Annotated in this window: 50 protein-coding genes and 3 pseudogenes (1 of these 53 only partly in view); 26 read left to right on the forward strand and 27 right to left on the reverse strand. The window is 63.0% G+C overall.

Translation table 11 applies throughout. The annotated features are described in order from the left end of the window. Positions 1 to 406: 406 nt before the first annotated feature. The gene (locus MFF34_RS23515) at positions 407 to 886 is read right to left on the reverse strand and encodes a VOC family protein (protein WP_238216721.1); all 480 of its coding nucleotides are present in this window, start codon (positions 884 to 886) and stop codon (positions 407 to 409) included. Positions 887 to 1129: 243 nt separating this feature from the next. On the opposite strand from MFF34_RS23515, the gene MFF34_RS23520 reads away from it, so the two are divergent. Further along, a complete protein-coding gene (locus MFF34_RS23520; protein ID WP_238216723.1) occupies positions 1130 to 1780 on the forward strand; it encodes a TIGR04211 family SH3 domain-containing protein in 651 nt (216 codons plus the stop codon). Positions 1781 to 1834: 54 nt separating this feature from the next. Here the strand turns inward: MFF34_RS23520 and MFF34_RS23525 are convergent, their stop codons facing one another. Further along, the gene (locus tag MFF34_RS23525; protein WP_238216726.1) at positions 1835 to 2713 is read right to left on the reverse strand and encodes a LysR family transcriptional regulator; all 879 of its coding nucleotides are present in this window, start codon (positions 2711 to 2713) and stop codon (positions 1835 to 1837) included. A 103-nt stretch (positions 2714 to 2816) separates the two neighbouring features. Here MFF34_RS23525 and argC point away from each other — a divergent pair, with 103 nt between their 5' ends. After that, positions 2817 to 3758, forward strand: a complete 942-nt coding sequence (gene argC / locus MFF34_RS23530; RefSeq protein ID WP_238216728.1) for an N-acetyl-gamma-glutamyl-phosphate reductase — start codon at positions 2817 to 2819, stop codon at positions 3756 to 3758. 80 nt (positions 3759 to 3838) lie between these two features. Continuing rightward, positions 3839 to 4525, forward strand: coding sequence for a GNAT family N-acetyltransferase (locus tag MFF34_RS23535; protein WP_085274349.1), 687 nt, complete (start codon positions 3839 to 3841; stop codon positions 4523 to 4525). Positions 4526 to 4558: 33 nt separating this feature from the next. On the opposite strand, the gene MFF34_RS23540 is transcribed toward MFF34_RS23535, so the two are convergent. The 5 genes from MFF34_RS23540 to MFF34_RS23560 are packed head-to-tail and all read right to left on the reverse strand — an operon-like array spanning position 4559 to position 8996. Then, entirely contained in the window at positions 4559 to 5314 is a 756-nt protein-coding gene (locus MFF34_RS23540) for an ABC transporter permease (protein ID WP_238216730.1), read from the reverse strand. Then, on the reverse strand, positions 5314 to 6519 hold the full coding sequence (locus MFF34_RS23545; RefSeq protein ID WP_238216733.1) for an ABC transporter substrate-binding protein: 1206 nt from the start codon (positions 6517 to 6519) through the stop codon (positions 5314 to 5316). The genes MFF34_RS23540 and MFF34_RS23545 overlap by 1 nt, the downstream gene beginning before the upstream one ends. Next, positions 6506 to 7327 (reverse strand): ABC transporter ATP-binding protein, encoded by an 822-nt coding sequence (locus tag MFF34_RS23550; RefSeq protein ID WP_186703986.1) that lies wholly within the window; start codon positions 7325 to 7327, stop codon positions 6506 to 6508. The genes MFF34_RS23545 and MFF34_RS23550 overlap by 14 nt, the downstream gene beginning before the upstream one ends. Continuing rightward, positions 7324 to 8388 (reverse strand): acyl-CoA dehydrogenase family protein, encoded by a 1065-nt coding sequence (locus MFF34_RS23555; protein ID WP_238216735.1) that lies wholly within the window; start codon positions 8386 to 8388, stop codon positions 7324 to 7326. Before MFF34_RS23555 ends, MFF34_RS23550 begins: the two co-directional genes overlap by 4 nt. A gap of 47 nt (positions 8389 to 8435) precedes the next feature. Beyond that, positions 8436 to 8996 (reverse strand): carboxymuconolactone decarboxylase family protein, encoded by a 561-nt coding sequence (locus MFF34_RS23560; RefSeq protein WP_238216737.1) that lies wholly within the window; start codon positions 8994 to 8996, stop codon positions 8436 to 8438. Between the two features lie 102 nt (positions 8997 to 9098). On the opposite strand from MFF34_RS23560, the gene MFF34_RS23565 reads away from it, so the two are divergent. Next, positions 9099 to 10007, forward strand: coding sequence for an AraC family transcriptional regulator (locus MFF34_RS23565; protein ID WP_238216739.1), 909 nt, complete (start codon positions 9099 to 9101; stop codon positions 10005 to 10007). A gap of 62 nt (positions 10008 to 10069) precedes the next feature. Here MFF34_RS23565 and MFF34_RS23570 read toward each other — a convergent pair whose 3' ends face one another. Both MFF34_RS23570 and MFF34_RS23575 read right to left on the reverse strand, forming a co-directional pair. Then, positions 10070 to 10609, reverse strand: coding sequence for an Rrf2 family transcriptional regulator (locus tag MFF34_RS23570; RefSeq protein ID WP_238216741.1), 540 nt, complete (start codon positions 10607 to 10609; stop codon positions 10070 to 10072). 93 nt (positions 10610 to 10702) lie between these two features. Further along, the gene (locus tag MFF34_RS23575; RefSeq protein WP_238216743.1) at positions 10703 to 12082 is read right to left on the reverse strand and encodes an NAD(P)-binding domain-containing protein; all 1380 of its coding nucleotides are present in this window, start codon (positions 12080 to 12082) and stop codon (positions 10703 to 10705) included. Between the two features lie 584 nt (positions 12083 to 12666). Between MFF34_RS23575 and MFF34_RS23580 the strand changes: the two genes are divergently transcribed. The 3 genes and pseudogenes from MFF34_RS23580 to MFF34_RS28390 form a co-directional block, all read left to right on the forward strand. Next, positions 12667 to 13869, forward strand: coding sequence for an NAD(P)/FAD-dependent oxidoreductase (locus tag MFF34_RS23580; protein ID WP_238216745.1), 1203 nt, complete (start codon positions 12667 to 12669; stop codon positions 13867 to 13869). A gap of 245 nt (positions 13870 to 14114) precedes the next feature. Continuing rightward, positions 14115 to 14870: pseudogene (locus tag MFF34_RS28385) on the forward strand (MCP four helix bundle domain-containing protein); the annotation flags it as partial. Between the two features lie 267 nt (positions 14871 to 15137). Continuing rightward, positions 15138 to 15725 (forward strand): annotated as a pseudogene (locus tag MFF34_RS28390) (methyl-accepting chemotaxis protein); the annotation flags it as partial. Positions 15726 to 15767: 42 nt separating this feature from the next. Here MFF34_RS28390 and MFF34_RS23590 read toward each other — a convergent pair. After that, positions 15768 to 17171 (reverse strand): cytosine permease, encoded by a 1404-nt coding sequence (locus MFF34_RS23590; RefSeq protein WP_099453786.1) that lies wholly within the window; start codon positions 17169 to 17171, stop codon positions 15768 to 15770. A gap of 317 nt (positions 17172 to 17488) precedes the next feature. Here MFF34_RS23590 and MFF34_RS23595 point away from each other — a divergent pair, with 317 nt between their 5' ends. The 10 genes from MFF34_RS23595 to MFF34_RS23640 all read left to right on the forward strand — a co-directional run bounded on the left by MFF34_RS23595 (position 17489) and on the right by MFF34_RS23640 (position 26806). Beyond that, complete coding sequence (locus tag MFF34_RS23595) at positions 17489 to 17974, forward strand: flavin reductase family protein (RefSeq protein WP_027595379.1); 486 nt, start codon at positions 17489 to 17491, stop codon at positions 17972 to 17974. 66 nt (positions 17975 to 18040) lie between these two features. Then, on the forward strand, positions 18041 to 19081 hold the full coding sequence (locus tag MFF34_RS23600; RefSeq protein ID WP_027595378.1) for an LLM class flavin-dependent oxidoreductase: 1041 nt from the start codon (positions 18041 to 18043) through the stop codon (positions 19079 to 19081). A gap of 334 nt (positions 19082 to 19415) precedes the next feature. Then, the gene (locus MFF34_RS23605; protein ID WP_003256068.1) at positions 19416 to 20012 is read left to right on the forward strand and encodes an amino acid synthesis family protein; all 597 of its coding nucleotides are present in this window, start codon (positions 19416 to 19418) and stop codon (positions 20010 to 20012) included. A gap of 68 nt (positions 20013 to 20080) precedes the next feature. Continuing rightward, positions 20081 to 20914, forward strand: a complete 834-nt coding sequence (locus MFF34_RS23610) for an alpha/beta fold hydrolase (protein ID WP_238216749.1) — start codon at positions 20081 to 20083, stop codon at positions 20912 to 20914. Next, a complete protein-coding gene (locus MFF34_RS23615) occupies positions 20911 to 22392 on the forward strand; it encodes an aldehyde dehydrogenase (protein WP_027595376.1) in 1482 nt (493 codons plus the stop codon). Before MFF34_RS23610 ends, MFF34_RS23615 begins: the two co-directional genes overlap by 4 nt. 13 nt (positions 22393 to 22405) lie before the next feature. Further along, on the forward strand, positions 22406 to 22891 hold the full coding sequence (locus MFF34_RS23620) for a flavin reductase family protein (RefSeq protein ID WP_027595375.1): 486 nt from the start codon (positions 22406 to 22408) through the stop codon (positions 22889 to 22891). Between the two features lie 102 nt (positions 22892 to 22993). After that, the gene (locus tag MFF34_RS23625; protein WP_016499260.1) at positions 22994 to 23383 is read left to right on the forward strand and encodes a carboxymuconolactone decarboxylase family protein; all 390 of its coding nucleotides are present in this window, start codon (positions 22994 to 22996) and stop codon (positions 23381 to 23383) included. Between the two features lie 89 nt (positions 23384 to 23472). Continuing rightward, a complete protein-coding gene (locus MFF34_RS23630) occupies positions 23473 to 24237 on the forward strand; it encodes a GntR family transcriptional regulator (protein ID WP_033697319.1) in 765 nt (254 codons plus the stop codon). Between the two features lie 2 nt (positions 24238 to 24239). Further along, entirely contained in the window at positions 24240 to 24803 is a 564-nt protein-coding gene (locus MFF34_RS23635) for an NUDIX hydrolase (RefSeq protein ID WP_027595373.1), read from the forward strand. A 206-nt stretch (positions 24804 to 25009) separates the two neighbouring features. After that, complete coding sequence (locus tag MFF34_RS23640) at positions 25010 to 26806, forward strand: ATP-binding protein (RefSeq protein ID WP_238216751.1); 1797 nt, start codon at positions 25010 to 25012, stop codon at positions 26804 to 26806. Positions 26807 to 26809: 3 nt separating this feature from the next. Here the strand turns inward: MFF34_RS23640 and MFF34_RS23645 are convergent, their stop codons facing one another. The 3 genes from MFF34_RS23645 to MFF34_RS23655 form a co-directional block, all read right to left on the reverse strand. Beyond that, positions 26810 to 28945: a response regulator gene (locus MFF34_RS23645; RefSeq protein ID WP_238216753.1), complete on the reverse strand. Its 2136-nt coding sequence runs from the start codon at positions 28943 to 28945 to the stop codon at positions 26810 to 26812. An 87-nt stretch (positions 28946 to 29032) separates the two neighbouring features. Further along, entirely contained in the window at positions 29033 to 29665 is a 633-nt protein-coding gene (locus tag MFF34_RS23650) for a LysE family translocator (RefSeq protein WP_238216754.1), read from the reverse strand. Positions 29666 to 29731: 66 nt separating this feature from the next. Continuing rightward, positions 29732 to 30346 carry a LysE family translocator gene (locus tag MFF34_RS23655; RefSeq protein ID WP_238216755.1) on the reverse strand — a complete coding sequence of 205 codons (615 nt, stop codon included), beginning with the start codon at positions 30344 to 30346 and terminating at the stop codon, positions 29732 to 29734. 111 nt (positions 30347 to 30457) lie between these two features. Here MFF34_RS23655 and MFF34_RS23660 point away from each other — a divergent pair, with 111 nt between their 5' ends. Both MFF34_RS23660 and MFF34_RS23665 read left to right on the forward strand, forming a co-directional pair. Further along, positions 30458 to 30910, forward strand: a complete 453-nt coding sequence (locus MFF34_RS23660; protein ID WP_099429055.1) for an Lrp/AsnC family transcriptional regulator — start codon at positions 30458 to 30460, stop codon at positions 30908 to 30910. A gap of 472 nt (positions 30911 to 31382) precedes the next feature. Then, a complete protein-coding gene (locus MFF34_RS23665; RefSeq protein WP_027595367.1) occupies positions 31383 to 32795 on the forward strand; it encodes a cytosine permease in 1413 nt (470 codons plus the stop codon). A 125-nt stretch (positions 32796 to 32920) separates the two neighbouring features. On the opposite strand, the gene MFF34_RS23670 is transcribed toward MFF34_RS23665, so the two are convergent. The 5 genes from MFF34_RS23670 to glnT all read right to left on the reverse strand — a co-directional run bounded on the left by MFF34_RS23670 (position 32921) and on the right by glnT (position 38705). Then, a complete protein-coding gene (locus MFF34_RS23670; RefSeq protein WP_238216757.1) occupies positions 32921 to 34222 on the reverse strand; it encodes an ammonium transporter in 1302 nt (433 codons plus the stop codon). Positions 34223 to 34356: 134 nt separating this feature from the next. Then, the gene (locus MFF34_RS23675; RefSeq protein ID WP_238216759.1) at positions 34357 to 35682 is read right to left on the reverse strand and encodes an FMN-binding glutamate synthase family protein; all 1326 of its coding nucleotides are present in this window, start codon (positions 35680 to 35682) and stop codon (positions 34357 to 34359) included. Between the two features lie 15 nt (positions 35683 to 35697). After that, complete coding sequence (locus MFF34_RS23680; protein WP_099429051.1) at positions 35698 to 36372, reverse strand: protein glxC; 675 nt, start codon at positions 36370 to 36372, stop codon at positions 35698 to 35700. Positions 36373 to 36399: 27 nt separating this feature from the next. Next, a complete protein-coding gene (locus MFF34_RS23685) occupies positions 36400 to 37305 on the reverse strand; it encodes a glutamine amidotransferase family protein (protein WP_238216761.1) in 906 nt (301 codons plus the stop codon). 65 nt (positions 37306 to 37370) lie between these two features. After that, positions 37371 to 38705 (reverse strand): type III glutamate--ammonia ligase, encoded by a 1335-nt coding sequence (gene glnT, locus MFF34_RS23690; RefSeq protein ID WP_027595362.1) that lies wholly within the window; start codon positions 38703 to 38705, stop codon positions 37371 to 37373. Positions 38706 to 38977: 272 nt separating this feature from the next. Between glnT and MFF34_RS23695 the strand changes: the two genes are divergently transcribed. Then, the gene (locus MFF34_RS23695; protein WP_027595361.1) at positions 38978 to 39571 is read left to right on the forward strand and encodes a cupin domain-containing protein; all 594 of its coding nucleotides are present in this window, start codon (positions 38978 to 38980) and stop codon (positions 39569 to 39571) included. A 294-nt stretch (positions 39572 to 39865) separates the two neighbouring features. Next, a complete protein-coding gene (locus MFF34_RS23700; RefSeq protein WP_238216763.1) occupies positions 39866 to 40795 on the forward strand; it encodes a DMT family transporter in 930 nt (309 codons plus the stop codon). A 192-nt stretch (positions 40796 to 40987) separates the two neighbouring features. Here MFF34_RS23700 and MFF34_RS23705 read toward each other — a convergent pair whose 3' ends face one another. The 3 genes and pseudogenes from MFF34_RS23705 to MFF34_RS23715 all read right to left on the reverse strand — a co-directional run bounded on the left by MFF34_RS23705 (position 40988) and on the right by MFF34_RS23715 (position 42832). Further along, positions 40988 to 41407, reverse strand: a complete 420-nt coding sequence (locus MFF34_RS23705; protein ID WP_238216766.1) for a hypothetical protein — start codon at positions 41405 to 41407, stop codon at positions 40988 to 40990. 129 nt (positions 41408 to 41536) lie between these two features. Further along, positions 41537 to 41797 (reverse strand): annotated as a pseudogene (locus MFF34_RS28125) (RHS repeat-associated core domain-containing protein); the annotation flags it as partial. A gap of 339 nt (positions 41798 to 42136) precedes the next feature. Next, positions 42137 to 42832: an NUDIX hydrolase gene (locus MFF34_RS23715; protein ID WP_238216768.1), complete on the reverse strand. Its 696-nt coding sequence runs from the start codon at positions 42830 to 42832 to the stop codon at positions 42137 to 42139. A gap of 138 nt (positions 42833 to 42970) precedes the next feature. On the opposite strand from MFF34_RS23715, the gene MFF34_RS23720 reads away from it, so the two are divergent. Next, positions 42971 to 43621, forward strand: coding sequence for an isochorismatase family protein (locus tag MFF34_RS23720; protein WP_085274331.1), 651 nt, complete (start codon positions 42971 to 42973; stop codon positions 43619 to 43621). After that, the gene (pncB, locus tag MFF34_RS23725; RefSeq protein ID WP_099429045.1) at positions 43618 to 44817 is read left to right on the forward strand and encodes a nicotinate phosphoribosyltransferase; all 1200 of its coding nucleotides are present in this window, start codon (positions 43618 to 43620) and stop codon (positions 44815 to 44817) included. The genes MFF34_RS23720 and pncB overlap by 4 nt, the downstream gene beginning before the upstream one ends. Before the next feature lie 24 nt (positions 44818 to 44841). On the opposite strand, the gene MFF34_RS23730 is transcribed toward pncB, so the two are convergent. Further along, entirely contained in the window at positions 44842 to 45729 is an 888-nt protein-coding gene (locus tag MFF34_RS23730; RefSeq protein WP_027595356.1) for a LysR family transcriptional regulator, read from the reverse strand. 112 nt (positions 45730 to 45841) lie between these two features. Between MFF34_RS23730 and MFF34_RS23735 the strand changes: the two genes are divergently transcribed. Both MFF34_RS23735 and ppnN read left to right on the forward strand, forming a co-directional pair. Then, a complete protein-coding gene (locus MFF34_RS23735; protein ID WP_027595355.1) occupies positions 45842 to 46903 on the forward strand; it encodes a YeiH family protein in 1062 nt (353 codons plus the stop codon). Between the two features lie 50 nt (positions 46904 to 46953). Then, on the forward strand, positions 46954 to 48327 hold the full coding sequence (ppnN, locus tag MFF34_RS23740) for a nucleotide 5'-monophosphate nucleosidase PpnN (RefSeq protein WP_085274328.1): 1374 nt from the start codon (positions 46954 to 46956) through the stop codon (positions 48325 to 48327). A 376-nt stretch (positions 48328 to 48703) separates the two neighbouring features. Here the strand turns inward: ppnN and MFF34_RS23745 are convergent, their stop codons facing one another. Together MFF34_RS23745 and pssA are read right to left on the reverse strand one after the other, a co-directional pair. Further along, positions 48704 to 49864 carry a GGDEF domain-containing protein gene (locus MFF34_RS23745; protein WP_238216770.1) on the reverse strand — a complete coding sequence of 387 codons (1161 nt, stop codon included), beginning with the start codon at positions 49862 to 49864 and terminating at the stop codon, positions 48704 to 48706. 84 nt (positions 49865 to 49948) lie between these two features. After that, on the reverse strand, positions 49949 to 51262 hold the full coding sequence (gene pssA, locus MFF34_RS23750) for a CDP-diacylglycerol--serine O-phosphatidyltransferase (RefSeq protein ID WP_374707421.1): 1314 nt from the start codon (positions 51260 to 51262) through the stop codon (positions 49949 to 49951). A gap of 173 nt (positions 51263 to 51435) precedes the next feature. Between pssA and MFF34_RS23755 the strand changes: the two genes are divergently transcribed. Next, on the forward strand, positions 51436 to 52428 hold the full coding sequence (locus tag MFF34_RS23755; protein ID WP_238216774.1) for a GlxA family transcriptional regulator: 993 nt from the start codon (positions 51436 to 51438) through the stop codon (positions 52426 to 52428). A gap of 121 nt (positions 52429 to 52549) precedes the next feature. Here the strand turns inward: MFF34_RS23755 and MFF34_RS23760 are convergent, their stop codons facing one another. The 3 genes from MFF34_RS23760 to katG form a co-directional block, all read right to left on the reverse strand. Further along, positions 52550 to 53884, reverse strand: coding sequence for an MFS transporter (locus MFF34_RS23760; RefSeq protein ID WP_238216776.1), 1335 nt, complete (start codon positions 53882 to 53884; stop codon positions 52550 to 52552). A gap of 122 nt (positions 53885 to 54006) precedes the next feature. Then, a complete protein-coding gene (locus MFF34_RS23765; protein ID WP_238216778.1) occupies positions 54007 to 55218 on the reverse strand; it encodes a M24 family metallopeptidase in 1212 nt (403 codons plus the stop codon). Positions 55219 to 55463: 245 nt separating this feature from the next. After that, positions 55464 to 56820, reverse strand: partial view of a catalase/peroxidase HPI gene (gene katG / locus MFF34_RS23770; RefSeq protein ID WP_238216780.1) — the 3' portion only. The gene runs 902 nt beyond the window's last position; 1357 of the gene's 2259 nt are visible here — the last part of the coding sequence; its start codon lies off the right edge, out of view; it ends in the stop codon at positions 55464 to 55466.

Here is a 56820-nt window from a genome sequence, read left to right on the forward strand (position 1 = left end):
GGCATGGCTCATACGACCCTCTTTGTTTTTGTTATGACCAATAAATGATCGGCATCCTTTCCATGGGCGGAAACAGCTGCAGACGTGCGATTGGCAGGGTGCTCAAAAAGCAGTGAGCGAATCAGAACTGTGATGATCTTATGGTTGAGCCAGCGGTGCGTGGCACGCTGGCAAAGCCTCGGGGTAGCGGGCTTTTGTGAAGGACTGGCTGAACTGTAGCCCTGGCAATCGGCATGGAATAGAACGGAAGCGTCAATTTATGGTATGCCGGGGCCCTGGGCTTGCCACGGCATAGGGACTGTAGGAGCAGCCTTGCGCTGCGAAGAGGCCGGTGCACACACCCACGGTTCAGGATGGGGGCACCGGCCTCTTCGCAGCACAAGGCTGCTCCTACCGGGTAAGTGGGTCACCCCTTCAATGCTGCCTCAATCTTGGCGACATCGATCTTGCCCATTTCCATCATGGCTTCGAACGCCCGCTTGGCAGCAGCCCGGTCGGGATTGGCAATGGCCTCGATCAGGATGCGTGGGCAGATTTGCCACGACAGCCCCCACTTGTCCTTGCACCAGCCACAGACGCTGGCCTCGCCGCCATGGCTGACGATGGCATCCCACAACCGGTCAGTCTCGGCCTGGTCTTCGGTGCTGACCTGAAACGAGAACGCCTCGCTATGGCTAAAGGCCTTGCCCCCATTGAGCCCAACGCAGGGGATGCCCATGACGATGAACTCGACGGTAATCACATCGCCTTGCTGGCCCGACGGGTAATCGCTAGGGGCTTGGTGCACCGCCACTACCCGGCTGTCGGGGAAGGTGCGGGCGTAGAAGTTGGCCGCCTCTTCGGCGTCATGGTCGTACCACAGGCAGATCGTGTTTTTGGCAGTCATGGCAGGGCTCCATGAATGAATGTGGGCCCTTGAGTCTAGTTCACGGCCTTGCCGTCGGCGCCGCTGCGTGGCCCGGCATACGCCTTCAGGACGGCCGGTCTTTGCAACATTCTGCAGACATTTCCGACGTTAGGTAGTGAACCTGCTTACATAAAAAAGGTCTTTCGCTGACGGTCAACTCACCGACCGGTTCACCGGCCCAGTCAGCGGGCCTACTTTTGTCCTGTTTCAGCGAAGACCAACATGCCCGAATCCCGCCCCACACTCTCCGCCCTCCCAGCCCTGCGCGGCGGCCTGATCGCAGCCCTGGTGGCCCTCGCCGCCCCGGTGCATGCCGAGGAGCCTGCCAGCGACGCGCGCTGGGTCAGCGACAGCCTGAGCACCTACGTGCGCAGCGGCCCGACCGATGGCCACCGGATTGTCGGCACCCTCAAGTCCGGCCAGAAACTGACGCTGGTCACCACCCAAGGCAACTACAGCCAGGTGCGTGGGCAGAATGGCGACCTGGTGTGGATCCTCAGCAGCGACCTGCAGGCGGTGCCGGGCCAGGGCGAACGCCTGCCGCAGCTCGATGCCCAGGTCGCCGACCTGTCCGGGCAGCTCAAGAGCATTGATGACAGCTGGAAAAACCGCGTGCAGGGCATGCAAGAGACACTGGACTCGCGCAAGCACCTGATCGACGAGCTGGAAGCGCGCAACAAAGCGCTGAATGAACAGCTCGACCAGAGCCAGTCGACCTTGCGCGATACCCAGGCCCGCCTGGGGGATGAGAACAAGCAGGTGATGATGCGCTATATGGTGTACGGCGGCAGTATTGCAGGCGCGGGCCTGCTGATGGGGTTGATCTTGCCGGCGCTGACGCGTGGGCGGAAGAAGAATGACCGCTGGTTCTGATTTGGGGTGCTTCAGGGGGCTTGAGGCGGGCGCCAGGAGGCATGCACCCGCCCCCTACAACAGCCGCTCCAAAGCCTCGAGCACATGCGCTGTGGCACGTTCAGCCTGCCCTTCACGGCAGGCGATGCCCAGTTGCCGCCACAACCCCGGACGCAACGGTCGCCGGGCAATCCGCCGGTCCAGCTCGTGCGCCTCGCCCTCCTGCGGCAGCAATGTCGCGCCGTAGCCGGCCCCCACCAGGCTTTTGATCGCATCGTTGTAGTTCAGCTCGATGCGCGGCTCGGGGAACAACCCCGCCGCAGCGAACCATTCCCCCGTCACCCGCGACAACTGCGTGCTGCTGTCATTGAGAATCAACGCCCGCTGCGCCAACCATGCCGGAGTAACCTTGGCCGGCGGCTGCCAGTCGGCCGGCACATAGGCCAAGATCGGATCGCGTCGCCACGGGGTGATCTTGAGCCCTTTGCCTGCCACTTGCGGCAAGGCCACCAGGCCAATGTCCAAGGCCCCCTCGCGCAACCGCGCCAGCGACGCCTGCGAGGTCAGCACCTGCACCTGCACATCAATCCCCGGGTGCACTTCGCGCAGGTACTCGAGCGCTTTGGGCAACAGGTGGGCAATGGCGCCAGTCGAAGCACCCAGGCGGACCCGGCCAGTCAGCCCCTCGACCTGACGGCGCACCTCATCCAGCGCCAGGTCGGCATCGGCCAGCAAGCGACGGGCTCGGGCCAGCAGCGTCTCGCCGATGGCCGTAGGCCGTACCTGCCCACGGTTGCGGGTGAGCAAGGGCGCGCCGACCCGTGCCTCCAGCTCGGCCACATGCAGGCTGATGGTGGGTGGGGCCAGGTTGAGCCGGCGAGCGGCCTCGGCAAACGAGCCGAGGTCGGTGATTTCGACCAGCGTGCGGAGGCGGTCGAGGCTGATTTCGCGCATGACTAGCTTCAGAAATAATGAACATCAGCATCATGATATTCAAATTTCCTTTAGTCCAGCCGCGGGCGAGCATAGGCCACCCTCCCCTGACCGGACCTCGACCATGCATACCCCTGTTGTTTTTATCGACGGTGACCAAGGCACCACTGGCCTGCAGATTCACGCCCGCCTGCACGGGCGCAATGATGTGCGCCTGCTGACCCTGCCCGAGGCCGAGCGTAAAGACCCGCAGCGCCGCGCCGAAGCCATCAACAGCGCCGACATCGCCGTGCTCTGCCTGCCCGATGACGCCGCCCGCGAGGCCGTCGCGGCAATCCACAACCCGCACGTTCGGGTCATCGACGCCAGCTCCGCCCACCGCACCAGCCCCGGCTGGGTCTATGGCCTGCCGGAACTGGACGCGCAGCAAGCCGAGCGCATCGCTCACAGCACACGCGTCAGCAACCCCGGCTGCTACCCCACCGGCGCGATTGCCCTGCTGCGCCCGCTGATCACCGCCGGGTTGCTGCCAGCGGATTACCCGCTGAGCATTCACGCCATCTCGGGGTACTCCGGCGGCGGCCGCGCCGCGGTCGAACGCCATGAGCAGCCGAGTGCCGAGAACACCCCAACCCTGCAGCTGTATGGCCTGGAACTGGCACACAAGCATGTACCGGAAATCCAGCAACACGCCGGGCTGTCGGCACGGCCGGTGTTCATGCCTGGTTACGGCGCCTATCGCCAGGGCATCGTGCTCAGCATCCCGCTGCAGTTGCGCCTGCTGCCCGGCCAGGTCAGCGCCGAACACCTGCAGGCCTGCTTGGAACAACACTACCAAGGAGCTCCCCACGTTCAGCTGATGCCCCTGCACCAACAAGGCCCCGCCGCAGCACTCGACCCCGAAGCATTGAACGACAGCAACGACCTGCGCCTGGCGCTGTACGCCAACCCGGCGCATGGCCAGGTGCTGCTGACCGCTGTATTCGATAACCTGGGCAAAGGCGCGTCCGGGGCGGCGGTGCAAAACCTCGACCTGATGCTCGCCGCGCTACAGGCGCAAGGCTGATTGGGCAAAACCGGTTAAACTGTACGTCCCGCGTCAGCATGGCGCGGGTTGTATTCCTAGCCGCCGGAGCCTTCCCCCCGATGTTCATCCTGAGCCGCCTTGACAGCGTGCCGCCCGAGTCTTTCCAGAACCAGATCCGTGAGCTGGTGATCCATCACGTCGGCGAATTGAGCAGCGTCGCCATTCTTGCCGACAACCCGCTGTATCCGCTGTACCAGTACGGCGTCGGCATGGAAGTGCACCAGTACTTGCAGGCCATGGACGGTAAACGCGGCCTGTCGGTGACGCTGACCCTGGCGCTGGACGCCGATGCCCCAGACCAACTGCTCGGTTTCGCCCTGGCGTTGCCGGCCGATGATGATGCGCAAACCTGCGCACTGGCATTTCTTGCCGTGCGCGCCAGCCATCGCCGCCAAGGCATCGCCCGCGCACTGTTAGGTGACCTGCAGGCGCAACATGCCTATGTCGAGCTGAACACCTTTGCCGGCCAGGTGCCGTGGTTCGAAGCGATGGGCATGCAGGTGGTGGCAGCCAACGGGCCACAGGTGCTGATGAGCAGCACCGGCCAGGCCAGCGAGGCGCTGATCGGTCGGCTGGATATCGGGCCGATCTACCAGACCACCGAGGTGCATCAAATCCACACCTACCTGCTCAACCAGCAAGGCGAGGATGCGATGATCGAGGCCGAACAGCTGCGCGACGAGCGCTTGGACCAGTTGGCCATTCAAGCGCAGGAATGTGTCCGCCAGCGCAAGACCGTGCACTGATGCTGTAGGGCCGCACGGCGGCCCCAGCTCTTTTCAGCCGTGCACCCAACGCCGATGCAACGCACGCGCCAGGGCATCGAGCATGAAGCCCAGCACCCCGATCAGCAGCACCATCGCCATCAGCTCCGAATACGCCAGCCGGTCACGGGTGTCGAGGATGAAATACCCCAACCCCGCACTTACCCCCAGCATCTCGCAGGGCACCAGCACGATCCAAAGGATGCCGATGGCCAGGCGCACGCCCGTCAGCACATGGCCGATCACCCCTGGCACGATGACCTTGCACAAGGTCTCCCAGCGCGTAGCACTCAAACTGCGGCTCAGTTGCAACCAACGCGGGTCGAGCTGACGCACACCTGCCGCAGTGTTGAGCAAAATCGGCCACAGCGCGGCAAATGCCAGCAGGAAATAGATCGGCTGGTCACCCACCCCCATCAGCATCACCACCACCGGCATCCACGACAGCGGCGAGATCATCCGCAAGAACTGGAAGGCCGGCGTGGTCGCCGCCTCCAGGTGCCGATAGCTGCCCACCAGCAAGCCGAGGGGGACACCGATCAACAAGGCCAGCAACAGCCCGATCAGGATACGCTTGAGGCTGACCCACACGTGGCCGTAGACCTCGCCCTGCCCCAGCAGCTCGACCAGGCTGGCCAGGGTTGCCGCCGGCGAAAAGCGCGCCGACAGGCCATCGGCCTCGCCAAACCACGCCACGCCGGCCCACCATGCCAGCAGCAACCCCAGCAGCCCGGCCAAGCCCAGGCCGGTATGAACGACATGCTTGCGCATCAGACCGCGAACTCCTCGCTACGCTCGAAGTTGTCGGCAATGCCGAACACCGACGGCCCGCCAACGGCGGCGATGGCGTTGCGCACGAAACGGTCGTCGACCAGGTCGCGGGCAGTGTGCGCTGGGTCCAGGCCAGCCAGAAAACCACTGTCGCCTTCGATCAGGGTGTGCTGCAGGCGCTTGATCAGTGCTTCGGTGTAGCTGGGGAACGGGTATGGCTGGAAGTCGATACGTTTTTCGTCCCACTGCTGATGCTGGATCGCGCCACTGGCGATATAGCCTGCGCGGTCTTCGGCGGCTGGCGCCAGGACTTTGCTCAACACCGTCACTTCGTGCGGGGTGTACTTGTTGGGGCCGGCCTTGGACAGCAGCGCGGCGGCTTCGGCGCGGTGCTCGCGCGTCCACTGCTGGGCCTTGACGATAGCGTTGACCACCTTCTGCGACCACTCCGGGCGGTTGTTGAGGTCGTGCTCGTGCATGAACACCACGCAGCAGGCGTGGTTGCGCCACACATCGCCGGTAAAGCGCTGTACGCGGCCCGCCTTGAGGTTCTCGGCCAGGGCGTTGAACGGTTCGGCGACGATGTAGCCAGCGATACGTTTGCTGGCCAGTGCCGGCGGCATGTCGGACGGTGGCAGCACCAGCAGGTTGACCTCGGTGGCCGCCAACTGCGCATTGGCAGGTTTCGACACCGGGGTCAGGCCGCTGTCGTTGAGCATCTGCTGCAGCACCACGTTATGGATCGAATACCAGAATGGGATGGCCACGGTCTTGCCGCCCAACTGCTTCATGTCGGTAATGTCGGGCGCCACGGTCAGCCCCGACCCCCCCACATGGTTCCAGGCCACGACCTTGGCCGGTACCTTGCTGGCGTAACGTGCCCAGACGGTCATCGGCGACAGCAAATGGATGACGTTGACCTGGCCGGAAATGAACGCTTCGATCACCTGCGCCCAACTGCGCAGCAGCACTGGGCGCTCGGCTTTGATGCCTTCGGCCTCGAACAGGCCATTGTTGTGCGCTACCAGCAAGGGGGTGGCGTCGGTGATCGGCAGGTAGCCGATGCGCACCGGCGCGTCCGGCTCGGCAGCCGCACGGGCCTGCAGGCTCGACAGCAGCGGCAACGCACCGGCAGCAGTAAGCATGGCGCCAAGCTTGAGGAAGTCGCGACGCGAAGAAGCGGAACAGCAGTCATCCATGCACATGGACAGCCTCCGAGGGCAAGGGGGTTGAGGAAGGTGGGTCTGTGCGGCTTGCCCGCCGAAGGGTTTTGACAATCTCGATACGCAGCGCGCCCAGTTCCTCGACCCGCTGTGCGCGCGGTTGCGGCAGGTCGATGCGCCACTGGCCGAGCACCTGCGCTGGGTGGTTGCCCAGTAGCAGGACCCGATCGGACAGCAGCAGGGCTTCGTCGATATCGTGGGTGATCAGCACCGCAGCGGTATTGTGGGTGGCGATCAGTTGCAGCAGCAGTTGCTGCATGTCGGCGCGGGTCACTTCGTCGAGTGCACCAAACGGCTCGTCAAGCAACAGCACTTCAGGCTGACGCGCCAGGCAGCGCGCCAACGCCGTGCGTTGGGCCATGCCACCGGACAGCTGCGCCGGGTACTGGTTACGGGCATGGTCCAAGCCCACGGCGGCAATGGCATGGTCGATGCGCGCACGCCGTTCGGTGGCGGCCAACTTGGGTTGGCGAGCGAAATCCAGGCCGAAGGCGACGTTCTTTTCCAGGCTCAGCCAAGGCAACAGGCTGGGGTCCTGGAAGGCCACCGCCAGGCGCGGGTGCGGCCCTTGCAACGGCTCGCCGTGCAACATCACGCTGCCGCCACGCGGTGCCTGCAAGCCCGCCAGCACCCGCAACAGGCTGGACTTGCCAACCCCGCTGGGGCCCAGGATGGACACCACTTCGCCCGGTGCCAACTGCAGGTCGAACCGCGCCAGCACCTCGTGCCAGCTACCCTCGCGGGGGTAGCCGAGGCTGATAGCTCGGGCTTGCAGCACGACTTCGCTCATGCCGTGCCCGCCTGGCGTTGCAGTTCGGCGCGCAGCTGCACCAGGCTTGGCGTGACGATGGGCACGAACGCCGATTCGCGCCAACGGCGCGCGAAACCTTGGCCGTACTCGCTGAGGTACGCTTTGCCACCACTGGCCTGCAGCTCGAGCTGCACCGCGTCGGCAGCACTTTCGGCAAGGATGATGCGCAGTTTGAACAACGCCGCTGGCTGCTGCAGGAAGCGCCCGTCGAGCAGGCCCTGCTTGAGTTCACTCACGGTGTTTTCCAGGCGTTCCTTGAGCACCTGGCGGGCCTCTTCGAGGAACGAACCACGGCCTTGCAGGTGCGCCGCCACTTCATCCAACGCGCGCCGGGCCAGGCCGATGGCCATGCCGCATTGCAGCGCGAGGAAGGCCGGGCGTACCTTGGGCAGGAACTCACGGGCGTTTTCATGCAGCAACCACTCGCGGCCCAGCTCGACCTGATGGAACGCCAGCGCGGCGGTATTGCTCGATTGCAGCCCCATCAGTTGCAAGTCGTCCGAGCGCTCCAGCCCTTGCACCTCTGACGGAATGGCCAACACGAAAGGCGCGCGCTCGGCATCGCACTCGATGGCCGCGGCCACCACAAAACCGCTCTTGCGCAGATTGGTCACCCAATGCAAGCGGCCCTCCAGGTTCCACCCCTCGCTGCTGGGGCGCCCACGCACCTGCAGGCGCTCGATGCCCGAGAGAAACTTCATGGCGTTGGACAACCCGGTGGCGCCTGCCAGCTCGCCTGTCAGCAACTTCGGCAGCAGGCGTTCGCGCAGTGACCGGTTAGGGCTTTGCAGCAGGTATTCAATGAAGGCGCGCTGGCCCCAGCAGACGAACGCCGCCGCCAACGAACGGCTGGCAATGGCGGCGATGGCTTCGACCGCATCGGTCACCTGCCCGCCCGTGCCGCCCTGGGCCGGATCGACGCCGATGCGCAGCACCTGCGCTTCAGCGATCTGCGCCAGCACCAGGTGCGGCTCGCACGTGCCCTGGTCAATGGCCTCGGCGTTGGCATCCAGCCATTGCCGAAATGCACAATCTTGCATGTCTGTACTCCTTTGAAAACGCCGGCGGGGCCGGCACCACACGCGGATTACGCAGAAGGCTGCCAGCGGTACTTGCTCAGTTCGTCGTTGAGCGGCGTCTGGGCGAAAACATTAGCAAAGTTGCACAGGGTTGCGAGGCTCACGCCCAGAATCACTTCCAAGGCGTTGCCTTCGCTGAAGCCGGCCTCACGAAATGCCTGGTAGGTGGCCTCGCTGACGTTGCCACGGGTAGCGATGACTTCGCGAGCGAACGCGGCCAGGGTCTCGTAACGGGCATCGGGCAGTTCGCCCCGCGCACGCAGCGCATCGACCACTGGCTGCGGCAGCTTGGCCTTGTTCAGCGCGACTGCGGTGTGGCCGGCGACACAAAAGTCGCAGCCATGCTGGGTGGCAGCAATCAACTGCACCACCTCACGCTCGGCCAAGGTCAGCTCGGACTTGCCGTTGAGCGCCGACACGGTCACGTAGGTTTCCAGCGCTGCCGGGGCGTTGGCCAGCACGCCGAGCAGGTTGGGGATGAAGCCGGAATTTTTCTGGGCATTTTCAAGGAATGGACGGGCCGCTTCCGGGGCGCTCTGCAGAGTGTGTAAAGTGATGCGCGAGGACATGGAGGGGTCTCCTGTGGTGGGTGTCCTTACAGTCTGTTGGTTATAAGAACTACCCTCCATATTCATCAGTCGCCTTTCCTTGCTCCTGAGTCTTTGCATTAGATGATTTCGTCCAGCCACCTTGTCGATTGGTTATTAGAAGGCCTGGAGCTCGACGCCAGCCTGTTTCATGTCGGCCGCTATTGCGGCGGCTGGCATGCCAGCACGCAAGGCATGGGCCGCGCCAGTTTCCACCTGGTCGTGCAGGGCCATTGCTGGCTGCACCTCGATGGCCAGGCCGAGGCAGTGCGGCTGGAAGCTGGGGATGCGGTTTTTTTGCTGCGTGACCTGGCGTATCGGCTGTCCAGTGACCAGAACCCCGTCAGCGCCTGCGCCCAGCCGCGCCAGGCGATGCAGGCTCTGGATGCCACTGCCGGCGATGGCGTGGGGCTGGTGTGCGGGTTCTTTCACTTTCGCCCGGGGCTGTCGTCATTGATCGTGGAAGGCCTGGCCGACTGGATTCTGCTGCGCGCCAACGAGCCCGCCGGGCATGCGGCGCGGGCGCTGTTCGGGCTGATCCTGGAAGAATGCGAACGCCTACCGCCGTCGCAGACCTTGCTGGAGCGGCTGACGCATTTGTTGTTCCTGTACGTACTGCGCCAGCAAGTGCATGCCGGGCAGCCCCTCGGCGGGCTGGTGGCGCTGGCCCGGCAGCCGGCGTTTGCCGCGTTGCTGGTGCAACTGATCGAACAGCCTGGGCAAGCCTGGACGCTGGAGAGCATGGCCGCGTGCACGGGGCTGTCGCGGTCAGCGTTTTTCAAGCGTTTCAACGAACTGGCCGGGCAGTCACCGGGGCAGGTGCTGCTGGCGTTGCGCATGCGCCATGCGTCCCAGCTGTTGCAAGCAGGCAACACCGTGGAGCAGGTGGGTGCGCAGGTGGGGTATCAGTCGGTGGCGGCGTTTACCCGGGCGTTTGCCAAGGCCGTCGGGGTGCAGCCGGGGGCGTATCGCAGGCAGCATGAGGGGCGTTGATTTGTGCTTGCCTGGTCGGGCCTCTTCGCGGGCTTGCCCGCGAAGAGCCTGGGCAGGTTGACTTAGACCTGACTCACCGGGATATCACCGCCACCCTTGCCATCCCGCCGCTCCCCCATCCATTCATTGACCTGCTGCCCGAACGCGGCAGGCGCCTTGCGCCCCACGCGCCGCGCCAGGTCTAGGATGGTCTGCTGCGCCAGCGCCTCTTCCATGCGCTTTTGCGCGCTCAGCATCACCGCATGAATCGCACAGGTGCCTTCGGTCGCCCAACCCGGTGGTGATCCATCAAACAGCGTGCAACGCTCGCGAATCTCACGGCAATCGAAGATCTTCTTCGGCCCGTCGATAGCCGTGACGATATCCAGCACGGTGATCTCATCCGACGGCCGCGCCAGGCGGAAACCGCCGCGAACCCCTTCAGTGGCAACCACCAAGCCGGCGCGAGCCAGCTTGGTGAACACCTTGGCCAGGTATTCCTGCGGCACGCCTTGCAGCGCCGCAAGGTCGCGCACGCTGGACTCGCGCGTGTCACCGCGCTCATCCACTAGGTACAGCAGGCAATGGATGCCATATTCGACGCCAGCACTGTACAGCGACATATCAATCTCCGACCAACTTTGTCGCAATAATACGCCGATAGCGCCAGCGCCGAAAGCATTCCCTCGTTTGACGCGATAGAAAACCGGTGGCGCCTACCCGCGCAGTACCTTCACCTCACCTTGCTTGCCGTCCGTTTCGCGCAAGTACTCCTGCAGCGAGTCGTCCATCGCCTGCATCCAGCGGGTATGGTGGGGCACCGCTTTGGTGCCGGTGATCACCGAGCGGTACGACTTGTCGCGGTAGCCCATGATGTCGTGCTTCTTGTCGGTCTTCCATTGCAGGAAGATGCGGTTCACCGCCTCGATATCGAAGCTCGGGTAATCCGTCTGCTCGATCAGGTGCCTGATGTATCGGCCTTGGAATTCGTACATCGAGGCCGTGGTTTCCAGGCCCAGCTCATCCTCGCGCCAGCGCTCGCTGTCGGCATGCATGGCGGCCTTGGCCGGCAACGTGATGCGCCCCAGCATGTAGTCGCGTGCAAACCATGCCTGTGCGTCGAACAGGTTGAAGCTGTACCAGAGGTCCTGCATGCCCAGGTAAATCAGCTGCGGGTTTTGCTCCCATACCACGCCTTGGTATAGCCCCGCAGGCCACAGGCGGTTGTTGGTCTTGAGGGTGAGTTCGTCCGGCAGGAACGGGAAGTGATGCTGGTAACCGGTGCACAGGATGATCGCATCGACGCGCTTGTTCGACCCGTCGGCGAAGTACGCCAGGTCGTTCTCGACCCGGACCAGTTGCGGGCGTTCTTCCCAGCCCTTGGGCCACTTGTAGCCCATAGGTTGCGTGCGGTAGGCCGTGGTGATCGAGCGTGCACCGTACTTGTAGCACTGCGAGCCGATGTCCTCGGCCGAATAGCTGCTGCCGACAATGAGCAGGTCCTGGCCGTTGAACTCCATCGCTTCGCGAAAATCGTGGGCGTGCAGGATACGCCCGATGAAACGCTCGAAACCTTCGAACTCCGGCACGTGTGGGGTGGAGAAGTGCCCACTGGCCACCACCACATAATCGAACACCTGCTCGATACCAAGCCCTGCGCTGTAGTCGTGGGCGCTAACGGTGAACTCGCGGGTGGTTTCATCGAAGCTGACGTGCTTGACCACGGTATTGAAGCGGATGTAATCGCGCACCCCGGCCTTCTTCACGCGGCCCTGAATATAGTCCCACAGCACTTCGCGCGGCGGGTACGAGGAGATCGGCCGGCCAAAGTGCTCATCGAAACTGTAGTCGGCAAATTCCAGGCATTCCTTGGGGCCGTTTGACCACAGGTAGCGGTACATGCTGCCGTGCACGGGTTCGCCATGCTGGTCTAGGCCAGTACGCCAGGTGTAGTTCCACATACCGCCCCAGTCGGCTTGCTTCTCGAAGCACACGATTTCAGGCATGGGGGCGCCTTGGGCATGGGCGGATTGGAACGCACGCAGTTGCGCAAGGCCGGACGGGCCGGCGCCGATGATAGCGACACGAAGAGTCATAGTGATTCCTGAACAGTTGAACGCTGAAAAAATGCAAAGGCTCCCCAACCCCAAACGGCAAAAGGCCGGGGGTGGTGAAATTCAGGCGTTACGGTGCAGGTGGAGGGACGGGGCGTTTGCGCATCTGGCTAAGCAGGATGTTGACGGGCGGGATCGACAACACGTGGTACAGGCTCGAAAGCGGGGAGCGTGTCATGGGGGTGGGCCCGTATCCATTAGCGCAGGGTGCGTAATGGGGGCCTGAGGGGCGCAAGATACGTGTGATCTCGTACATGGGGGCTGAAATGGCCTCTTTTCTTTATGGTTTCTTTTTTATCTATAACGGATGGGGGTGGGGATATCAAGGATGGCGGCCCTCCCCCCCTGCCCCCGAACGACCGCTCGTCGCCAGCAAAATCTTCGTTTCACTGCCAAAAACCCATCAAAACACGGACTTCCCAGGTGTTGACCGGCGGGTTGCGCCCCTACCTGGGACGAAAAAAAACTTGCAGACTCAAACTACGACCAATACAGTCGTAGTTATTCGAACGCACTTGCTGTGTCATCGAAGCCCTTTCCCTACATGACCGTTGCGGAGCACCTGCATGAAATCCAACATCCTGATCATCGGTGCCGGCTTTGCCGGTGTCTGGAGCGCCCTGAGCGCTGCTCGCCTGCTGGACCAGGCACAACGTGAAGACGTGCGTATCAGCGTGCTCGCCCCTCAACCCGAGCTGCGCATTCGCCCACGCTTCTACGAAGCGGATGTGCATGGCATGAAGGCGCCGTTGGGCGAGTTGTTCGAGGCCGTGGGCGTGCACTTCATCCCTGGCAACGCCGACAGCATCGACGCCGACGGGCGCAGCGTGAGCTACACCGATGCCCAGGGGCAGCCCCAGCAGATCCACTACGACCGCCTGATCCTCGCCGCCGGCAGCCAGGTGGCGCGCCCGGCTGTACCAGGCCTTGCCGAACACAGCTTCGATGTCGACCAGATGGAGTCGGCCGTGCGCCTGGAACAGCACCTGCTGGGGCTGGCCGCCCTGCCCGCTTCCCCGGCGCGTAACACGGTCGTGGTTTGTGGTGGCGGGTTCACCGGCATCGAAACGGCAACCGAAATGCCCGCACGCTTGCGCGCCCTGCTCGGTGACGGCAGCGCGGTGCGTGTGCTGGTGGTCGACCGTGGCGCCCGTGTAGGCGCGGCGTTGGGCGCGGGCATCACCCCCTCGATCGAGGCCGCCTCCGCTCAGGCAGGTGTCGAATGGCTGACCGGTACCTCGGTGGTGGCCGTCGATGCCGGCGGCGTCACCCTGGACAACGGCGAGTACATCGCCAGCAGCACGGTGATCTGGACCGCAGGGGTCAAGGCCAGCCCCTTGACCGCACAGGTCGCCGGCGAGCGTGACGCCACAGGCCGCCTGCGAGTCGACGACCACCTGAAAGTGATTGGCCAGGCGCATATCTATGCCACCGGCGACACCGCCTGGGCCGCGGTCGATGAGCTGGGCAACCACGCCCTGATGACCTGCCAGCACGCCATCCCCATGGGCCGTCACTGCGGCAACAATGCCGCTGCCGACCTGCTGGGTATCGACCCGGTCATCTATCGCCAGCCCAAATACGTCACCTGCCTGGACCTCGGCGACTGGGGTGCGGCCTACAGCGAGGGCTGGGCGCGAGAGCTGAAGTTGCACGGCCAGGAAGGCAAGGCACTCAAGCGCCAGATCAACTCGGTGTGGATCTACCCACCCGCCGCAGACCGGGCACTGGCGCTGGCCGCTGCCGACCCGCTGATCCCGATCGTCTGACACCTGAAAGCGGATAAATCCGTCAAAAAACGACGGATTTGTCCGCACATGTCGTTACATTGAATGACTGGTCAATAATGATGTCGATATGCCATCATTTAAATAAAACATTTCCGAGGGTGAGGCACACACACTAAATCCGCAGCGCATCGAGAGCTGGCACCACCCCCGGTGACCCGGCCTTCCGTCCATGCTCTTGACGCCTGCACGCCACCGTCAAGGAGCATTCCATGCAGTTACGGAATATGAAGATCGGCATTCGCGCAGCCAGCGTATTCGCCCTGTTGGGCGCACTGGTGCTGGGCATGGGCCTGATCGCCCTCTACGAGACCCGGCAAATGGACACGGCCACGGACGAGATCCGTGTCACCTGGTTGCCCGCCGTGGTCGCACTCAGTGAAATCAGCAGCAACCTCGGCCGGGCCCGCGCCGTGACGCTGCGCGCGGCGCTGGATGACAATGACAGCGAGCGCGCACGCAACCTCGAGATGCTCAAAGGCATCAACGCTCAGCTCAAGGACGGCCTCCAGGACTACGACAGCACCATCATCGCCGCCGACGACCGCGCCTTGTTCAATGCCTTCAGCACTGCCCACCAACAGTACGTCGACCTGCAGGCGCAGGTGCTCGACGACATCGCCGCCGGGCACATTGACCAGGCCAGGCAGAAAATCAACGGCCCGCTCACCCTGCACGCCGACAGCATGATGAAAGCCATGGCGGCACTGATCGCCTACAACAGCAAAGGCGCTGAAGTGGCTTCGCAGCGTAGCAGCGATGTCGCGGACCAAGCGTTGACCGCCATCATCGGTTCACTGCTGGTGATCATGCTCGCGCTGGCAGCCATCGCCACGGTGCTGACCCGCAGCATCGTCGTGCCCCTGGCCGACGCGGTGGCCGTGGCCGAGCGCGTGGCCACCGGCGACCTGACCCGCGAAATCCGCGTGATCGGCCGCGACGAACCGGCGCAACTGCTGCGCGCCTTGAGCCGCATGCAAGACAGCCTGCGCGACACCCTGCGCAAGATTGCCGCATCGTCCGACCAACTGGCCTCGGCCTCGGAAGAGCTGCACACCGTCACCGAGGACACCAGCCGCGGCCTGCACCAGCAAAGTGCGGAGATCGACCAGGCCGCTACCGCTGTCAACCAGATGACCGCCGCCGTGGAAGAAGTGGCGAACAACGCGGTGAGTACCGCAGACGCGTCCAAAGGCGCCGACCGCACCACCCGCGACGGTCGCGACCAGGTCAACCAGGCCTTGGCGTCGATCCAGCACCTGGTCGACGACGTCACCGGTACCTCGGCCGAGATCGAACTGCTGGCCAACAACGCCAACGAGATCAGCCGCGTGCTCGATGTGATCGGCGCGATCGCCGGGCAAACCAACCTGTTGGCGCTCAATGCCGCCATCGAGGCAGCACGGGCCGGTGAGGCAGGCCGTGGCTTTGCGGTAGTCGCCGACGAGGTGCGCGCACTGGCCCACCGCACTCAGCAGTCCACGGCAGAAATCGAGCAGATGATCGTGGGTATCCAGACCGGCACCGAGCGCGCGGTAAGCGCCATGCACAGCAGCCAAGGGCGTGCCACGGGCACACTGGAAGTGGCCCAGTCTGCAGGCCAGGCACTTGAGGTGATTGCCGAAGCGATTGCCTCGATCAACCAACGCAACCTGGTGATCGCCAGTGCGTCGGAGGAACAGGCGCAGGTGGCGCGGGAGGTAGACCGTAACCTGGTGAATATTCGCGACCTGGCGATGCAGACGTCGGCGGGTGCGAATCAGACCAGTGCGGCGGCGCAGGACCTGTCGCGGTTGGCGGTGGACCTGAATGGGATGGTTGCCCAGTTCAAGGTTTGACTCAAGATAGCTAGGGCTGCTTTGCAGCCCCAGTTTTGATCATCAGTCGTTCACGCTGACAGCCCGCGCACTGTTAACACTCTGCCCGCGGGTCGCCAGGCAGTAATACAGGGGCACCGTCACCAGCAACCCGATCAGCCAGGACAAATCAGCCCCTTCGACGATGTTCGAATACGGCCCCACATACAGCGCCGTATTGGCAAACGGCAGCTGCACCACGATCCCGCACGCATAGGCAATGATCGCGTGGTGGTTGAAGCGCCCATAAATGCCGCCGTCGGCACTGAAGATCGACGCGATGTCGTACTGGCCCTTCTTGATCAGGTAGAAGTCGATCAGGTTGATCGACGCCCACGGCACCAACACCAGCAACAGCGCCAGGATCAAGCCGATGAACTGGCCGATGAAGTCCGCCGACGCATTCAGCGCCACCAGGCCGCAGCCCACCAGAATCACCGAGGCCAGGATGACCCGCACCTTGATGCTCGGCGTCCACTTGGCAAAGAAGGTCTGGATGGCCGTGACGATCGACAACACCGCGCCATACAGGTTGAGCGCGTTGTGGCTGATGATGTTGAGCAGGAACAACACCATCAGGATCGGGCCGAGCCAGCCGGTGGCTTGCTTGACGGCGTCCATCGCGTCCGTGCCTTCCGGTACGCACAACACCGCCACCGCACCAAAGCTGAAGCACAGGATGGTGCCCAGCGTGGCACCGAAATAGGTGGCCCAGAACGGCTTGGCAATGCCGACTTCTTTAGGCAGGTAGCGTGAGTAGTCGGAGGTGTACGGCGAGAAGCTGATCTGCCAGATGGTGCCCAGCGACACCGTGGCGATGAAGCCCGACAAGTTGAACGCACCGCGGCTGAAGAAGTCGGCCGGCAGCTCCTGGATGAACATCATGATGAACCCGGCCAGCAGCGCCGACCCCATCACCCAGGTACCGATACGGTTGAGGATATGGATGAAGCGATAGCCGATCACGCCAATGGCCGTCGCGCTGAGGGCGCCGATGACGATGGCACCGGGCATCGGCACGCTCGGGGCGATACCGTGGATGGTCTTGCCCGCCAGCACGATGTTGGAAATGAAGAAGCCCACATAGATCAGCGCCGTGAAGAACACGATCAGCAGGGCGCCATAACGGCCGAACTGGCCGCGGCTCTGGACCATCTGCGGAATGCCCAGCTGCGGTCCCTGCGCAGAGGCCAGGGCAATGACCACGCCCCCGAGCAGGTGGCCCAGCACGATAGCGACAAGCCCCCACACCAGGTTCAGGTGGAATACCTGCACCACCATGGCACCGGTGACGATGGGCAGGGGCGCAATGTTGGTGCTGAACCAGAGGGTGAACAGGTCGCGCGCCTTCCCATGGCGCTCGGCAGGTGGAACGTAATCGACCGTGTGATTCTCGACAAACTGGTGTTGCGATGACGGTTGGGACATGGTTTTCAGCTCGAAAGGTCGTTTTTATCTTTGTAAGGAAACCGCGTCTAGGCGGCCTCTCAGCTGCGGACCATATTATGGTATTCCAAACTTTTGACAACACTGATTCGGCTTAAAAAACCCTAACTGATCCGGTTCAGCAGCTGACGCTGGGGCATTGAAGTTCCGCCAAGCCCCCTATCCATGCGGCTTTGCGCCATTCATCGTGATTTTGCTGCGGGGGAAAATTCCGCTTGCAAATCGAGTATTACGGTATACCATCAGACACATCAACGATAAAAACCGCGGACCACCGCAGCCCTTCTGAGGTACATGAGATGATCGACGCAACCGTCTACAAGAACGTCCTGGGCTCCTTCCCGTCCGGCGTTACCGTCATCACCACCCTGGACGACGACGGCTCGATCGTCGGCCTTACCGCCAGCGCCTTCTCCTCCCTGTCGATGGACCCGCCGCTGGTGCTGTTCTGCCCCAACTACAGCTCCGACTCCTACCCTGTGCTGATCAAGCAGAAGCGCTTCGCCATTCACCTGCTTTCTGGTGAACAGCAAGCCGAAGCCTATGCGTTCGCCAAAAAAGGCAAAGACAAAGCCACCGGCATCGAGTGGTCCCTGAGTGCGCTGGGCAACCCGCTGCTGGCCAATGCCACCGCCATCATCGAATGCGAACTGTGGCGTGAATATGAAGGTGGCGACCACGCCATCATGGTCGGCAAGGTGCACAACCTGATCGTCCCCGAGCAAGCCCCGCAGCCGATGATCTACTGCCGCGGCAAGATGGCCAGCCTGCCCGCCTTCGCCTGAAGCACCTAGCCTTATTACTGACGCCTGGCGCGCCAGGCGAGACTTTCAAGCTCCGAGGAAAGCCCCATGAAATTTTCGTTGTTCGTACACATGGAACGTTGGGATGAACAGGTCAGCCACCGCCAGCTGTTCGAAGACCTGACCGAACTGACCCTGATGGCCGAGAACGGCGGTTTCAGCACCGTGTGGATCGGCGAACACCACGCCATGGAGTACACCATTTCGCCAAGCCCGATGCCGCTGCTGGCCTACCTCGCCGCGCGCACCGAGAAGATCCGCCTGGGCGCCGGCACCATCATTGCGCCGTTCTGGAACCCGATCCGCGTGGCAGGCGAGTGCGCCCTGCTCGACGTGATCAGCAACGGCCGCATGGAAGTGGGCCTGGCGCGCGGCGCCTATCAGTTCGAATTCGACCGCATGGCCAATGGCATGCCTGCCACCGACGGCGGCAAGGCCCTGCGTGAAATGGTCCCGGTGGTGCGCAAACTGTGGGAAGGCGACTACGCCCACGACGGCGAGGTGTACAAGTTCCCCACCTCCACCAGCGTGCCGAAACCGTTCAACGCTACACCGCCGATGTGGATCGCCGCCCGCGACCCAGACTCGCACAACTTCGCCGTGGCCAACGGCTGCAACGTCATGGTCACCCCACTGATGAAGGGTGACGAAGAAGTGCTGGACCTGAAAAACAAGTTCCAGGCGGCCCTGGACAACAACCCGGATGTGCCACGCCCACAATTGATGGTGCTGCGCCACACCCACGTGCACAGCCCGTCCGAGCCAGAAGGCTGGAAGGTTGGCGCCCAGGCCATCTCGCGCTTCTACCGCACCTTCGACGCCTGGTTCGGCAACAAGACTGTGCCGGTCAACGGCTTCCTGGAGCCGAGCCCGGAATCGAAGTTTGCCGAAGTGCCGGCGTTCCAGCTGGAAAACATCCGCAAGAACACCATGATCGGCACACCGGAAGAAATCATCGCGCGCATCAAGTACTACCAAGAGCTCGGCGTCGACGAGTTCAGCTTCTGGTGCGACAACAGCCTGCCCCACGCCGAGAAGAAAAAGTCGCTCGAGCTGTTCATCAAGGAAGTGGTGCCGGCGTTCGCCTGAATTCCCTTTGCCTGAAGTAGTTGCGGGATCAGCCCGCTCCCGGGGGCCCTTGCGGCCCGCGTGAGCGGGCTTTTTTTGAAGTTCAGTGACAGCCTGCACCGGCCCATTCGCGGGTAAACCCGCTCCCACAGGTTCCCCACAGCTTTCAAGGCCTGCGCGGTACCTGTGGGAGCGGGTTCACCCGCGAAGAGGCCAGTACAGACACCACAAGATTCAAGGGATCAGCCCACCTTTCGTCCCCTGGCAATAGAAATTTCCAGACACCTATTGCACAACAAATATTATGGTATACCATCAGACAACAAGAGCTGATAACCCTCACCAGGAGCCACCCATGAGTTTCGAAATCCGCAAGATCGTCACCTACTCCGAAGAGACCCGCATCGAAGGCGGCAAGGCCACCGACAAACCGGTGACCATGGTCGGCCTGGCCGTGGTGATCAAGAACCCGTGGGCGGGTCGTGGTTTTGTAGAAGATCTGAAGCCGGAAATCCGTGCCAACTGCTCCGAGCTGGGCGCACTGATGGTCGAGCGCCTGACCGCCGCCATCGGCGGTGCCGACAAGATCGAAGCCTACGGTAAAGCCGCTGTGGTCGGCGCCGACGGCGAAATCGAACACGCCTCTGCCGTGATCCACACCCTGCGTTTCGGCAACCATTACCGCGAAGCGGTACAGGCCAAGAGCTACCTAAGCTTCACCAACAAGCGCGGCGGCCCAGGCACCTCGATCCAGATCCCGATGATGCAGAAGGACGACGAAGGCCTGCGTTCGCACTACATCACCCTTGAAATGCAGATCGAAGACGCCCCGCGTGCCGACGAAATCGTCGTGGTCCTGGGCGCTGCCGACGGCGGTCGTCTGCACCCGCGCATTGGCAACCGCTATATCGACCTGGAAGAACTGGCTGCCGAAAAAGCCAACGCTCAATAACAACAACCAAGACGGGCCGGGGCGTGGCGTGCTTACCCGCCGCGCCCGACCTTCAAGGAGCGCCCTCCATGATTCAGCCTGTCGCTGAACGTACACCGGCCGGGACCAGTTACCTGGACCAAGGCCAGGGCCAACCCGTGGTGCTGATCCACGGTGTGGGCCTGAACAAGGAAATGTGGGGCGGTCAGTTCGTTGGCCTGGCCAACGACTACCGCGTCATCGCTTACGACATGCTCGGCCACGGCCAGAGTGCGTTGCCAGCCGCCGACACCGGCCTGGAAGGCTACGCCGCCCAGCTCGTCGAGCTGCTCGACCACCTGCAGATTGCCCAGGCCACCGTAATCGGCTTCTCCATGGGCGGCCTGGTGGCCCGTGCCTTCGCCCTCAACCACCCGCACAGGCTGTCTGCCCTGGTGGTGCTCAACAGCGTGTTCAACCGCACCCCCGAGCAGAGTGCCGGCGTTATCGCCCGCGCCGCCCAGGCGGCGGAGCTCGGCCCCGACGCCAACGTCGACGCGGCCCTCGACCGCTGGTTCAGCCGTGAATACAAGGCTGCCAACCCGGCGCAGGTCGCCGCCATTCGCCAGGTGCTGGCGAGCAACGACCCGCAGGGCTACCACACTACTTATTCGCTGTTCGCCACCCAGGACATGTACCGCGCCAGCGACCTGGGCAGCATCCAGGTGCCGACGCTGATCGCCACCGGCGAACTCGACTCGGGCTCCACCCCGGCCATGACCCGCCAGCTCGCCGCCAGCATCCCCGGGGCGCACAGTGTGGTCCTCGCCGAGCAACGGCATATGATGCCGGTGGAAGCACCGCGTGAAGTCAACAAGATGCTGTTGGACTTCCTCAAGCAAGCCCGCACCCTCACCGAATCCGCCAAGGGGATTGTTGCATGACCCTCGTACGTTTCCAGATGTGCATCGACGGCCAATGGCTCGATGCCCAGAGCGGCAAGACTTTCGACAGCCTCAACCCGGCCACCGCCCAAGCCTGGGCGCAACTGCCCGACGCCGACGAAGCCGATGTGGAGCTGGCCGTGCAGGCCGCCCAGCGTGCCTTCGAAAGCCCTGCCTGGCGCAGCATCACCGCCACGGCGCGCGGCAAACTGCTGCGCCGGCTGGGCGATCTGATCACCGAGAACAAAGAGCACCTGGCCCAGCTGGAAAGCCGTGATAACGGCAAGCTGATCCGCGAAACCCGCGGCCAGGTCGGTTACCTGCCCGAGTTCTTCCACTACACCGCAGGCCTGGCCGACAAGCTCGAAGGCGGCACCCTGCCGCTGGACAAGCCAGACCTGTTCGCCTACACCGTGCACGAGCCGATTGGCGTGGTCGCCGGGATCATCCCGTGGAACAGCCCCCTGTACCTGACGGCCATCAAGCTGGCCCCAGCCCTCGCCGCTGGCAACACCATCGTGCTCAAACCGTCCGAACACGCCTCAGCGACCATCCTCGAGCTGGCTCGCCTGGCCCTTGAAGCCGGCTTCCCGCCGGGTGTGGTCAACGTGGTCACAGGCTATGGCCCTAGCACCGGCGCGGCCCTGACCCGCCACCCGCTGGTACGCAAGATCGCCTTCACCGGCGGCGCCGCCACGGCCCGCCATGTGGTGCGCAGCAGCGCCGAGAACTTCGCCAAGCTGTCGCTGGAGCTGGGCGGCAAGTCGCCAAACATCATCTTCGCCGACGCCGACCTGGACAGCGCCATCAACGGCGCCGTGGCCGGCATTTATGCCGCCTCCGGGCAAAGTTGCGTGGCCGGTTCGCGCTTGCTGGTACAGGACGAGATCTTCGACGAATTCGTCAGCCGCCTGGTCGAGCGCGCCAAGCGCATCCGCATCGGCAACCCACAGGACGACGCCAGCGAAATGGGCCCGATGGCCACCGCCCAGCAACTGGCCGTGGTCGAAGGCCTGGTCGCTGCGGCCAAGGCCGAAGGCGCCAAGCTGCACCTGGGGGGCAAGCGAGCCGAGGTCGAGGGTGACGGCTGGTTCTACGAACCCACCCTGTTCGAGTGCGACAGCAACTCGATGACCATCATGCAGGAAGAGGTGTTCGGCCCCGTTGCCGCGGTCATTCGCTTCAAGACCGAAGAAGAGGCCCTGGCCATTGCCAACGACTCGCAGTTCGGCCTGGCGGCCGGCATCTGGACCCGCGACCTGGGCCGCGCCCACCGCCTGGCCCGTGACGTACGCTCGGGCATCATCTGGGTCAACACCTACCGCGCGGTGTCGGCCATGGCGCCGATCGGTGGCTTCAAGAACAGCGGCTACGGCCGTGAGAGCGGCATCGATTCGGTGCTGGCCTATACCGAGCTGAAGACCGTGTGGATCAACCTGTCCACCGCGCCGATGCCCGACCCGTTTGTGATGCGTTAAGAGGTAGCACGAGATGATCGAACCAGGCATCTACAAAGACGTGATGGGCTCCTTCCCGTCCGGCGTTACGGTGGTCACCACCCTGGACGCCGACGGCGGCATCGTCGGTATCACCGCCAGCGCGTTCAGCGCGCTGTCGATCGAGCCGGCACTGGTGCTGTTCTGCCCCAACTACGCCTCCGACACGTACCCGATCCTGCGTGACAGCAAGCAGTTCGCCATTCACCTGCTGTCTGCCGAGCAAACCGCCGAGGCGTATGCCTTTGCCGGCAAGGGCAAGGAAAAGGCCAAGGGCATCGACTGGCACCTGAGCGAGTTGGGCAACCCGTTGCTGGCCAAGGCCACGGCGATCATCGAATGCGAACTGTGGCGCGAGTATGACGGCGGTGACCACGCGATCATCGTCGGCGCGGTGAAAAACCTGGTGTTGCCGGCAGATCCGGTCACCCCGATGGTCTACCACAAAGGCAAGCTGGGCGCCCTGCCCCCGCTGGGCTGATAACCTTGGGGCTGCCCTGCAGCCCTGTTCCACCCATTTTTTAGGGGCCGCGCTACCCTCTCACCCTTGGTTGCGGCCCCTGTTTTGATTCGGAGCTGGTCAATGAGCAACGAAAAGTACGAGAAAGGCCTGCAGATCCGCACCCAGGTGCTGGGCGAGGACTACGTCAACCGTTCGATCCAGAATGCCGACGAATTCACCAAGCCGCTGCAAGAGCTGGTCACCGAGTATTGCTGGGGCCATGTCTGGGGCCGCGAAGGCTTGTCGCTCAAAGAGCGCAGCATGATAAACTTGGCCATGATTTCCGCGCTCAACCGGCCCCACGAACTCAAGCTGCACATCCGCGGCGCATTGCGTAATGGCCTGAGCCGAGAACAGATTCGCGAGATCCTGCTCCAAGTCGGCATTTATTGCGGCGTACCCGCGGCGGTGGACAGTTTCCGCCTGGCCCGCGAAGCGTTCGCCGAAGCCGATGCGGAGTCAACCCGTTAACAACGGGCTGTTCGAACCACCGTAAGGAGCAGCGCCCGGTTCGGCGTGCTCCGCGGGTTGGCGCAACAGCCTCATAAAGAGCGCACCTGATGAAACGCCAGCCACTCGACGACAGCTTCAAGGTCAACCGCAACCCCGTTACCCTGCGCGAAATCGTGCTCGACAAGCTGCGCGCCGCGATCATGAACTTCCACTTGCTGCCAGGTGACCGCCTGGTGGAGCGCGACCTTTGCGACCGCCTCGGGGTCAGCCGCACCTCTGTACGTGAAGCCCTGCGCCACCTCGAATCCGAAGGCCTGGTCGAGTTCGCCGACGCCAAAGGCCCGCGCGTGGCCATCATTACCCTGGAAGATGCCCGCGATATCTACGAGCTGCGCTGCGTGCTCGAAGGCCTGATCGTCCAGCTGTTCACCCTCAATGCCAAGGCCAAGGACATTCGCGCCCTGGAGCGCGCGCTGGAGGTCAACCGCGAAGCCCTGGAAGAAGGCGAGCTGCAACAGGTGCTCGACTCGGTGCAAGGCTTTTACGATGTGCTGCTGGAAGGCTCCGGCAACCAGGTTGCCGCCCAACAGCTGCGCCAACTGCAGGCCCGCATCAGCTACCTGCGCGCCACCTCGGTGTCGCAAGAAAACCGCCGCGGTGCCAGCAACCGGGAGATGGAAAAGATCGTCGAGGCGATCAAGGGCGGTGACCCACTGGTCGCCCACCAAGCCTCGGTCGATCACGTCCGCGCCGCCGCCAAGGTGGCCCTGGACTACCTGCGCCAGAAGCAGGATGACAACACCAAGGTGCGCGACATGGTCGAGCCCCTGGCCCTCAAAGAGCCACGTATAGAACCCCGCATAGGCCGCTGACCATGCCCAACGCCCCGCGCTACTGCCCGCACTGCACCACGGAACTGGCCCGGGGCGTTCCCACAGGCGACACCCACGAACGCCTGCATTGCACTGGCTGCGGCTACATCCACTACATCAACCCGAAAATCATCGCCGGCTGCATCATCGAGCGCGATGGCAAGTACTTGCTGTGCCAGCGGGCCATTCCACCCCGCCCTGGCACCTGGACCTTGCCCGCTGGGTTCATGGAAGCGGGCGAGACCACCGAGCAGGCGGCGTTGCGCGAGGTGTGGGAAGAAAGCGGCGTGCACGCCGAAATCGTCTCGCCCTACTCGATTTTCAGCGTGGCCAAGATCAGCGAGGTGTACATCATCTTCCGCGCCATCGCCACGCAGGAGACCGGCCAGTTCGGCCCGGAGACACTGGCCTACAAGTTTTTCGAGCCGGACGAAATCCCCTGGGACGAGATCTACTACCCGGCCATCCGGCAGATTCTCGAGCGTTATATCCTGGAACGCCAGGCCGGGGTGTACGGCATCTACATGGGCAATGACGATACCGGCAAGGTGCATTTCATTCGCTGAGCCAGCGCGATTCGGTAGGAGCAGCCTTGTGCTGCGAAGAAGCCGGGGATAACAGCGGAGATCTTCGCTGCTTTCGCTGGCCTCTTCGCAGCACAAGGCTGCTCCTACACGCGAAGAGGCCCGCACAGACGACACAAAGCCCTCGCCAATTCGCTATTCTCGGTGCACCCTTATCCTCCCAGGCAAAAAGGACCGGCAGAGCGCATATGGCGAAATGGCTAGACGGCGGCGGGCTGATGGCCGAGCGCATCCGCCAGCACGATTGGACCCACAGCCCACTGGGCCCGCTCGAGGCCTGGCCGAGCGCGCTCAAGACCTCGGTGGCCTTGTGCCTGGCCTCGCGCTTCCCACAGGCCGTGTTATGGGGCAGCGAGCTGATCACTCTGTACAACGACGCCTTCACCCAGATCCTCGGCAGCAAGCCCCTGGCCCTGGGCCGACCGTTCAGTGAAGTGTGGCAGGAGGCCTGGGGCGAAATCAGCGCCATGGCCGAACGCGCCATGGCCGGTGAGGCGGTCTACATCGAAGACTTTCCCTTGGTCATCGACCGCAACGGTGCCCCCGAACGCGCCTACTTCACCTTCTGCTACAGCCCGATCCGCGGCGAAGACGGCACGGTACTGGGCATGCTAGACACTGTGACCGAAACCACCACCAGCGTGGTCAACAGCCAGCGCCTGAGCTTTCTCGACGGCCTGGGGCGCGAAGTGGCCAATGCCACCGACCCCGAGCGGATCATGGCCATCACCACCCGCATGCTGGTGGAACACCTGCAACTGTCCAGCTGCGCCTACGCGGTGATGGACCCCGACCAGGACGGCTTCAACATCTGCGGCGACAGCGTCGCCCCCGGCTCACCGCGGCTGATCGGCCAATACCGCCTGGCCGACTTCGGTCGCCTGGCAGTCAGCCGACTGCGCGCAGGCGAACCGCTGGTGATCAATGACAACCTCAGCGAACTGGCCGCCGAGGAAGCCGCGACGTTCCAGGCCATCGGCATCACCGCGACCATCTGCATGCCGCTGATCAAGGACGGTCGCCTCACCGCCTTGATGGCTATTCACGACAAGGCGGCCCGGGTATGGACGGGCTATGAACTTCGCCTGATCCGCGAAGTCACCGAACGCTGCTGGTCGCATATCCAACGGGTGCAGGCCCACGCCGAAGTGCGTGAAGCCCTGGCCGCGCTGGAGGCGCTCAACGCCTCCCTGGAGCACCGCGTCGAAGAGCGCACTACCCAGCTGCTGCACACCGAAGCCGTGCTGCGCCAGGCGCAGAAGCTCGAAGCCATCGGCCAGTTGACCGGCGGTGTGGCACACGACTTCAATAACCTGCTGACCATCATCCGCTCGTCATTGCACTTTTTGCAGCGTCCCAACCTGGACGAAGCACGCCGCGAGCGCTACCTCAAGACCATTGCCGACACCGTCGAACGCGGCGCCAAGTTGACCGGCCAACTGCTCGCTTTCGCCCGTCGGCAGGCCTTGAGCCCACAAGTGTTCGAGGCGGGGCCGCGGCTGCAGGCCATGGCCGATATGCTCGATACCGCTACCGGTGCACGGGTTCAGGTGGAAATCGAACTGCCAGAGGCGCCTTGCCATATCCGCGCCGACCTCAGCCAACTCGAAACCGCGATCATCAACCTGATGCTCAACGGCCGCGACGCCATGGCCGGGGAAGGCACCTTGCGCCTGCGCCTTCAGGCCAACCAACGCTTGCCCGGCCTGCGTGGGCAGGCCGGGCAAGCCGGGCCCTTTGCCGCCATCTCGGTAGTGGACAGCGGTGTCGGCATCGCCAGCGAGCTGCTCGATCGCATCTTCGACCCCTTCTTCACCACCAAAGCACCCGGTGAAGGCACCGGGCTTGGCCTGTCCCAGGTGTTCGGCTTTGCCAAGCAGTCCGAAGGCGATGTGGAGGTGATCAGCGCCGAAGGCCAGGGCACGACGTTTACCCTGTATCTGCCGCAAGAAACGCCCTCTGCCGGCCTTGAGGCTTCTGAATAGAGACTACCGTTGCGCGGCCAGTAACCGCGCCACACTCTGTGCCAGCTCGGCACGCCGGTACGGCTTGCGCAGCACTTCGAAGCCTTTGAGCTCGCGCGGTGTCAGGTTGGCGTAGCCGGTAATGATCAACACCGGCAGGTTGGCCTGGCGCTGGCGCATCTGCTGGGCGAAGCGCACGCCGGTCATCTCGGCCATCACATGGTCGGTCACCAGCACATCCGGCACTAGCCCCCGCTCTACCAGCTGCAAGGCCGCCGCCGCACTCTCGGCCTCGATCACTTCGTAGCCGAGGTCGCGCAGTTGCAGCGCTGTGGCATGGCGTACGATCGCTTCGTCATCGACCAACAGCACGTGGTTCTTCCGGCCGGCCAATGGCGCTTCGGCTGTATCGCTGTCGCGGCAGCTTGCCGCCACATCGCTGGTCGGCAGCCACAAGGTCGCCTCGGTGCCCTCACCTGGCCACGAGCGAAGGGTAAAACCGCCGCCCGACTGCACGGCCAAGCCCTGCACCATCGGCAGGCCTAGGCCGGTGCCTTTGCCCACCGCCTTGGTCGAGTAGAAGGGCTCGAAGCAGCGGCGCAGTTGTTCAGCGTCCATCCCACAGCCACTGTCGCGCACCTGTAGCCAGGCCAGCCGCGCCGCGGCCACACCTTCCGGCCTCGGCGGGCCGTTTGCATCGATACCGGCGACGATACTCAACTCGCCGCCGTCAGCCATGGCGTCACGGCCATTGACCACCAGGTTGAGCAAGGCCAGCTCCAGTTGATGAGGGTCGGCCACCACGGCCGGTAGCGCCGGGTCGACCTGCACGTGCACGGCAATGGTCGGCCCCAGCGAACGGGCGATCAGCTCACGCATGTCTTCCACCAGCGCCGCCAGAGATACGGCTTGGGGTTTGAGGGTTTGCCGGCGGGCGAAACTGAGCAGCCGACCGACCAGGTTGCGCGCCCGCTCGGCAGCCTGCAGGCCGCCGTCGATCAGCCTGGGGGCACGCTCGGACTGTGGGTTGCGGCGCATCAATTCGAACGAGGCAATGATCGGCGTGAGCATGTTGTTGAGGTCATGGGCGATGCCGCCGGTCAATTGCCCGATCATTTCCAGCTTGTGGGCTTCGTGCAGCTGCAGCATCGCGGATTCGCGCTGAGCCAGGGCCGACGCCACGCGCTCCTCCAGGCTTTCGTTGAGCAGGTGCAGCGCGCGCTCGGCCCTGGCATGGGTAATCGCCGCCCACGCTTGCTTGGCGCTCTCTTCCACCAGCTGGCATTCGTCTTCAGGGCACAGGTGCGGGGTATGGAAATGCACACTCAGGGTGGTCTCCAGACGGCCAGCGCGCAGGACCGGCACATGCAGGCTGTGAGGCTGCTGCACCACCTGCCCCGCTGCCAGTTGCTCGCGCAACGAAGCACCGAAGCTCGCGTAGGCATGCTGGCCGACGAACGAGGGCAAGCCCTCGGACCAGTCATGTGCTACCTGGAAGTTGCTGCCGTCGCCTTGGTCTTCACCAAAATAGACCCGTGCCGCGCCGAGTCGCCGTGCCAGCCGACTTACTGCGAACGCTTCGATCCGCTCTGCATCACCCAGCGCGGGTAATGCACGGCCCAGTTCCAGCAAAAAGGCCTGGCGCTGCTGGAAGCGTACGCGCTCGGTAGTCTCGGTCACCAGGCACAGCACGCCGCCAACGCTGCCGTCAGCCTCGCGCACAGCGGAATAGGACACATCGAAATAGGCCGTTTCACCCACGCCGTGGCGCTCGATGTAGAAAGGGCGATCCTTGGCCGAGAAAGTCTGGCCGCTCTCGCGCACACCGCGCAGCAACGGCTCCAGGTCGTCCCACAGCTCGCTCCAGTTTTCCTGGGCCGGCCGCCCCAATGCCTGGGGGTGCTTGGTGCCAATGCTCGGCGCATAGGCATCGTTGTACAGCGCCACGTAGGCCGGCCCCCAGAACAGCACGCACTGCGCTTGCGCCGGCAGCAGCGTGCCCATCACCGTCTGCAGGTGCGGCGACCAGGTGTGGGGTGGGCCCACCGGCGAGCCGCGCCAGTCCATCGACTGGAGCAGGCTGCCGACGCTACCGCCGTTGAGCAGAAAGCCCAACGGTGGGTTGCCCGCGTCGGTGGGGGGTTGTTGAAGCGATCTCATGTCAGGGAGGTCCCGGGCACATTGCCATCCATCTGATGGATAGGAGGCCTGCAAGTACCCGTTCGTTCCCTTGCTTTCAGACGTTTTTCAACGGCGCCCTTCAGCCAGCATGCGCAAGGCCAGGCCAGCCAGCACAGTGCCCATCAACCAGCGCTGAACGCGCTGCCACAGGGGCCGCCCGCCAAGGAACATGGCGATGGAGCCGGCCATCACCGCGATCAAGGCATTAACCGAAACGCTGATGGCGATTTGCGTAGACCCGAGCACCAGCGACTGCACCAGCACGCTGCCGTGACCGGGCTCGATGAACTGCGGCATCAACGACAGGTACATGACGGCGATCTTCGGGTTCAGCAGGCTGGTGGCAAAGCCCATGGTGAACAGCCGCCGCGGGCTGTCCGCTGGCAGGTCGCGGACCTGGAATGGCGAGTTACCGCCAGGCCGAAGCGCCTGCCAGGCCAGGTACAACAGGTACAGTGCGCCACCGATGCGCAGCACGTCGTAGGCAAACGGCACCGCCATGACCAGCGCGCTGATGCCCAGTGCAGCGCAGAGCATATAGATGACGAAGCCCAAGGCCACACCACCGAGGGAAATCAACCCCGCCTTTCGGCCCTGGCAGATCGAACGGGAAATCAGGTAGATCATGTTCGGGCCGGGCGTCAGCACCATACCCAGGCAGATCAGCGCGAAGGTCAGCAGTTGGGCGGTGTCGGGCATGGGGCACATCCTGGTTGTGCGAAAAGTAGCGGCGAGTGTATCCGAGCGGCGTCAGCGCCGGTAGCGTCAGCCTAACTGCCCGGCAATCAGCCCCAGGGCCACGGCGATCATCGCCACGCCCGACACGCGCCCGACCATCTTCGCCGCCCCTGGCCGGGTGCTCAAGACGGCCTTGGCGCCGTACCCCACCAGCGAATAGATCACCAGCGAGCTGCACAGGTGCACCAGCCCCAGCAGCAGGATCTGCACCGGCACCGGCCAGCTTGACTGCGGGTCGGTGAATTGCGGCAGCAAGGCCAGGAACAGCAGAAACACCTTGGGGTTGAGCCCGCTCACGCAAAAGCCTTTGAAGGCCCAGCGTGAACCGCTATCGCCAACACCGCCCTGCCCGGCTTCCGGCACCGCCGGGCTGAGCAGCAGGTTGCCGCCCAGCCACAACAAATAGGTGCAGCCTGCCAGGGTCAGCAACGTCAACGCCAACGGGTGCCCCGCCAACAGGCTGCCCACGCCGGCCGCCACGACCAGCGTCGCAAGGAAGTGCCCCGACAACATGCCCGCCACCGCAGGCATCACCCAGCGGCCACGCATGCCCGCCGAGATGGCGTAAGCCCAGTCGGCACCAGGGGTAATCACGAACAGCAACGACACGGCCCAGAACGCCGTCAGCACACTGATTGCCACTTGAATCTTCCTTATGTCTTGGCTTGGTATGCAGAAAGATTACGGATTCCTTCGGGGCATTTTCTTTCGTATATTCCCCGTCATCGCACATATGCTGGAAGATTCTTCTCCATGGACAGAACTGATCGAAAAATCCTTGCCGAGCTGCAAAAAGATGGTCGCTTGTCGGTGACCGAGTTGGCGGATCGCGTGGGCCTGAGCCTGTCGCCCTGCCATCGCCGGCTGAAGGCGCTGGAGGAATCGGGCGCTATCCTCGGCTACCACGCGCGCCTGGCGCCGACTGCACTGGGGCTGAACTTCGCCGCGCTGGTGTTCGTCACCCTGCGCGAGGTGACGCGCCAGCCGGTGGCGGACTTCGAGGCAGCGTTGGCCGAAATCCCCCAGATCGTCGAGGCGCAGCGGCTGTTCGGCGACCCGGACTACCTGCTGCACGTGGTGGCCAAGGACCTGCCAGCGTTTCAGAAGCTGTATGACGAACACCTGACCAGCATTCCCAACGTGAAGCGGTTGAGTTCGACGTTGGTGATGAAGGAAGTGATCCAGGACCGGCTGTTGCCCATGTAGCTGTGCAGGCCTGCTCTGGCCTCTTCGCGGGCAAGCCCGCTCCCACACCGACCGCGTTATGCCCCTATTTACAGGGCATGCGCGAACATTGTGGGAGCGGCCTTGTGCCGCGATGGGCCGCAAAGCGGCCCCAATACAGGCGATGGATAACTTAAGTGAACAGCATTACGGTACAGGCGGACTATTTATCTGCACTGAAAACGCGCACACCGCACCAGCCCGGTTCCCGGCCCTTTCACCCGGAGGGCGCCAACCCCCCAGGCCCAGGCCTTCCAGCCGTATGGCTCGCTCCTTGCTACCACTCGTCCCTTAACCTTTTGTCAGCCTTAGGTTTTTTAAGGTTTATGGGCACATATTTACTAATTTCTCGTTATCCCCGCACCCCCCATCATCCCTCCAACAAGAACGCGTCGCCCTTCGCCGGCACGCACCCGGGCAGTACCCCATGCCCTACCTTGCCTTGGAGTCAGTCATGACCAGTGCAGCCAACTCGGCACCCCTCATAGAAAAACACACGATCGGCTATGTGCCCCCGCAAGACCGCCATGGAAAGGTAAGGGATCTGTTCACACTGTGGTTCGGGGGCAATATCGCGCCCCTGCCCATCGTCACCGGCGCGCTGGGCGTGCAGCTGTTTCACCTGAACCTGGTGTGGGGCATCGTCGCCATCCTCGTCGGCCACCTGGTAGGCGGGGTGCTGATGGCGCTGCACTCGGCCCAAGGCCCCCAGATGGGCATCCCGCAGATGATCCAGAGCCGCGCCCAGTTCGGCACGCTTGGCGCGCTGCTGGTGGTGGTGATCGCCGGGGTCATGTACATCGGGTTCTTCGCCTCCAACATCGTCCTCGCGGGCAAATCGCTGCATGGCGTGGTCGAAGCCGTGCCGGTACCGGTGGGTATCGTCATTGGCGCACTGGGGTCGGGCATCATCGGCATCATCGGTTACCGCTTCATCCATGTGCTCAACCGCATCGGCACCTGGGTGCTGGGCATCGGTATCGTGGTCGGCTTCGGCTATATCTTCACCCACGTGCAAAGTGACGACTTCCTCACCCGCGGCGGTTTCAACCTGGCCGGCTGGCTGGCCACGGTGTCGCTGGCAGCGTTGTGGCAGATCGCCTTTGCCCCGTATGTGTCGGACTATTCGCGCTACCTGCCGGCCGACGTCAAGGTCAGTTCGACCTTCTGGACCACTTACCTGGGCTCTGTGCTGGGCTCGAGCCTGTCGTTCATCTTCGGCGCGGTCGCGGTGCTGGCAATCCCGGCCGGCATGGACACCATGGACGCGGTGAAACTCGCCACCGGCACCCTGGGCCCGATCATGCTGGTGCTGTTCCTGCTCAGCGTGATCAGCCACAACGCCCTCAACCTGTATGGCGCGGTGCTGTCGATCATTACCCTGATCCAGACCTTCGCCTACCGCTGGATCCCCACCGCCAAAAGCCGTGCGGTGCTGTCGCTGATCGTCCTGGCGGCTTGCAGTGTGGTGGCCGTGTGCGCATCGAAGGACTTCATCGGCCATTTCGTCGACATGGTGCTGGTGCTGCTGGTGGTGCTGGTGCCATGGACGGCGATCAACCTGATCGACTTCTATGCCATCCACAAGGGGGACTACGACATCCAGTCGATCTTCAAGGTCGATGGCGGTATCTACGGGCGTTACAACCCGCAAGCGCTGGTGGCCTACGCCGTGGGCATCGTGGTGCAGATCCCGTTCATGAACACGCCGCTGTATGTCGGGCCGGTTTCCGAGCACATCAACGGGGCAGACCTGTCGTGGCTGGTGGGGCTGGCGATTACCTCGCCGTTGTACTGGTGGCTGGCTAGCCGCGACAGTGCCTATCGTCGCCGGCAAGTGAGTGCCAAGCTGGCCATGGGGCACTGATTCATCCTGTACTGGCCTCTTCGCGGGCAAGCCCGCTCCCACAGGAATACCGCAGGGCCCGGAATCTGTGGATCCCCTGTAGGAGCGGGCTTGCCCGCGAAGAGGCCGGTACAGACACCTTGTAGTCAGAGGTTATAAGCCCGCTCATTGTGCTCCGCCAGGTCCAGCCCCTGCTCTTCCTCCTCCCGGCTGGCCCGCAGCCCGACAGTCAGCTTGATGGCGCCCAGAATCGCCCAGCTCACCACAAAGCAATAAACAAAGGTAAAGGCCACGCCTTTCAGTTGCACCAGTGCTTGCCCAAGGGGCGTAATGCCTTCCACATAGCCGCCCAACGACGGCGCGGCAAACACCCCGGTCAATAGCGCGCCAACCATCCCGCCCACGCCATGCAGGCCGAACACGTCGAGGCTGTCGTCATACCCCAATGCCTGCTTCAGCCGGGTCACCGCGAAGAAGCAGATAGCCCCCGTCAGCAAGCCGATCACCAGCGCCCCCAACGGCCCGACAAAGGCGCACGCCGGCGTGATGCCAACCAACCCGGCCAACGCACCTGAGGCCGCCCCCAGTGCAGTGGGCCGCCCATGCATGAGCTTTTCGGTAATCAACCAACCGACAATCCCTGCGCAGGCAGCCACCATGGTCGCCAGCATCACCACCCCTGCCCCTTCGTTGGCCGCAAGACCCGAGCCCACGTTGAACCCAAACCAGCCCACCCACAGCAAACCGGCACCTACCAGGGTGAAGCCGAGGTTGTGCGGCGGCATGGCCACCTGTGGGTAGCCCTTGCGCTTGCCTAGCATCAACGCTGCAGCCAGCGCCGCCACACCGGAGTTGATGTGCACTGCGGTGCCGCCGGCAAAGTCCAGCACGCCCCAGTTGACCATCAATGCCCCTGGCCCGCCCCAGACCATATGGGCAATCGGTGCGTACACCAGGACGAACCAGGCGCCCATGAACAACAACGAGGCACTGAATTTCATGCGTTCGGCAAAGCCGCCGGCAATCAGCGCAGGCGTGATGATCGCGAAGGTCAGCTGAAATACCGCGAAGACACCTTCCGGGATGGTCCCTACCAGGCTGTCATGGCCGATGTTCAGCATCAGCGCCTTGTCCAGGCCGCCGATAAAACTGTTGAAGGTCAGTTGGCCTTCAACCATACCGCGGGTATCCACTACCAGGCTGTAGCCGAACAGCACCCAGAGGATGCCGATGAGCCCGGCCACGGCGAACAGCTGGGTGAACACCGAAAGAAAGTTCTTGGCCCGCACCATGCCGCCGTAGAACAGCGCGAGGCCCGGGATGCACATCATCAGCACGAACATCGCCGCACAGATCATCCAGGCGGTGTTGCCGGTGTCCAGGGTGGGCTCGGCGGCGTGGGCCAACGGCGTCAATGCCAACAGCACAACAGCAAGGGCAAGCTTCATGGAGTCACTCCTGTGCGAATGGGGATGCATCGGGGGCTGCTTCGCAGCCCTTTCGCTCCTGCAACGGACCGCGATCAACTGTAGGAGCGGCCTTGTGTCGCGAAAGGGCCGCAAAGCGGCCCCAGAAAGTTGAATCAGTACTGAGCCTGGCCTGGTACCCAGGCAGTACCGGCCAGGGGCACCCGGGCCATGGCAGCCGCCTCGACGGTCAGCGCCACCAGGTCCTCAGGGTCCAGGTTGTGCAGGTGCGACTTGCCGCAGGCACGGGCCATGGTCTGCGCCTCCAGCACCAGCACGCGCAGGTAGTTGGCCAGGCGCCGGCCGGCCTCTACCGGGTTCAGGCGCTTGGCCAGTTCCGGGTCCTGGGTGGTGATACCGGCTGGGTCGCGGCCGTTCTGCCAGTCATCGTAGAAACCGGCGGCCGAGCCAAGTGCCTTCAACTGCGCATCCAGGCGCGGGTGGTTGTCGCCCAGGGCGATCAAAGCAGCGGTGCCGATGGCTACCGCGTCAGCGCCCAGGGCCATGGCCTTGGCCACATCGGCGCCGTTGCGGATGCCACCCGAGACAATCAGCTGCACCTTACGGTGCATGCCCATCTCCTGCAGCGCCTGCACCGCCTGCGGGATGGCCGGCAGGATCGGGATGCCGACGTGCTCGATGAACACTTCCTGGGTCGCGGCAGTACCGCCTTGCATGCCGTCGAGCACGATTACGTCAGCGCCGGCCTTCACCGCCAGCTTGACGTCGTAGTACGGGCGGCTGGCACCGATTTTCACGTAGATGGGTTTTTCCCAATCGGTGATCTCGCGCAGCTCGGCAATCTTGATCGCCAGGTCATCCGGGCCGGTCCAGTCCGGGTGGCGGCAGGCACTGCGCTGGTCTACGCCGATCGGCAAGGTGCGCATGCCGGCCACGCGCTCAGTCACTTTCATGCCCAGCAGCATGCCGCCACCGCCCGGCTTGGCGCCCTGGCCGAGGACGATCTCGATGGCATCGGCCTTGCGCAGGTCGTCCGGGTTCATGCCGTAGCGAGACGGCAGGTACTGGTACACCAGGTGCTGCGACTGGCCCCGCTCTTCCGGGGTCATGCCACCGTCACCGGTGGTGGTGCTGGTGCCGGCGATGGTCGCACCGCGGCCCAGGGCTTCCTTGGCGTTGGCCGACAGCGCGCCGAAGCTCATGCCAGCGATGGTCACCGGGATCTTCAGGTGGATCGGCTTTTTGGCAAAGCGGGTGCCCAGCACCACGTCGGTGCCGCATTTTTCGCGGTAGCCTTCCAGCGGGTAGCGCGACACGCTGGCGCCGAGCAGCAGCAGGTCATCGAAGTGCGGCACGCGGCGCTTGGTGCCACCGCCGCGGATGTCATAGATGCCGGTTTCGGCGGCACGCTGGATTTCCTGGATGGTCAGGCGATCGAAGGTGGCCGACTCACGCAGTACCGGGGGGAATTGCTCGCTCATGGGGTTGCTCCTGGATCAGTACGCGGAGGCGTTGTCGACTTTGAAGTTGTACAGCTGACGGGCCGAGCCATACCGTTTGAAATCGGCGGCTTTATGGTCGAGGCCCGCGTCGTTCAGCAGCGTTTGAAGCTCTTGCAGGTGCTCGGCGCGCATCTCTTTCTCGATACAGTCCGAACCCAGCGACTGGACCGTGCCCTTGACGTAGATGCGCACCTCGTACAGCGAGTCGCCCAGCGCATCGCCGGCGTCGCCGCACACCACCAAACGCCCGGCCTGGCCCATGAAGCAGCTCATGTGGCCAATGCTGCCGCCGACCACGATGTCGACGCCCTTCATGGAAATACCGCAACGGGCACCGGCGTCGCCCTCGATCACCAGCAACCCGCCGTGGGCGGTTGCACCGGCGGCCTGGGAGGCACTGCCCTTGACCCGCACCGAGCCGGACATCATGTTTTCCGCCACGCCCACGCCCACATTGCCGTGCACCGTAATGTTGGCTTTCTGGTTCATGCCGGCGCAGTAGTAGCCGGCATGGCCGTCGATCTCTACCGAAACGTCTTCGTTGATGCCGACAGCCAGGTTGTGTTTGCCGTCGGGGCGCGTCACGCGCCACTCACGGTCTTGCACCTCACCGTGCAGGGACTGGTTAAGGACACGCACCGAAGTGCTGGAAAGGTCGATCGTCTTCATAAGGTTCTCCAGAGGTTCGGTGGCAGGTCAGGCGCTTTCGCGCTCCCAGACGTACAGGGTGGCCGGCGCCGGCTCCCAGACCTTGGCGTTTTCAATACCGGGCAGGCTGGCCAGGGCCTGGTACTCGGAGGCCATGGCAACGTAGTCGTCGGTTTCAGCCAGCACCGCTGGCTTGCAGGCGATCGGGTCGCGAATCACCGCGAAGCCGTTGCGGGTGCCGATGGCAAAGGTGAAGAACCCGTCCAGGTCTTGCAGAGCCCCGTCCAAAGCCTTGGCCAAGGTATCGCCCTGCTGCAGGCGCCAGGTCAGGTAGCCGGCAGCCACTTCGGTGTCGTTGTCGGTCTCGAAGCTGATGCCTTCACGCTTGAGTTCCTGGCGCAGGCGGAAGTGGTTGGACAGCGACCCGTTGTGCACCAGGCACAGGTCGGCGCCGGTGGAGAACGGGTGGCTGCCCTCCAGGGTCACCGCGCTTTCGGTGGCCATGCGGGTGTGGCCGATGATGTGGCTGCCCTTCATGCCGGCCAGGCCGAAGCGGCTGGAAATCTCAGCCGGCAGGCCCATGCCCTTAAGGATTTCGATGCTCTGCCCGGCGCTCATGATGCGCACTTCAGGGGCCAGCTCGGCCAATGCAGCACGGGCGGCGGCTTCCGTGGTGTGCACCTTGAGCACGGCGGCGCTGGCGTTCTGAAACCAGTCCAACGAACAGCCCAGGCGCCCTTCCAGTTGCCCCATCAAGCTGACCCACGAATAGCCCCCATCAAGAGCCTGCAACGTCAGTTTTACCCAGCCGTCGGCCACTTCGTCGCCGTAAATGGCAAAGCCGGCGCTGTCAGGGCCACGGTCGGTCATGGCGTGCAGCATGGGTTCGAAGAGCTTGCCGAGCTGGGCTTCCAGCTCAGGCTTTTTCAGGTACAGACCTACGATTCCACACATGGTGATGCTCCTTACTAGGCAGTGGGCGACCGCTGTTTTGAGGGCCGCCCAAGGGATGGGGGCGGTTAGAAAAACTCGGTGTAACGCTGGATTTCCCAGTCGGAGACGTGGCGGCAGTACTCCACCCACTCCATGCGCTTGAGCTTGATGAACTCGTCGACGATCTCGGCGCCGAGCACCTCGCGGAACAGGGGGTCGGCCTCGAGCGCGTCGGCGGCTTCCTTGAGCGATTGCGGCAGGGTCTTGATACCGCGTGCGGCGATTTCTTCGAGGCTCAGGGTGTAGAGGTTCTCGTTGCACATCTCGCCTGGGTCGAGCTGGCGGTCGATACCATCCAGGCCAGCAGCGATGATCGCGGCAGTGACCAGGTACGGGTTGCAGCCCGCGTCCGGCAGGCGGAACTCAAGGCGCCCGTAGGGAATGCGGACCATCGCCGAGCGGTTGTTGGCGCCCCAGGCAACGAAGGCTGGGGCCCAGGTCGAGCCGGACAACGAGCGGCCAACCACCAGGCGTTTGTAGGAGTTGACGGTCGGCGCCGCGAAGGCACACAGCGCCGGGCCGTGGGCCATCAGGCCCGCGGCGAAGTGGTACGCCAGCTTCGACAGGCCCATGCCGCTGCTGTCGCTGGCGTCATGGAACAGATTCTTGTTGGTGCTGCTGGCCAGCGACAGGTGGAAGTGCATGCCATTACCCGCGCGCTTGGGGTCGGGCTTGGGCATGAACGAGCAAATCATCCCCAGGTCGTTGGCGATTTCGCCGGCCGCCATGCGGAAGAACGTGAAGCGGTCGGCCGACTCCATGGCGTCGCTGTAGGTGTAGTTGATCTCGAACTGGCCGTTGGCGTCTTCGTGGTCGATCTGGTAGATGTCGAAGCCCACGGGTTGCAAGGCTTCGGTCAGGCGCTCCAGAAACAGCCGCGAACGCGACAGGCCCTTGTAGTCGTAGCACGGCTTGTCGAGGTTGTCGGAGGCATCCACCAATTGCAGCTTGCCGCCTTCGTCACGGCGGAACAGGCTGAACTCGGGCTCAAGCCCGGTGTTCAGCGTCCAGCCCTTGTCGGCCAGGCGCTGCACCTGCTGCTGCAGAACGTAGCGGCTGTCATAAGGCCAGGGCTGGCCGTTGACATGGCCGACGCACACCACCCGGCCATAGCCGGGCTGCCAGGGGACCGGGATCAACGTGGCCAGGTCACCCCGGGCCATGAAGTCCGGGCCGTGTGGCTCCATGCCCATGCCGCAGATGGCGAACCCGGCAAAACCGGCGCCCTCCTCGGCCACCATCTTGAGGCCCGAGACCGGCACCGATTTGGTCTTTGCCGAGCCATGGATGTCGACAAACTGCGCCAGCACATACTTGATGCCGTGCTGATCGAGGGTGCGCTGGGTTTCTGCTGGCAACATGGGTTGAACACTCCTGGGTAAGGGGCTGTTTTTAATTCCGTATGGGAAACTTACTTTCATCAGAGGAATGCAAAGCGCTTGCCAGGTTTACCTCCACCGGCCTTTTCGCGGCGGTTCGGCGCGAAGAGGCCAGCCGCCATTACCCAGGAAATTCCGTTGTAGATATGGGAAACTTGTTTTCACCTGAGGAAAACGGCTGCCACCGCAGCAGCATTTCGCACTTTCTCAGTGCGAAATCTTTATTCTTGAACTGAAACCGTGCAGGACATTAGATGCCGACCGAAACCCAACCGCGCCTTCGCCTGGAGCAGTACCTGGGCTTGCAGATCAAGCGCCAGCGCCAGGCCCAGTCCCTCAAACTCGCCGATGTGGCGCGCATCGCCGGTATCAGCCAAGGGATGCTGAGCAAGATCGAGAACGCCCAGGTGTCCACCAGCCTCGATACCCTCAGCCGCCTGTGCGATGTGCTGGGTATGCCGATGGCCAAGCTGTTCAGCCAATACGACCAACCTGACGGCAATGCACTGCTGGTAAAGGCCGGTGAAGGGCTGGAGGTGGTGCGCCGGGGTACGGAAAAGGGCCACACCTATCATTTGCTCAATCACGCCAGGGGCCCGAAGAAGCACTTCGAGGCCTACATGGTGAGCATGGATGACGCCAGCGAAGAGTTCCCGACCTTCGCCCACCCAGGCACGGAGTTTCTGCATTTGCTGGAGGGTGAACTGGTGTACCGCCACGGCAACCAGCTCTATCACATGCACGCGGGTGACAGCCTGACCTTTGATGGCGAAACCCCGCACGGGCCGGAGCAGCTCGTGCAGGTGCCCATCCGCCTGCTGTCGATCATGAACTACGGCGAAGAGTAAGGCGGTGCGGCGCGACAACGATCAATGTCGCGATCAGACAACCAGACGTCGCCCGCGACCGGCCTCGCAACCCTGTATACAAAAATAATACACACATCAGCCAGCCCCGCGCCGTGGGCTGGCAGACGCAGTAATTGCGAGTAAACAGCCTCGCTTCACAATTCCAACGCTGTGGCGCCTTTTTGCACCGGGCAATTCGTCCGGGCTCATAACGATAAAACTCCCAGTTTTGAAGACCCGCGACGCGTCGGCCGGGAGTGCTTGCGCGCGCACATTGTGAAGAATTTGACTGCCATGATCGCTACCTTCCTCCCCGTAGCCGGTGCCTCCACCGGCCACCGCAACGCGCTGCTCGTTGCCCACATCGCCGCCGTCCTGTTCGGCCTGACCGGCATCCTGGGCCACTTGATCGAAGCCGACGCCAGCATCATCACCTTCGGCCGCGCCACCTTTGCCTTCATTGCCCTGGGCTTCGTCGCCGGGCTCAAGGGCACCCGCCTGCTCGACGCCCTGACCTTTCGCAACCTGCCAATCCTCGGCCTGACCGGCGCGCTGCTGGCTGCCCACTGGGTGACCTTCTTCATTGCCGTCAAGGTCGGTGGGGTGGCCGTGGCGACCCTGGGCTTTGCCAGCTTCCCCGCCTTTATCGCCATGATCGAGCGCGGTGTGTTCGGCCAACGCATTGGCGCTACCCAAGGTTTGTTATTGCTGATGGTGACGGCAGGCCTGGTGCTGGTCGTGCCCACCTTCGACCTGCTCGACAAAGGCACTGTCGGCCTGCTGTGGGGTTTGGGGTCTGGCCTTGCCTTCGCCTTGCTGACGGTCGCTAACCGCCGCCGCGCATCGAGCATGAACGCGATGCAGGTGGCGTTCTGGCAGAACGTGGTCGTGGCCGCGCTGGTGGCACCGTTCGCCTTTACCCACTTGGGCAGCACCAGCCTGGGTAGCCACGACTGGGTCAACCTGGCGCTGCTGGGCGTGTTCTGCACCGGGCTGTCGCAGTTCCTGTTCGTCAAGAGCCTGGAAGGCCTTGAGGCGCGTACCGCCGGCATGATCATCGCGCTGGAGCCGGTGTATGCGATTCTTGGGGCGTGGTGGTTGTTTGGCGAGCAGCCGAGTGTGCGCATGGCGGCGGGGGCGGCGTTGATCGTGTTGGCGACGCTGCTGGCTGCGGCGCGCAAGGCGCCGGCGGAGCACGGTGATACCAGCCGCTGCGCGCATTGATGCTAGCGTGTTGCCTGCATGCATCGAATGGCGCATGCACAATACCTGTGGAATTTGCCCGCGAAGCAGCCGACGCAGTGGATTGCACCGGCTTCCTCAAGCATCCCAGCGCCACATTCAATAAATTCAGAACGGAAATCTTCGCCAACAGATACGATGGCAGGCCGCTTCGATCTCTTCCAAGCTCTCCGCTCACTCTTCCGGAAATAGAGAACTATATGGCGGGGGGGCATCTGAGTGACGTCGAATACTCTGATTATCATCCGCAATGACAGGAGAATTACTTGAAAATTGAGCATTAAGAGCGCGCATATCCTCGTAATATCTTCTGTATATTGCCGGGTCACCAGGCTCACCAATTGATACACCCGTCAGCCAATCCCAAACCTTCCCCAGCGAGCTTCTTTCTGGCAAACCATATTTAGACTTCCCCATCCACCCGCTTCCAGCATCGACACGATATTTTCCGTCCAGCACTGGCACGAAAGGATTTACACCGGAATAATAAATATTATTATTTACATTACTAAAACCCACATAATAGGTTTTGCGGTTTTTGATACTGTAGAACTCAGCAGCATATTGTTCACTCCTGGGAAAATCATTCTTCATGATTTGTTCATGAACATGTTTTAGCATTCGCCTCATGCTCCCCGGCAGCCCTATATCCGCCATTACTTGACTGGTACCCGTTGGCACTTTTCGATGAAAATTCCAAATGGATGATCGACCTGAAGGGTCTGCTCGATTTACAGGATCACCGACACAATAAACGTATGCATTCAGTCCTCCCTTACCGAAGGGGCTAGCCTTATCAGCGCTGAGAAAACGTCTGAGGGCAGGGCTATAGTACCTATAGCCAATACCCAATGGGGAACATTCACTTAGTAAATCAAATGGTTCCCCATTGAACCCGACTATCGCAACTTCTTTTTCTGTCGATAAACCGTATGGACAGTAACTCGCCCCACTGGCTTCCTGAGCACCGCGTGCCGCAAGTATCGAGCCCCCCCATCAACCTGCAACAGTTTGACTGTCCCTTGCAACTGTGCGACCCCCTGACGCCCTGCAACCATAAGTCGCACGTTCCCCAGGCCCATTTGACAAACCCTTTGAGCGTTGGCATAAAAAAACATTAATGCCGCAGGCTTATTCATTGGTCCCTCATAAGATAGCCTTATCACTGAAGCCCACTCTATGTGTATTACGGCTTTCGCGAACCTAGCAATTTTACCAGGTCCATCGGAACGTTCACTGCGGGTTCTTCCGCCGCAAACGACTAAAAATAGTCATACTTACCGCAATGGGAGGCAATGCCTCTAGAATTGCTCGACTTAGCCCCTACTGCAACAAACTGCGGTCAAACATGAATGGCCGCTCCCCCTGCGGCGTGTACTGAAACAACTGCTGCGGCCTACCCAGCTTTGGCTGGTTCTTCTCCCCGGTATCCCTCACCCACCCCAGCTCGCGCAAGCGCTCCAGGCGTTTGCGCAGCGAGGTGTTGTTCACCGCCTGCCCCAGGCACGCCTGAACCGCCCCCAAGGCATCGAGCACGGTGAACTTCTCGGCCAGCAGGTACAGCGGCAAGCTGCTATACACAGTCTTCGCCGCCAGCCGTTCGCGGGCGCGCTCCACCAGCAAGTTGTGGTCGAAGGGCAAGAGCACCTTGCGCCCCAGCACGCTGTCCATATCGACAAACGCCAGCTGCTCACCTTCAACGGTCTGCCCAGGGGCGAGCAAGGCCAGGTAGTAGGTGCTCAGCGACCAGCCACGCGGGTCACGGAACGCATTGCCTTCGGTACCCACCTGTTCCATGTAGCACGGCGCCACCCGGGCCTTCTCCCGCAAAGCGCGGTCGGCCGCGCCCTCCAGGCTGGTGTCGGGGATACGGCCGTTGACGATCACACCCGGCAAGGCCCACTGGCCGGCGTGCGGTTCGCGCTCACGGCGGTGCAACAACACTTGCAGATGCTGGGCTTCAGGGGCCATGCGCAAGGCGACGATATCGACGCTGGCCAAGACTTCAGTGCTACTCAAGGGAACGCTCCACGCTTCAGTAACTCAATAATCCACCAGAGCAGTTAAGTAGCACAAGGGGCTTTTTTTCATTAGCTAGTGCTTGACACACTTAATGCACCAGGTGGAATATATAGCCATGCCAGCGAGGAGAGCACCATGAAGATCGCCAGTTTCGATGTCGACGCGCAAAACGGCTTCACCGCCAACGCCCCGCAGGAGCTACCCGTGCCCGAGGGCGATGAAATCGCCGCCGACCTCAACGCCATGGCCCTGCGTGCAGACCTGCGCCTGGGCAGCAAGGACGCTCACCCGGCCAATGCGGCCTGGGTGGTTGCCGACCCGGCCCAGATGCTGCAACCGCTGCCGCTGGCCAATGCCGACCTGACCTGGGTCAGCCACTGCGTGCCAGGCACACCGGGCTTCGAACTGCTGCCTGGCCTGCCCGCCCCCATCGATTACGACTACTTCGTGTGGAAAGGCGTCGAACCCGACCTGCACCCCTATGGCGCCTGCTACCACGACCTGGCCGAACGCCGCTCCACCGGGGTGATCGAATACCTCAAGGTGCAGCAGGTGGGCGCCGTGATCGTCGGCGGCCTGGCCCTGGACTACTGCGTCAAGACCACCGCCCACCAGTTGCGCCGGGCCGGGTTCCAGGTGTTGCTGTACCTGCCGGCTTGCCGCGCCCTTACCCAGGCCGGCGCCATCGCTGCCTGCGGCGCATTGGCCGCCGAGGGTGTCATCCTCTGCGGCGACGAAGCCGCGCTCGACTACCAACTCTCGCTGATCAAGGAAGACCGCCCATGAGTGACAGCGTTTTCGGCCCGCGCATCATCCAGAACCTGCTGGACACCGACTTCTACAAGATCACCATGATGCAGGCGGTGCTGCACAACTACCCCAACGCCGAGGTGGAATGGGAATTCCGCTGCCGTAACGGTGAGGACCTCTCCCCGTACCTGGCAGAAATCCGCTACCAGGTCGAGCAACTGGCCGATGTCACCGTCACCCACGACCAATTGGCCTACCTCGAAAAAATCCCGTTCATCAAACCGGACTTCATCCGCTTTCTGAGCCTGTTCCGTTTCAACCTGCGCTACGTGCAGGTCGGCCTGGATGACGCCGGGCAGCTGGCAATCCGCGTGCGCGGGCCGTGGCTGCACGTGATCCTCTACGAGATCCCGCTGCTGGCAATCATCAGCGAAGTGCGCAACCGCTACCGCTATCGGGAAGTGGTGATGGAACACGTGGGCGAGCGGCTGTACCAGAAGCTTGACTGGCTCAAGGCCGAAGCGAGTGCCGATGAGCTGGCAGGCTTTCAACTGGCCGATTTCGGCACCCGACGGCGCTTCTCGTACCGGGTCCAGGAGCAGGTCGTGCACATCCTCAAGCGCGACTTCCCTGGCCGCCTGGTCGGCACCAGCAACGTGCACCTGGCCCGCGAATTGGAACTCAAGCCCATCGGCACCATGGCGCACGAATGGTTCATGGCCCACCAGCAACTGGGCCCGCGCCTGGTCGACAGCCAGGCCGCTGCGCTGGAATGCTGGGTACGGGAATACCGCGGGCTACTGGGCATCGCGTTGACCGATTGCATCACCATGGACGCGTTCATGGGGGATTTCGACTTGTACTTCGCCAAGCTGTTCGATGGCCTGCGCCACGACTCGGGCGACCCGCTGGCATGGGCAGAAAAGGCCATTGCCCACTATGAAAAACTGGGGATCGACCCGCGAAGCAAAACGCTGATCTTCTCGGATGGGCTGGATTTCGCCAAGGCGCTTGGCCTGTACCGCGCACTGCATGAGCGGATTAACGTGAGCTTTGGCATCGGCACCAACCTCACCTGCGATATCCCAGGGGTGGAGCCGATGAACATCGTGATCAAGATGACGGCGTGCAATGGGGCGCCGGTGGCGAAGATTTCCGACAGCCCGGGCAAGACCCAATGCCGGGACGAGAACTTCGTGGCGTATCTCAAGCACGTGTTCAAGGTGGGTTGATACCGCCGGGAGAGGCCAGCGTCGCTAACCGTCTTTGGGCTCGCCCACACACAACTCCATGAACCGCGCCGCCGCCCGCGACGGCGTGGCGGCATGGGGCATCAAGATGGAAAAGCGCCTGACCAACGGCTGCGGCGTAATGCGCAGCCGCCGCAACACGCCATCCTCATGGCGAATCGACATGGCCGACACAAAGCCAATCCCCATACCTGCCCGCACCGCTTCCTTTACCCCTTCCACACCGGCGATTTCCATCGCGACGCGCATTGCCACGCCACTGCGGGCAAACGCCCGCTCGACAATCTGCCTCACCCCTGAGCCACTCTCGCGCAGCACCAGTGGGTAGGCCCCCAAGGATTCCAAGGTCTGCGCCTCGTCACCGGCCAACGGATGAGTACTGGGCACGATCGCGACGATCTCATCCTCACGCCACGGCGTTACCCCGGTGCCCAACGGCAACTCCTGCCCGGGAGGCCCTTCGATCAAGGCGATATCGACACTGCCCAGCGCGGCGACAATTTCAGCCGTGTTGCCATTGGAGGTGCTCACCGACACGTCTGGGTAGCGTGCGTGGAAGTCGGCGATCAGGTACGGCAGCAGGTAGCTGGCCGGCGTGGTACTGGCGCCGATGCGCAAGGTGCCGCGCTCCAGGCCGCGCATGGCCTCGCGCAGGGCCTGGGCCTGGCGGAAGGTATCGCGCAGGCGCTCGGCATGGGCCAGCAACTGCTCACCTGCAGCCGTGAGGCGCACCCCGCGCCCCGCGCGTTGGTAAAGGGGCTCACCGAAAGCCTCCTGCAGCAACTTGAGCTGCCCGGACACAGCGGGCTGCGACAGGTGCAACGCCTGGGCCGCGTGGCTGATGTTGCCATGCTCGGCGACGGTGGCGAATGTTATCAGCTGTTCTGGGGTCATGAATTCAAAATATCAGCTAAACGGATACTTCACATCCTAAATTACGATTTTTTATAAGCTTATAACCAGATTAACGTAGGCCTTGTCGAAATACCTTTCCCGGAGGACTCACATGGCCACGGTTCCATCCCACCCCGCCTACGCGCCTACCCTCTCTACCCGAGGGCGGCTCAATGGCATTTTGTTTGTGGCGCTGTTCGCGCTTGCTGTCACCCAACTGGCAGCCTTGCCCGCCATCGCCAACCTGGGCATCAGCCCGCTGATCGTCGGTATCGTTGCCGGTGCCCTGTACGGCAACGCGCTGCGCGATGGCGTGCCGGCGAGCTGGGCGGCGGGCATCAACTTCTCGGCCCGCGGGCTGCTGCGCATCGCCGTGGCCTTTTTCGGCCTGCGGGTCAGCCTGCAGGAAATCGCCGAAGTCGGCTGGTCTGGCCTGACGGTTTCGCTGCTGGTGGTGGTCAGCACCCTGCTGATCGGGCTCTGGTGCGGCATGAAGCTGCTCAAGCTGGACCGCGACACCGCGTTGCTCACCGCTGCTGGCAGTGCCATTTGCGGCGCCGCTGCAGTACTTGCGTTCGAGTCGGCGCTGCGCAGCGCCCCGCACAAGAGTGCCATGGCCGTTGGCAGCGTGGTGCTGTTCGGCACCCTGTCGATGTTCCTTTACCCCTTGGCGATCAATGCCGGCTGGCTGCACCTGGATACCCTGGGGGCGGGCCTGTTCCTGGGCGGCACAATCCACGAAGTGGCCCAGGTGGTAGGTGCAGCCAGCAACGTCAGCCCCGAGGCGACGCACATCGCCACCATCGTCAAGATGACCCGGGTGATGCTGCTGGTGCCGGTGCTGCTGGTGGTAGGCCTGTGGATCAGCCGCTCGCGCCAGCCGGGCCAGGCGCAAGGCAACGGCCGCATCGCCATGCCTTGGTTCGCTTTCGGCTTCCTGGCGCTGGTGCTGGTGAACTCGCTGCAGGTGCTGCCTGGCAGTGTGACCCAGGCGATCAATAGCCTCGACACCTTTGCCCTGACCATGGCCATGACGGCGCTGGGGATGGAGACACGCTTCAGCCAGATCCGCCAGGCAGGGCCACGGGCGCTGCTGACCGGGGCGATACTGAACCTTTGGCTGGTGGGGGGCGGGCTGGCAATTACGCTGGGTGTGCAAAAGCTCTTCGCATGACTTATGGTGTTGTCTAAGAAGGATGTTTTACCTGCACAGGAAAGACTTAGATGCCCCAACGCCATGTCATAAATGCATCCGTCAGCCCCAAAGGCAGCCTGGAGACGCTGTCGCAACGTGAAGTCCAGCAACTGAGCGAAGTCGGTACCGGTAGCCTCTACACCCTGTTCCGCCAGTGCGCGCTGGCCATCCTCAACACCGGCGCGCATGTCGACAATGCCAAAACCATTCTCGAGGCCTACAAGGACTTCGAGGTGCGTATCCACCAGCAAGATCGGGGCGTACGCCTTGAGTTGCTGAATGCCCCCGCCGATGCCTTCGTCGATGGCGAAATGATCGCCAGCACCCGTGAAATGCTGTTCAGCGCCCTGCGCGACATCGTCTATACCGAAAGCGAGCTGGCCAGCCAGCGCATCGACCTGGAAAGCTCCCAGGGCATCACCGATTACGTGTTCCACCTGCTGCGCAACGCCCGCACCCTACGCCCAGGCGTGGAGCCGAAGATGGTGGTGTGCTGGGGCGGCCACTCGATCAGCAGCGAGGAATACCAATACACCAAAAAGGTCGGCCACGAACTGGGCCTGCGCAAGCTGGACGTCTGCACCGGCTGCGGCCCTGGCGTAATGAAAGGCCCGATGAAAGGCGCCACCATCGCCCACGCCAAGCAGCGTATGCACGGCAGCCGTTACCTGGGCCTGACCGAGCCGGGCATCATCGCCGCCGAAGCGCCCAACCCGATCGTCAACGAGCTGGTGATCTTGCCGGACATCGAGAAGCGCTTGGAAGCCTTCGTTCGTGTCGGCCACGGCATCATCATCTTCCCGGGCGGCGCCGGTACTGCCGAAGAGTTCCTCTACCTGCTCGGCATCCTCATGCACCCGGACAACCAAGGCCTGCCCTTCCCGGTCGTGCTCACTGGCCCCCGCAGTGCCGAGCAGTTCCTGCTGCAACTGCACGCCTTCGTCGGCGCCACCCTCGGTGAAGCCGCGCAAAGCCACTACCAGATCATTATCGATGACCCGGCCGAAGTCGCGCGCCACATGGTCGAAGGCCTCAAGGAGGTCAAACAGTTCCGCCGTGAACGCAACGACGCCTTCCACTTCAACTGGCTGCTGAAGATCGACGAGGGCTTCCAGCACCCGTTCGACCCGACCCACGCCAACATGGCCGAACTCGCCCTGCGCCGCGAGCTACCGCCCCATGAACTGGCCGCCAACCTGCGCCGAGCGTTTTCCGGCATCGTTGCTGGCAACGTCAAGGACAAAGGCATCCGCCTGATCGAAGAACACGGCCCCTACCAGATCCGCGGCGACAGCGCAGTATTGGAGCCACTGGGGCGATTGTTACAAGCATTCGTCGACCAGCACCGCATGAAGTTGCCGGGTGGTGCCGCCTATGTGCCGTGCTACCAGGTAGTGACCTGAAAACGATGATCTAGCGCCAGCTCTTGAGCTGGCTTTTGATCTTGATCTGGCTGTTGATCTTGATCTGGCTTTTGACCTTCAGCGACTCAGGAGGCCGAGCGCAGGCCTTGCGAAGGGAGGTGACGGGCAAGGATGCCCGTCAAGCGCTGGGGCCCAGGATGGGCCCTGCAGCGCGGTCCTCCCGGGAGCAAGGCCGTAGCGAGGGGACCCCGAAGCGCAGCGTAGGGGCCGTATGATGGAGCGCAGCCTTTTTTGGTTACTTTTTGGGGCGTTTGCCAAAAAGTGACCCGCCGTAAGGGCGGAAAGGTGACTAAGCATCGCCCCAATGCTGGATCACCCCCCCCCTCAAAACCAACACCAACACCCACACCAACGATCAAGAAACCAAACCCTCCCGCTCAACCAGCCGAATACTGTCACGCCCCCCGCGCTTCGACTCATACAACGCCACATCCCCCTGCTCAATCAACGCCGCCAAACTCACCGGCGGCTGATCAAACACATTAGCCCCAATACTCAACGTAACCGCCTGCGGCGTAGGCACCGTCTGCCCAGCAAACAGCTGAAACCGCTCACGCAACTGGCTACCCAGCTCCATCACCCGCTCCCGCGTCGCCTCACTGAGCAGAATCACAAACTCATCCCCCCCAAGCCGCGCCGCCAGCGACCGCTCCGGCAGCACCGCACGAATCATCTCGCTCAAGGCGATCAACAGCCGATCCCCCGCAATGTGCCCGTGCAAATCGTTGACCAGCTTGAAGTTGTCGATATCGATCAACAGCAAGGCCCCCGGCCGCGCCGGGCTGACCTCTTTGAAAAAGTGCGGCGCCCGCACTTCCAGCGCCCGCCGGTTGTACAGTGCCGTCAACGGATCGCGCGCCGCCAGCCGGGCGATTCGTTCTTCACGGCGATAACGCACCGTCCCCGTCATCGACAGCGCAATCAACATGATCGCCATCGCCCCTTCGACCAGGGAAATCTGAATGATCAGCCCGCCAAAGGTCGCTAGGTCAATCAAGGTGCCCGGCGTGATCGCAATGATCGCCTTCGCCACATAGAACAGGCCATGGATCAGCAATACATAGCGCAATTGCACCGCGCCCACGCTCAGCGACCTGCCGTGAGGCTTCAACAAAAAGCTGGCCTTGAGGGTCAACAGCGCCACCAGCAACGAGTTGACCATCAGCATCACCTTCGACCACTCCGGCCCCGCGGGCAGCAGCAGCAAGGCGAACCACACCGGCACCATCAGCAGCCAGGTGCGCGACAGGCGGTTCTGGGTAAAGCGCAACACCCCCATCAGGAAAAACGCATGCGCCACCACCAGCAACCCGTTGGCGAACCAGATGCCGATCAACAGCAAGCCAATACCACGCAACAGGGCCAGGGTGGAGCCAACGGTAATAGTGGCGAAGCCCGCGCTCCAAAACAGGAGTGAAGCCTCGCGAACGCTGCGCCATTCGATCGCCAGGTACAAAGCAGCAGCGGCTGCCAGGGCGATCGTAATCGTCAGCATCGTGGGTGGATCAAGCGCCATAGACGGTTTGGCCTATCTGGTTAACGTGGGAAATGGGCTGATTGTATGCGCTTGCCACACTTTTTCAGAGCCCCTCCCACACCGTTAAAGCACCCGTTTGATCAACGGTTCAAGGCGGCTATAGCGCAACCGCCGCAACAGCTTGCGCACCTCCTTGGGGTGCTCGGCCTTGACCCCAAGCTCGGCCGCTGAATCGATTTTCCGTGCGTGCTGGCGTATCCCCGTCAATTCCACGTCTCGAGGTACCAACCACTGCCCTGCTGGGTCATCGATAAGCAGGCCATTCTCAAGGTCCAGGTTGAACCCACGCGGGTTGAGGTTGTTACCGGTCAGCAGCGAATAACGCTGGTCGATCCACAGCCCCTTGGCATGGAAGGTGTGCCCGGGGTCGTTCCAAATCCGCACTTCGAGCTGGCCATTGGCAAGCGCGGCCTGGCGACGGCGGGCAAAGGCGCGCAGGTTGTCCTCGTACAAGTAGGGCAACGCGCCGCTAGCACTGAACGGCTCACCCGGGGCTATATAGAAGTCATTGGCCGTGCGATCGCCGACGATCAACTCCACGCGCACGCCACGGTCCAGCGCGTGGTCGATTTCGCGCATCAATACCCGAGGCGGGTTGAAATAAGGCGTGCTGATGATGATCTGCGTGCGTGCAGCGGCCAGCAGTGCGCAAAGTGCTTTGTTGAGCGGGTTGCCCCGCCCAACGCCAAGCAGCGGGATGACCCGCAAGCCCTGCCCCGCTTCGCCGGCGGGTACCTCATAGCCCATGCGCCGCAGCCGCGCGCGCAAACGCCGGATGTCACCGCGTAAGCTGCGGGTCGCGGGTGGTGCCGGCAAGTCCAGCCGCGGTGTGGCGGTGTGGTGCAGCAAACGTCGAACCAGGTCGACCATGGCATCGGCCAGCGCAGGCGACTGGAACAGGTGATAGCGATCCAGGCGATAGCGGTCGAAACGGTGCAGGTACACGTTATTGAGGCTGGCACCGGTGTAGATCACACAGTCGTCGATGATGCTGCCTTTCAAGTGCAACACACCAAACAGCTCGCGGGTTTGCACCGGAACGCCGTGGATCACTACATCCAGCCCCCGCAATTGGCGCTGGGCCTGGTACCAGGCCGCATTACCCGGCTGCCGCCCGCCCCCCAGCAGGCCACGGCGGGCACGGAACCAGTCAACCACAATGGTGATTTCCAGGCCTGGCCGCGCGGCCTTGGCCTGGTACAGGGCATCGAGCACTTCCTGCCCGGCCTCGTCTTCCTGCAGGTACAGGGCGACGATGACGATGCGTCGGGTCGCCGCCGCGATGCGCTCGAGCAGGCAGCGACGGTACGCCGCGGCATCGGGCAATACCTGGATCGCCTCAGGCGCGAGGGCAAAACCTGGCAGCGCCGCCAGCATGGATTCGGGGTTCACGTAGGTTCACCTTCTGTCTGCATTCAGGTCCATTCCTGGCCACCAGCCCGGGGTGTAAGATCGACCGGGTAACGACCTATAACAACAAGAATCATGCGAGGCCTGTTTTTCTCACTGCCCCCGACGAATCACGCCTCAGCTTGCACAGGAAGATCGCAATGGTCCACCCCGTTTCTGCAATCGTAACGCCTTCACCCGCCAAGACCTTCGGTTTTCTGATCTTGCCCAATTTCACCACCATCGGCCTGGCGTCGGCGGTGGAGACCCTGCGCATGGCCAACCTGGCGGCCCGCCGGCCGATGTACCGCAGCGTGCTGATCGCCGCCAGCGATGAACCGGTGGCGGCCAGCAACGGCATGCGCGTGTTGCCTGACTACAGCATCGGCAACGCCCCGGCGCTGGACGCCCTGCTGGTGGTCGGGGCCAACCCGATCGATCGCAGCCGTGGCAACCGGCCCTTGATCGACTGGCTACGCCAGCTGGCCCGTCAACGCCTGCCGTTGGGCGGCATCTGCACGGGCAGTTACCTGCTGGCCAAGGCCGAGTTGCTCAAGGGCTACCGCTGCACCATCCACTGGGAAGACATGCAGACGTTGCAGGAGCAGTTTCCCGGTATCGTCATTTCTGGCCAGCTGTTCGAACTGGACCGCGACCGCTACACCTGCTCGGGTGGTGTGGCGGCCATGGACATGATGCTGCAACTGGTGGCCCGGGAAGAAGGCGGCCAAGACATCGCCGCCAAGGCCGCCGAACTGCTGCTGTGCGACCGTGTGCGTGGCGAGCGCGAACGCCAGCGGGTGCCCCTGCGCACCCTGCTCGGCAGCGCCCAGCCCAAGTTGAGCCAGGTGGTGGCGATCATGGAAGCCAACCTGGAGGAGCCACTGGCGCTGGAGGAGCTGGCCAGCCTCAATGAAGTGACCGTGCGCCAATTGGAGCGGTTGTTTCATAAATACCTGCAGCGCACGCCCAGCCAGTATTACCTGGAGTTGCGGCTGTCGCGGGCGCGGGAGTTGTTGTTGCGCAGCGATGTGCAGGTGCGTGAGGTGGCGCTGGCCTGTGGGTTCAGCTCGCCGGCGCATTTTTCCAAGAGTTACAGCCGGTTTTTTGGGCTGTCGCCGCTAGGGGAGCGGCGGCAGGCTTCGTTGCACTGATATCAAACAGTGCTGGCCTCTTCGCGGGCAAGCCCGCTCCCACAGGATTTCCACTCACCTTGAGCGCGGTGGGGGACCGGTGGGAGCGGGCTTGCCCGCGAAAAGGCCGGCACAGATTGAATCAATCCTTCAGGGCCGCATGCGCCGTCTCCCGGCACATCAGCATCGCCACCAGCGCCACCAGTGCTGCGGCCAACAGGTACCCCGCCGGTGCCAGTTTGCTGCCAGTCAGCTGTATCAGCCAGGTGGCAATGAACGGCGCCGTCCCGCCAAACAAGGCATTGGCCACGTTGAAGCTCAGGGCGAAACCACTGAAGCGCACCCGCGTCGGGAAGATCTCAGCCAACAGGCACGGCAAGGTCCCATCGTTCATCGCCAGCATCGCGCCAAACAGAATCTGGATGGCCAGAATCACCAGCAGCGGTTGCCCATCGAGCAACGTGAACAAGGGCACGGTGAGCCCCAAAAACAGCAGCGAGGCGATTACCAGCATGGTCTTGCGGCCAAACTGATCCGACAGCCGCCCCATCAGGAAAATCAGGCCGATGTAAGTGGCCAATGAAACCGTCGAGGCAATGAAGGCATCTCGCTCGGTCATGCCCAGCTCAGTGGACAGGTACGTCGGCATGTAGCTGAGCAGCAGGTAAAACGCCACCGCGTTAAGGCACGTCACGCCGATACCGATGCCGAGGCTGCGGCGATGCTGGGTCAGCAATTCGCGAATCGGTGCCGGGGTCATGCAGGCCTTGTTCTCGAGACGCTGCTCCATCTCTAGAAACTTGGGGGTGTCCTGCAGGCTCATGCGGATGTAACGGCCCACCAGCCCGAACGGTGCAGCCAGCAGGAACGGCAGGCGCCAGCCCCAGCTGTGCAGGTCCTCGGTGCTGAGTAGCTCATGCAGCACCGCCACAAACGCCGCACCGAACAGCAACCCCGCTGCCGTGCTGGCCGGCACGATACTGGTGTACAGGCCACGCCGGCCTTGGGGCGCGTACTCGGCCAGGAAGGCCGATGCCCCCGCGTATTCGCCCGACGCCGAAAAGCCCTGCACCAGGCGTATCAGCAGCAACAGGCACGGTGCCCATAGGCCGATCTGCGCATAGCCAGGCAGCAGGCCGATGCAGAAGGTCGAGATCGACATGATCAGGATCGACAACGACAGCGCGTTGCGTCGCCCATGGCGATCACCAAAGTGGCCCCAGACCACGCCGCCCAACGGGCGAACGAGAAACGACAGGGCGAACACCGCGAAGGTCGCCAGCAGGCCGGTGGTCTTGTCGGTTTGCGGGAAAAACGTGGCGGCAATGATGGTGGCGAGGTAGCCGTAGGCGGCGTAGTCGAACCATTCGACGAAGTTGCCCATGAAACTGGCGCGCGCGGCCTTGCGCAGGGCCTGGCGTTCGGCGCTGTGCGCGACGTTGCCGAGGGTTGAGGCGTTCAGGGTGGTGCTGGACATGACGGGTACCCTCTGGTTCTTCTAATTGGAGGCAGGGTCTGGTGGTCATACAGTGATTTTATTGTTGTTAGTGCCGGCCTCTTCGCGGTTGAACCCGTTCCTACAGGGGCCGGCACCGAGCATCATTTGCGGATGATGTTGTGCTCCGGCCCGTACGGGAACTTGGTGATGTTTTCGGCGCCGCTGTCGTTGACGATGAGGATATCGTGCTCGCGGTAGCCGCCAGCACCCGGCCGCCCTTCGGGCAGCATGATCATCGGCTCGATCGACACCACCATGCCCGGCTCAAGCACGGTGTCGATGTCTTCGCGCAGCTCAAGCCCCGCCTCGCGACCGTAATAGTGGCTCAACGTCCCAAACGAATGGCCATAGCCGAACGTGCGGTACTGAAGCAGGTCGTGACGCAGGAAGATCTCGTTCAGCTCACGGGCAATGTCACTGCAGCGCATGCCCGGGCGCACCAGTTTCAGCCCAGCCTCATGCACCTCGACGTTGGCCTGCCACAGGCGCAGGTGATCATCCGGGCAATGGTCGAGGAACAAGGTACGCTCAAGGGCGGTGTAATAGCCGGCGATCATCGGGAAGCAATTGAGGCTGAGGATCTCGCCCTTGCCCACCGTGCGGCTGGTGACCGGGTTATGCGCGCCGTCGGTGTTGAGCCCGGACTGGAACCAGGTCCAGGTGTCCATCAGCTCGCCGTCGGGGAAAGACTTGGCGATCTCGCGAACCATCGCCTGGGTGGCATGCAGCGCCACTTCGTACTCGGGCACATGCTCACGCAGGGCCTCGACCACTGCCGCGCCGCCGATATCGGCCACCCGCGCGCCGTGCCGGATCAACGCCTGCTCTTCTGCGGACTTGATCATGCGCATGCGCATGCACGGGGCGCCGATGTCCAGCAACTCGGCCTTGGGGTAGCAGGCGGCGAGCTTGCCGTGGTTTTGCAGGTTGAGGTGGTCGTACTCCACGCCGATGCGCGAGGCCAGCGGCAGCGCTTGTTGAATGGCGACGAAGAAGTTGTCGCGTTGCCAGTCGGTGTAGACGATGTTGTCGGTGCCGACCGTGCGCCGCCAAGGCTGGCCGCCATCGATGTTGGCGCTGATCGAGACGACCTTGTCCTGGGTCACCACCAGTGCATAGGGGCGGCCAAACGAGCAGTAGAGGAAATCACTGTAGTAATTGACGTTGTGGTACGAGGTAAAGATCGCCGCTTCGATGTCCTGCTCGGCCATGTAGGCCCGCAGGCGGGCGTGGCGGGCTGCGTATTCCTGAGCGGAGAAGGTCGCTTTGACCTTGTCGCCGTTGCGGATCTTCAGGGTTTTTGGCATGTGCATGGTCGGGTTCCTTGTCGTTGTGAGCACGCTGTTTCAGGCCGGCCGCCTGAGAAGCATTGCAACAGAACGAACGAGGACGCTTTTGTATCTATCCGACCTGGAATTGGCGGGATGGCCACCGACTTGTAGGAGCAGCCTTGTGCTGCGAAGAGGCCGGTACAGGCAGCCCGAATTGCGGCTCTCTGTACCGGCCTCTTCGCAGCACAAGGCTGCTCCTACACAGGTTGTGGGGTTTCAGGCACGCTTTATTTCAGATCAAAGCGGTCCAGCTCCATGACTTTTACCCAAGCCGCAACGAAGGCCTTCACAAACCTGTCCTTGCCATCGCTGCTGCCATACACCTCGCTCAACGCCCGCAACTGGGCATGCGAACCGAACACCAGGTCAACACGGCTGCCCGTCCATTTAACCTGCCCGGTCTTGCGGTCCCGGCCTTCAAAGCGCTCGTTGTCGGCTGACGTCGGCGTCCACTGCACGCCCATGTCCAGCAGGTTGCGGAAGAAGTCGTTGCTCAACGTACCCGGCTTGTCGGTGAACACCCCGTCCTTGTTGCCGCCATGGTTGGCACCCAGCACGCGCAGGCCGCCGATCAGCGCCGTCAGCTCGGGCGCCGTCAGGGTCAGCAGTTGGGCCTTGTCCAGCAGCAGCTTCTCGGCCTTGACGCTGTAGCGGTCCTTGGTGAAGTTGCGGAAGCCATCGGCCAGCGGTTCCAGCACAGCGAACGACTCAACATCGGTCTGCTCTTGGGACGCATCGACGCGGCCGGGGCGGAAGCCGACGCTGCCACTGTAACCCGCATCCTTGGCGGCCTTCTCGACGGCGGCGGTACCTGCCAGCACGATCAGGTCGGCCAGGGAGACCTTCTTGCCACCGTTGCTGAACTCGCTCTGGATCTTCTCCAGCGCTGCCAAGACCTTGCCTACGCCCTGGTTCGCAGCCCAGTCTTTCTGCGGTGCCAGCCGCAAGCGTGCACCGTTGGCACCACCACGCTTGTCAGACCCACGGAAGGTCGAAGCTGAAGCCCAAGCGGTCGATACCAACTCGCCCACGCTCAAGCCTGAAGCCAGAATCTTGGCCTTGAGCGCTGCGACATCCTGCTCGCCCAACGATACCGGGTCGGCTTTAGGCAGCGGGTCTTGCCACAGCAATTCCTCGTTGGGCATTTCTGGCCCGAGATAGCGCGCCAGAGGGCCCATGTCGCGGTGGATCAGCTTGTACCAGGCACGGGCAAAGGCGTCCGCCAATTGGTCGGGGTTGTCCTTGAAGCGGCGAGCAATCGGCTCGTAGATCGGGTCAAAGCGCAGCGCCAGGTCGGAGGTGAGCATGGACGGCGCATGGGTTTTGCTGGGGTCATGGGCATCCGGCACGGTGCCTGCGCCTTTGCCTTCCTTCGGCCGCCACTGGTGCGCACCAGCCGGGCTCTTGGTCAGCTCCCACTCGAAGTTGAACAGGTTGTTGAGGTACTCGTTGCTCCAGCGCGTCGGCGTCGAGGTCCAGGTCACTTCCAAGCCGCTGGTGATGGTGTCGGGGCCTTTACCGGAGCCGAACTGGTTGGCCCAACCCAGGCCCTGCATCTCCAGGCCCGCAGCCTCGGGCTCGGCC

This window comes from Pseudomonas sp. PAGU 2196, from assembly GCF_022179005.1.
Lineage (GTDB): Bacteria > Pseudomonadota > Gammaproteobacteria > Pseudomonadales > Pseudomonadaceae > Aquipseudomonas > Aquipseudomonas kermanshahensis.

What these genes read in the sequence shown, in the direction of transcription:
- MFF34_RS23675 (WP_238216759.1), bottom strand. Translation starts at nt 35,682, where the DNA reads ATGAGCGAGCAATTCCCCCCGGTACTGCGTGAGTCGGCCACCTTCGAT.
- MFF34_RS23520 (WP_238216723.1), top strand. Translation starts at nt 1,130, where the DNA reads ATGCCCGAATCCCGCCCCACACTCTCCGCCCTCCCAGCCCTGCGCGGC.
- MFF34_RS23600 (WP_027595378.1), top strand. Translation starts at nt 18,041, where the DNA reads ATGAAATTTTCGTTGTTCGTACACATGGAACGTTGGGATGAACAGGTC.
- MFF34_RS23660 (WP_099429055.1), top strand. Translation starts at nt 30,458, where the DNA reads ATGGACAGAACTGATCGAAAAATCCTTGCCGAGCTGCAAAAAGATGGT.
- argC (WP_238216728.1), top strand. Translation starts at nt 2,817, where the DNA reads ATGCATACCCCTGTTGTTTTTATCGACGGTGACCAAGGCACCACTGGC.
- MFF34_RS23565 (WP_238216739.1), top strand. Translation starts at nt 9,099, where the DNA reads ATGATTTCGTCCAGCCACCTTGTCGATTGGTTATTAGAAGGCCTGGAG.
- MFF34_RS23525 (WP_238216726.1), bottom strand. Translation starts at nt 2,713, where the DNA reads ATGCGCGAAATCAGCCTCGACCGCCTCCGCACGCTGGTCGAAATCACC.
- MFF34_RS23630 (WP_033697319.1), top strand. Translation starts at nt 23,473, where the DNA reads ATGAAACGCCAGCCACTCGACGACAGCTTCAAGGTCAACCGCAACCCC.
- MFF34_RS23700 (WP_238216763.1), top strand. Translation starts at nt 39,866, where the DNA reads ATGATCGCTACCTTCCTCCCCGTAGCCGGTGCCTCCACCGGCCACCGC.
- MFF34_RS23625 (WP_016499260.1), top strand. Translation starts at nt 22,994, where the DNA reads ATGAGCAACGAAAAGTACGAGAAAGGCCTGCAGATCCGCACCCAGGTG.
- MFF34_RS23545 (WP_238216733.1), bottom strand. Translation starts at nt 6,519, where the DNA reads ATGTGCATGGATGACTGCTGTTCCGCTTCTTCGCGTCGCGACTTCCTC.
- MFF34_RS23620 (WP_027595375.1), top strand. Translation starts at nt 22,406, where the DNA reads ATGATCGAACCAGGCATCTACAAAGACGTGATGGGCTCCTTCCCGTCC.
- MFF34_RS23540 (WP_238216730.1), bottom strand. Translation starts at nt 5,314, where the DNA reads ATGCGCAAGCATGTCGTTCATACCGGCCTGGGCTTGGCCGGGCTGCTG.
- MFF34_RS23755 (WP_238216774.1), top strand. Translation starts at nt 51,436, where the DNA reads ATGGTCCACCCCGTTTCTGCAATCGTAACGCCTTCACCCGCCAAGACC.
- MFF34_RS23665 (WP_027595367.1), top strand. Translation starts at nt 31,383, where the DNA reads ATGACCAGTGCAGCCAACTCGGCACCCCTCATAGAAAAACACACGATC.
- ppnN (WP_085274328.1), top strand. Translation starts at nt 46,954, where the DNA reads ATGCCCCAACGCCATGTCATAAATGCATCCGTCAGCCCCAAAGGCAGC.
- MFF34_RS23685 (WP_238216761.1), bottom strand. Translation starts at nt 37,305, where the DNA reads ATGTGTGGAATCGTAGGTCTGTACCTGAAAAAGCCTGAGCTGGAAGCC.
- MFF34_RS23730 (WP_027595356.1), bottom strand. Translation starts at nt 45,729, where the DNA reads ATGACCCCAGAACAGCTGATAACATTCGCCACCGTCGCCGAGCATGGC.
- MFF34_RS23650 (WP_238216754.1), bottom strand. Translation starts at nt 29,665, where the DNA reads ATGCCCGACACCGCCCAACTGCTGACCTTCGCGCTGATCTGCCTGGGT.
- MFF34_RS23575 (WP_238216743.1), bottom strand. Translation starts at nt 12,082, where the DNA reads ATGACTCTTCGTGTCGCTATCATCGGCGCCGGCCCGTCCGGCCTTGCG.
- MFF34_RS23765 (WP_238216778.1), bottom strand. Translation starts at nt 55,218, where the DNA reads ATGCACATGCCAAAAACCCTGAAGATCCGCAACGGCGACAAGGTCAAA.
- MFF34_RS23595 (WP_027595379.1), top strand. Translation starts at nt 17,489, where the DNA reads ATGATCGACGCAACCGTCTACAAGAACGTCCTGGGCTCCTTCCCGTCC.
- MFF34_RS23610 (WP_238216749.1), top strand. Translation starts at nt 20,081, where the DNA reads ATGATTCAGCCTGTCGCTGAACGTACACCGGCCGGGACCAGTTACCTG.
- pssA (WP_374707421.1), bottom strand. Translation starts at nt 51,262, where the DNA reads ATGCTGGCGGCGCTGCCAGGTTTTGCCCTCGCGCCTGAGGCGATCCAG.
- MFF34_RS23705 (WP_238216766.1), bottom strand. Translation starts at nt 41,407, where the DNA reads ATGAAGAATGATTTTCCCAGGAGTGAACAATATGCTGCTGAGTTCTAC.
- MFF34_RS23590 (WP_099453786.1), bottom strand. Translation starts at nt 17,171, where the DNA reads ATGTCCCAACCGTCATCGCAACACCAGTTTGTCGAGAATCACACGGTC.
- MFF34_RS23615 (WP_027595376.1), top strand. Translation starts at nt 20,911, where the DNA reads ATGACCCTCGTACGTTTCCAGATGTGCATCGACGGCCAATGGCTCGAT.
- MFF34_RS23555 (WP_238216735.1), bottom strand. Translation starts at nt 8,388, where the DNA reads ATGCAAGATTGTGCATTTCGGCAATGGCTGGATGCCAACGCCGAGGCC.
- MFF34_RS23670 (WP_238216757.1), bottom strand. Translation starts at nt 34,222, where the DNA reads ATGAAGCTTGCCCTTGCTGTTGTGCTGTTGGCATTGACGCCGTTGGCC.
- MFF34_RS23535 (WP_085274349.1), top strand. Translation starts at nt 3,839, where the DNA reads ATGTTCATCCTGAGCCGCCTTGACAGCGTGCCGCCCGAGTCTTTCCAG.
- MFF34_RS23580 (WP_238216745.1), top strand. Translation starts at nt 12,667, where the DNA reads ATGAAATCCAACATCCTGATCATCGGTGCCGGCTTTGCCGGTGTCTGG.
- glnT (WP_027595362.1), bottom strand. Translation starts at nt 38,705, where the DNA reads ATGTTGCCAGCAGAAACCCAGCGCACCCTCGATCAGCACGGCATCAAG.
- MFF34_RS23640 (WP_238216751.1), top strand. Translation starts at nt 25,010, where the DNA reads ATGGCGAAATGGCTAGACGGCGGCGGGCTGATGGCCGAGCGCATCCGC.
- MFF34_RS23550 (WP_186703986.1), bottom strand. Translation starts at nt 7,327, where the DNA reads ATGAGCGAAGTCGTGCTGCAAGCCCGAGCTATCAGCCTCGGCTACCCC.
- MFF34_RS23515 (WP_238216721.1), bottom strand. Translation starts at nt 886, where the DNA reads ATGACTGCCAAAAACACGATCTGCCTGTGGTACGACCATGACGCCGAA.
- MFF34_RS23635 (WP_027595373.1), top strand. Translation starts at nt 24,240, where the DNA reads ATGCCCAACGCCCCGCGCTACTGCCCGCACTGCACCACGGAACTGGCC.
- MFF34_RS23605 (WP_003256068.1), top strand. Translation starts at nt 19,416, where the DNA reads ATGAGTTTCGAAATCCGCAAGATCGTCACCTACTCCGAAGAGACCCGC.
- MFF34_RS23560 (WP_238216737.1), bottom strand. Translation starts at nt 8,996, where the DNA reads ATGTCCTCGCGCATCACTTTACACACTCTGCAGAGCGCCCCGGAAGCG.
- pncB (WP_099429045.1), top strand. Translation starts at nt 43,618, where the DNA reads ATGAGTGACAGCGTTTTCGGCCCGCGCATCATCCAGAACCTGCTGGAC.
- MFF34_RS23735 (WP_027595355.1), top strand. Translation starts at nt 45,842, where the DNA reads ATGGCCACGGTTCCATCCCACCCCGCCTACGCGCCTACCCTCTCTACC.
- MFF34_RS23720 (WP_085274331.1), top strand. Translation starts at nt 42,971, where the DNA reads ATGAAGATCGCCAGTTTCGATGTCGACGCGCAAAACGGCTTCACCGCC.
- MFF34_RS23745 (WP_238216770.1), bottom strand. Translation starts at nt 49,864, where the DNA reads ATGGCGCTTGATCCACCCACGATGCTGACGATTACGATCGCCCTGGCA.
- MFF34_RS23760 (WP_238216776.1), bottom strand. Translation starts at nt 53,884, where the DNA reads ATGTCCAGCACCACCCTGAACGCCTCAACCCTCGGCAACGTCGCGCAC.
- MFF34_RS23645 (WP_238216753.1), bottom strand. Translation starts at nt 28,945, where the DNA reads ATGAGATCGCTTCAACAACCCCCCACCGACGCGGGCAACCCACCGTTG.
- MFF34_RS23695 (WP_027595361.1), top strand. Translation starts at nt 38,978, where the DNA reads ATGCCGACCGAAACCCAACCGCGCCTTCGCCTGGAGCAGTACCTGGGC.
- MFF34_RS23680 (WP_099429051.1), bottom strand. Translation starts at nt 36,372, where the DNA reads ATGAAGACGATCGACCTTTCCAGCACTTCGGTGCGTGTCCTTAACCAG.
- MFF34_RS23570 (WP_238216741.1), bottom strand. Translation starts at nt 10,609, where the DNA reads ATGTCGCTGTACAGTGCTGGCGTCGAATATGGCATCCATTGCCTGCTG.